Origin of the sequence: Verrucosispora sp. NA02020 (genome assembly GCF_013364215.1) — a bacterium.
GTDB lineage: Bacteria > Actinomycetota > Actinomycetes > Mycobacteriales > Micromonosporaceae > Micromonospora.
Map to the genome: position 1 here is coordinate 3,383,070 of NZ_CP054923.1, position 57,671 is coordinate 3,440,740.

Annotated in this window: 34 protein-coding genes and 1 riboswitch (2 of these 35 cut by a window edge); of the genes, 23 read left to right on the top strand and 11 right to left on the bottom strand. The window is 73.2% G+C overall.

Annotated features, from left to right (window positions below; translation table 11 throughout):
* Positions 1 to 519 carry the 3' portion of a DMT family transporter gene (locus tag HUT12_RS14815; protein WP_176093752.1) on the top strand. The gene continues 465 nt to the left of window position 1, outside the view, so the window shows 519 of its 984 coding nt (coding positions 466-984); its start codon lies beyond the left edge, outside the window; it ends in the stop codon at positions 517 to 519.
* On the opposite strand, the gene HUT12_RS14820 is transcribed toward HUT12_RS14815, so the two are convergent.
* The gene (locus HUT12_RS14820; protein WP_176093753.1) at positions 465 to 12,425 is read right to left on the bottom strand and encodes a non-ribosomal peptide synthetase/type I polyketide synthase; all 11,961 of its coding nucleotides are present in this window, start codon (positions 12,423 to 12,425) and stop codon (positions 465 to 467) included. The two genes, HUT12_RS14815 and HUT12_RS14820, sit on opposite strands and share 55 nt — an antisense overlap.
* A 120-nt stretch (positions 12,426 to 12,545) precedes the next feature.
* Positions 12,546 to 12,754: riboswitch (cobalamin riboswitch) on the top strand.
* 134 nt (positions 12,755 to 12,888) lie between these two features.
* Here HUT12_RS14820 and HUT12_RS14825 point away from each other — a divergent pair.
* From HUT12_RS14825 to HUT12_RS14870, 10 genes are all read left to right on the top strand, one after another.
* Entirely contained in the window at positions 12,889 to 15,264 is a 2,376-nt protein-coding gene (locus HUT12_RS14825) for a ribonucleoside-diphosphate reductase subunit alpha (RefSeq protein ID WP_176093754.1), read from the top strand.
* A complete protein-coding gene (locus HUT12_RS14830) occupies positions 15,255 to 16,313 on the top strand; it encodes a ribonucleotide-diphosphate reductase subunit beta (RefSeq protein WP_176093755.1) in 1,059 nt (352 codons plus the stop codon). The genes HUT12_RS14825 and HUT12_RS14830 overlap by 10 nt, the downstream gene beginning before the upstream one ends.
* Positions 16,314 to 16,867: 554 nt before the next feature.
* Positions 16,868 to 17,551, top strand: a complete 684-nt coding sequence (locus HUT12_RS14835) for a GntR family transcriptional regulator (RefSeq protein WP_176093756.1) — start codon at positions 16,868 to 16,870, stop codon at positions 17,549 to 17,551.
* Positions 17,548 to 18,513 carry a tripartite tricarboxylate transporter substrate binding protein gene (locus HUT12_RS14840; protein ID WP_176093757.1) on the top strand — a complete coding sequence of 322 codons (966 nt, stop codon included), beginning with the start codon at positions 17,548 to 17,550 and terminating at the stop codon, positions 18,511 to 18,513. The genes HUT12_RS14835 and HUT12_RS14840 overlap by 4 nt, the downstream gene beginning before the upstream one ends.
* Positions 18,513 to 19,007: a tripartite tricarboxylate transporter TctB family protein gene (locus HUT12_RS14845; protein ID WP_176093758.1), complete on the top strand. Its 495-nt coding sequence runs from the start codon at positions 18,513 to 18,515 to the stop codon at positions 19,005 to 19,007. Before HUT12_RS14840 ends, HUT12_RS14845 begins: the two co-directional genes overlap by 1 nt.
* A complete protein-coding gene (locus HUT12_RS14850; RefSeq protein ID WP_176093759.1) occupies positions 19,004 to 20,536 on the top strand; it encodes a tripartite tricarboxylate transporter permease in 1,533 nt (510 codons plus the stop codon). The genes HUT12_RS14845 and HUT12_RS14850 overlap by 4 nt, the downstream gene beginning before the upstream one ends.
* Positions 20,533 to 21,555, top strand: coding sequence for an exo-alpha-sialidase (locus tag HUT12_RS14855; protein WP_176093760.1), 1,023 nt, complete (start codon positions 20,533 to 20,535; stop codon positions 21,553 to 21,555). The genes HUT12_RS14850 and HUT12_RS14855 overlap by 4 nt, the downstream gene beginning before the upstream one ends.
* A complete protein-coding gene (locus HUT12_RS14860; protein ID WP_176093761.1) occupies positions 21,552 to 22,433 on the top strand; it encodes a dihydrodipicolinate synthase family protein in 882 nt (293 codons plus the stop codon). Before HUT12_RS14855 ends, HUT12_RS14860 begins: the two co-directional genes overlap by 4 nt.
* Before the next feature lie 49 nt (positions 22,434 to 22,482).
* A complete protein-coding gene (locus HUT12_RS14865; protein WP_176093762.1) occupies positions 22,483 to 24,117 on the top strand; it encodes a fucose isomerase in 1,635 nt (544 codons plus the stop codon).
* Positions 24,118 to 25,614 (top strand): FGGY-family carbohydrate kinase, encoded by a 1,497-nt coding sequence (locus HUT12_RS14870; RefSeq protein WP_176093763.1) that lies wholly within the window; start codon positions 24,118 to 24,120, stop codon positions 25,612 to 25,614. It begins immediately after the preceding gene.
* Between the two features lie 24 nt (positions 25,615 to 25,638).
* Here HUT12_RS14870 and HUT12_RS14875 read toward each other — a convergent pair whose 3' ends face one another.
* From HUT12_RS14875 to HUT12_RS14885, 3 genes are read right to left on the bottom strand one after another with little or no spacing between them, the layout of a single operon-like run.
* Positions 25,639 to 26,688, bottom strand: a complete 1,050-nt coding sequence (locus HUT12_RS14875) for a hypothetical protein (protein WP_176093764.1) — start codon at positions 26,686 to 26,688, stop codon at positions 25,639 to 25,641.
* A complete protein-coding gene (locus tag HUT12_RS14880) occupies positions 26,685 to 27,767 on the bottom strand; it encodes a hypothetical protein (protein ID WP_176093765.1) in 1,083 nt (360 codons plus the stop codon). The genes HUT12_RS14875 and HUT12_RS14880 overlap by 4 nt, the downstream gene beginning before the upstream one ends.
* Positions 27,767 to 29,422 carry a hypothetical protein gene (locus tag HUT12_RS14885; protein WP_176093766.1) on the bottom strand — a complete coding sequence of 552 codons (1,656 nt, stop codon included), beginning with the start codon at positions 29,420 to 29,422 and terminating at the stop codon, positions 27,767 to 27,769. The genes HUT12_RS14880 and HUT12_RS14885 overlap by 1 nt, the downstream gene beginning before the upstream one ends.
* 392 nt (positions 29,423 to 29,814) lie before the next feature.
* Here HUT12_RS14885 and HUT12_RS32595 point away from each other — a divergent pair, with 392 nt between their 5' ends.
* Both HUT12_RS32595 and HUT12_RS14895 read left to right on the top strand, forming a co-directional pair.
* Positions 29,815 to 30,393, top strand: a complete 579-nt coding sequence (locus HUT12_RS32595) for a TetR/AcrR family transcriptional regulator (protein WP_131053353.1) — start codon at positions 29,815 to 29,817, stop codon at positions 30,391 to 30,393.
* 1 nt (position 30,394) lies between these two features.
* A complete protein-coding gene (locus HUT12_RS14895; protein WP_176093767.1) occupies positions 30,395 to 32,047 on the top strand; it encodes an amidohydrolase in 1,653 nt (550 codons plus the stop codon).
* 100 nt (positions 32,048 to 32,147) lie between these two features.
* On the opposite strand, the gene HUT12_RS14900 is transcribed toward HUT12_RS14895, so the two are convergent.
* The 4 genes from HUT12_RS14900 to HUT12_RS14915 all read right to left on the bottom strand — a co-directional run bounded on the left by HUT12_RS14900 (position 32,148) and on the right by HUT12_RS14915 (position 38,917).
* On the bottom strand, positions 32,148 to 33,269 hold the full coding sequence (locus HUT12_RS14900; protein ID WP_176093768.1) for a M14 family zinc carboxypeptidase: 1,122 nt from the start codon (positions 33,267 to 33,269) through the stop codon (positions 32,148 to 32,150).
* A 338-nt stretch (positions 33,270 to 33,607) separates the two neighbouring features.
* A complete protein-coding gene (locus tag HUT12_RS14905; protein WP_176093769.1) occupies positions 33,608 to 36,976 on the bottom strand; it encodes an endo-1,4-beta-xylanase in 3,369 nt (1,122 codons plus the stop codon).
* A gap of 269 nt (positions 36,977 to 37,245) precedes the next feature.
* Positions 37,246 to 37,830, bottom strand: coding sequence for a hypothetical protein (locus HUT12_RS14910; RefSeq protein ID WP_131053357.1), 585 nt, complete (start codon positions 37,828 to 37,830; stop codon positions 37,246 to 37,248).
* A gap of 400 nt (positions 37,831 to 38,230) precedes the next feature.
* Positions 38,231 to 38,917: a hypothetical protein gene (locus tag HUT12_RS14915; protein WP_131053358.1), complete on the bottom strand. Its 687-nt coding sequence runs from the start codon at positions 38,915 to 38,917 to the stop codon at positions 38,231 to 38,233.
* A 423-nt stretch (positions 38,918 to 39,340) separates the two neighbouring features.
* Here HUT12_RS14915 and HUT12_RS14920 point away from each other — a divergent pair, with 423 nt between their 5' ends.
* Positions 39,341 to 42,136, top strand: coding sequence for a BTAD domain-containing putative transcriptional regulator (locus HUT12_RS14920; protein WP_176093770.1), 2,796 nt, complete (start codon positions 39,341 to 39,343; stop codon positions 42,134 to 42,136).
* A 15-nt stretch (positions 42,137 to 42,151) separates the two neighbouring features.
* Here the strand turns inward: HUT12_RS14920 and HUT12_RS14925 are convergent, their stop codons facing one another.
* The gene (locus tag HUT12_RS14925; RefSeq protein ID WP_131056065.1) at positions 42,152 to 43,015 is read right to left on the bottom strand and encodes an alpha/beta fold hydrolase; all 864 of its coding nucleotides are present in this window, start codon (positions 43,013 to 43,015) and stop codon (positions 42,152 to 42,154) included.
* A gap of 275 nt (positions 43,016 to 43,290) precedes the next feature.
* On the opposite strand from HUT12_RS14925, the gene HUT12_RS14930 reads away from it, so the two are divergent.
* The 5 genes from HUT12_RS14930 (at position 43,291) to HUT12_RS14950 (ending at position 50,489) form a co-directional block, all read left to right on the top strand.
* Entirely contained in the window at positions 43,291 to 44,472 is a 1,182-nt protein-coding gene (locus HUT12_RS14930) for an ABC transporter ATP-binding protein (RefSeq protein ID WP_161595038.1), read from the top strand.
* A complete protein-coding gene (locus tag HUT12_RS14935; RefSeq protein WP_176093771.1) occupies positions 44,469 to 46,289 on the top strand; it encodes an ABC transporter permease subunit in 1,821 nt (606 codons plus the stop codon). Before HUT12_RS14930 ends, HUT12_RS14935 begins: the two co-directional genes overlap by 4 nt.
* Positions 46,286 to 47,686, top strand: coding sequence for an aldehyde dehydrogenase family protein (locus tag HUT12_RS14940; RefSeq protein ID WP_176093772.1), 1,401 nt, complete (start codon positions 46,286 to 46,288; stop codon positions 47,684 to 47,686). Before HUT12_RS14935 ends, HUT12_RS14940 begins: the two co-directional genes overlap by 4 nt.
* Before the next feature lie 92 nt (positions 47,687 to 47,778).
* Positions 47,779 to 48,978, top strand: a complete 1,200-nt coding sequence (locus HUT12_RS14945) for an ABC transporter substrate-binding protein (protein WP_176093773.1) — start codon at positions 47,779 to 47,781, stop codon at positions 48,976 to 48,978.
* A gap of 197 nt (positions 48,979 to 49,175) precedes the next feature.
* Positions 49,176 to 50,489, top strand: a complete 1,314-nt coding sequence (locus HUT12_RS14950) for an aspartate aminotransferase family protein (protein WP_131055677.1) — start codon at positions 49,176 to 49,178, stop codon at positions 50,487 to 50,489.
* A gap of 85 nt (positions 50,490 to 50,574) precedes the next feature.
* Here HUT12_RS14950 and HUT12_RS14955 read toward each other — a convergent pair whose 3' ends face one another.
* Entirely contained in the window at positions 50,575 to 51,594 is a 1,020-nt protein-coding gene (locus HUT12_RS14955; RefSeq protein WP_161595029.1) for a LacI family DNA-binding transcriptional regulator, read from the bottom strand.
* A gap of 228 nt (positions 51,595 to 51,822) precedes the next feature.
* On the opposite strand from HUT12_RS14955, the gene HUT12_RS14960 reads away from it, so the two are divergent.
* The 4 genes from HUT12_RS14960 to HUT12_RS14975 are packed head-to-tail and all read left to right on the top strand — an operon-like array spanning position 51,823 to position 56,786.
* The gene (locus tag HUT12_RS14960; RefSeq protein ID WP_176093774.1) at positions 51,823 to 53,418 is read left to right on the top strand and encodes a thiamine pyrophosphate-binding protein; all 1,596 of its coding nucleotides are present in this window, start codon (positions 51,823 to 51,825) and stop codon (positions 53,416 to 53,418) included.
* Entirely contained in the window at positions 53,415 to 54,911 is a 1,497-nt protein-coding gene (locus HUT12_RS14965; protein WP_217706001.1) for an aldehyde dehydrogenase family protein, read from the top strand. The genes HUT12_RS14960 and HUT12_RS14965 overlap by 4 nt, the downstream gene beginning before the upstream one ends.
* Positions 54,904 to 56,049 carry an aminotransferase class V-fold PLP-dependent enzyme gene (locus tag HUT12_RS14970; protein ID WP_176093775.1) on the top strand — a complete coding sequence of 382 codons (1,146 nt, stop codon included), beginning with the start codon at positions 54,904 to 54,906 and terminating at the stop codon, positions 56,047 to 56,049. Before HUT12_RS14965 ends, HUT12_RS14970 begins: the two co-directional genes overlap by 8 nt.
* Complete coding sequence (locus tag HUT12_RS14975) at positions 56,031 to 56,786, top strand: SDR family NAD(P)-dependent oxidoreductase (protein ID WP_176093776.1); 756 nt, start codon at positions 56,031 to 56,033, stop codon at positions 56,784 to 56,786. Before HUT12_RS14970 ends, HUT12_RS14975 begins: the two co-directional genes overlap by 19 nt.
* 30 nt (positions 56,787 to 56,816) lie before the next feature.
* Here HUT12_RS14975 and HUT12_RS14980 read toward each other — a convergent pair whose 3' ends face one another.
* On the bottom strand, positions 56,817 to 57,671 hold the 3' portion of the coding sequence (locus HUT12_RS14980; protein WP_131057089.1) for a phosphotriesterase. Its footprint extends 84 nt past the window's final position; the window shows 855 of its 939 coding nt (coding positions 85-939); the start codon falls outside the window, past its right edge; its stop codon occupies positions 56,817 to 56,819.

Below are 57,671 nucleotides of genomic sequence, written 5' to 3' on the forward strand. Positions count from 1 at the left end.
GGCCTGGCCGCGGCGGCACTCGCCCTCGGCGCGGCGGCGCTCTGGGCGGCCGGGACGGTCCTCGGCCGGATGGTCAGCGCCGAACTGTCCTTCCTGCACGTCACCACGCTGCGGTTCAGCGTCGGCCTGGTCACGCTGACCACCTTCGCGGCGGCCACCGGCACCCCGGTCGGCGTGCCGATCGATCTGGTGCCCCGGCTGGTGCTGCTCGCCGCCATCCCCGGCCTGCTCGCCCTGACGCTGTACTACCACGCCCTGCGTCGGACGCCCGCGTCCAACGCGACCCTCGCCGAACTGGCCTTCCCGCTGACCGCAGCCCTGGTCGGGCTCACCCTGCTCGACGGTCGACTCGGCACCAGCCAGTGGGTCGGCCTGGCGCTGGTGCTGGCCTCGGTGGTCCTGCTCGCGCTGCACGAGAACCGCAGCTCCCGGCCGGCGGTGCGGCAGCCGGAGCAGCGCGTGCCTCAGGTCGTCGGCACCTCCGGCAACGCCGCCGGGAGGTCCGACTCGACGCGGTGACGCAGCAGGTGCAGCGGCCCGGCGGTGATCCCCGCCTCGGTCAGTGCCACCGCGTACGCCGCCGCCGTCGAGTCGTCCACCAGGCCGTGCACCAGCGGCAGGGCGGGTGTAGCGGCCCGCAACAGCGACTCCACCTGGCAGGAGGCGATCGTGCCGGGCAGCCCGAGTGCCGCCGCGTGTCCGGCGACCGCCGCCGACGGCAGGTCCACCGGCACGCTACGACTGGTCCGCCCCACGTGCAGCAGCCCACCGCCGACCACCAGCACGTCACGGTCACGCCGCATCCGGGCCAGCGCCCGCGCGGGATCCAGCGCGTGCGGGAACGAGTCGTCCACCACGATCGTGCCGGGGCGCAGCCGGTCGACGTCGAGCGGTTCGGTGGCCGCGCTGGTGGCACCGATGATCAGGTCGGCGGCGTACGCCGGGTCGGGCACCGCCGGTGTGGTGGGACAGATCTCCACGGCGGCGGTGAGCCCGTCGGCGCGGAGCCGGTCCACCTGGTCGGCCAACCGGGGCGCGGCCGCCGGAAGGTCGCAGAGCAGCAGCCGCGCCGGTGGCCGGGGCGCGCGGGCCAGCAGCAGCCGCAGCGAGGAGAACCCGATCGAGCCGAGACCGACCACGGCGACGGTCCGTCCGGCCAGGCTGCGCCCGGTCGCCGCCAGCGCCGCCTCGACGGTCAGGACCACCGAGACGACCGTTGCCGCGTGACCGGTGGTGACCGCCGTGGCGGTCCGCGTGCGCCGCAGCACCCCCACCCCGTACCCGGTGTGGGCGGGGATCAGACCGGCGAGGGAGACGCAGGTCGCGCCGAGGCCGGCGGCGAGGTCGACGGCGGCGGCGGCCTCGGTGGCGAGCCCGTCCCCGGCGGTGGTCAGCTCGTCGGCGAAACGGGGGAGACAGACGAAGCCGGAGGTGCCCAGCGGAGTGGACAGCTCCTCCAACAGCCGGGGTCGCCCGCCGGGGAAGAGCAGCTCGCGAAGCTGCTCGCGGGGCAGGCTCCCGGCGGGCAGCCCGGCGATCACGGCGAGCTGCGCGGGCGACGGCAGGTACCCGACGATGGCGGCGGTCAGTGTCGGCGTCGGACCCGGTCGGACGGTTGCCGCCGTGCTCGTGTGCGGCGAGGCGGGCCCTTGGCTCGGTGCGGTCGCCACCGGGCTCGTCGGGGACGGGGCGGCGTTCGGGCCGGCTGCCGCCGGCTCCGGCCCGGTCGCCGCCTCGTTCAGGTCGGCGCGGAGCCGGTCGGCGAGGTGGTCCAGGTCGGCGGCGCTCAGCGCCGTGGGGGAGCCGCGCAGGGTGACCCGCAGCCCGTCGGCCACCGGCCGGGCGGTGAGGAACAGGTCGGTGCCCAGCGGCGGCGGGGCGAGTTCGCTGTCCTCGTCCCAGGAGAGGTCGAGCCGGTCCGGCCCGACCGTCCCCGTCGCGGCGGGCCGGAGCGCGTCGAAGTCCAGGAAGCTGAAGAAGAACTGGCCGCCGGTCGGCGCGCCGTCGGGTCGTCCGGCCGGCACGGCCGCCGCGATCGACGGCGGGTCGGCGTACTGCCGGGCGGCGCTGACCTCGGCCGCGACCCGGGCCAGATGGACCGGGAAGGGCTCGGTGCCGGTCAGGCGCAGCGGCAGCATCGCCGCACACGGCCCGAAGATCCGGTGCAGGTCCGGCAGCGGGTGGTCGCGTCCGGTCACGGCCAACCCGAGCACCAGGTCGTCCTGACCGGTGAACCGGGCCACCACCCGGTGGTACGCGGTCAGCACCGGCGCGTACAGGGTGCTCGACGCGTCGGTGGCCAGCCGGCGTAGTCCCGCCACCACCGTGGCGTCGAGCGTGAACGCGCGGACCGGGGTCCCCGGATCCGTGGTGCCGTCGGCGTGCCGCCGATCGGTCTCCGCCCGCAGCACCGGTGGCCGGTACGCGGACCCGAACCGCTGCGACCACCACGCGTACGCGGCCGGGTCCGGTGCGGCGGCGGCCCGTTGTGCCAGCAGCCGTACGTAGTCCCGGAAACCGGCCCGCAGCGGCGGCAGCGGATCGGCCGTCCCGTCGGCGTGGTACGCGGCCAGCAACTCGTGGCCCAGCAGCGCGGCACTGTAGCCGTCACCGATCAGGTGGTGGGCGTGCACCAGCAGGACGTGGTCGTCCGGTGCGACCCGCAGCAGGCGCAACCGCAGCAGGGGCCAGGCCCACGGCTCGAACCGTCGGCGACGTTCCTCCGCCACCCGGTCGGCCACCTCGGCCGGGCCGGTCACGCTCTCGTACGCCACCGGCAGCCGCATCGCGACGGGCAGTTCCTGCTGCACCGGTGGCCGGGCACCGGCCGGGAAGACGGTCCGCAGCATCGGGTGCCGGGCGACCAGCAGGTCCACCGCACGCTGGAAGGCGTCCCGGCGCAACGGCCCGTGCAGCCGCAACCGGGCCAGCCAGGCGGTGCCGGCGCCGGGCAGGACGGCGTCGGCGAGCAGGAACCCACGCTGGGCGGCGGTGACCGGAAACGGCGCGGCGTCGACCGTTGGTCCACTGTCGATGGTCGCCGGGCCCGTCGTGGCATCGGCGGCCGGTGCGTCGGTGCGCGGGCCCGTCCCGTCGTCCGCAGCGCCGGCGTCGAGCGCGGCGGCCAGGGCGGCCGGAGTCCGGTGCGCGTAGAGGAGCGTCGGGCTCGCCGTGACCGCGTGGCGCTCCTGAAGGTGGGCGAAGACCTCCAGGGCCAGGATCGAGTCGCCGCCGAGGGCGAAGAAGTCGTCGTCCGGGCCGACCACCGGCAGGTCCAGCAGACCGGCCCAGATGCGGGCCAGCTCCGCTTCGGTGCCGGCCGGACCGGTGAGGCCGGTTGCCGGTGCGCGGCGGTCCGCCAGCGCCGCCAGCGATTCGCGGTCGACCTTGCCGGTGGCGGTCAACGGCAGGCTGGCCAGCAGGTGCAGACGCGCGGGCACCATGTGCGCCGGCAGGCGAGCGGCCAGATGGGCGCGCAGCGCGGCCGTGGTGGGGGTGGTCTGCGGCGCGGGCAGCACGAAGGCGTGCAGGCGAGGGTGCGGATCGGCCCGGTGCAGGACGGTCGCCGAGGCGACCTCCGGATGGGTCCGCAGCACCGCCTCGATCTCGCCGGGTTCCACCCGGTGACCGTGGATCTTGATCTGGTCGTCGAGGCGGCCGAGGAACTCCAGGGTCCCGTCCGGCGCGAGTCGGCCCCGGTCGCCGCTGCGATAGAACCGCTCGCCGTCGTGGATCACGAACGCCGCCTCGGTCAGCTCCGGCTCGCCGAGATAGCCGCTGGTGAGACCGGCACCGCCGAGATACAGCTCGCCGGCCACCCCGGACGGGCAGTCCCGACCGTCCGGGTCGACGACGCGGACCACCGCCCCGCCGACCGGACGGCCGATCGGCAGTCGGCGTACCGCGTCGTCCGGCCGCGCGTCGATCAGGTGCCAGGTGGCGTTGACGGTGGTCTCGGTCGGGCCGTACAGGTTGGTGATCCGGGCGTCGCCGAACAGGTCGAACCAGCGCCGGACCGCCACCGGCGACAGTTCCTCGCCGCCCACGTGCACCCAGCGCAGCGCGGTCAGGTCGGGCACCTCGCCGTGCCGGCGTCCGTGCTCCTCGGCGGCGCGCAGGATCCGCTCCCACAGCGTGGGGACCGAACTCCACACCGTGATCCGGTCCCGGGCGATCCGGGACAGCAACGCCTGCGGATCGCGGAGCTGGGTGCGGGTGAACGTGACCACGGTGGCCCCGACCAGCAGCGGGGCCAGGATCTGCCGGACCGAGGCGTCGAAGCAGCTCGACGCCGTCTGGGCGAGCCGGTCCCCGGGTCGGTAGCCGAAGGTGGTGACGGCCCAGTCGAGGTACGTGCGCATCGACGCGTGGCTGACCGGTACGCCCTTGGGTCGCCCGGTCGACCCCGACGTGAAGATCACGTAGGCGGTCCGGTCCGGTGCCGCCTCGGGCACCGAGGGCACGTCGTGTTCCGCGACGATCGCGATCCCGTCGAAGGGGACCGGTCGTGCGGCAGCGTCGAGGCGGGCCGCCACGGCGGTCGAGTCGTCGTCGTGCAGCAGTACGTCGGCTCCGGCCCGGACCAGGTGGTCGGCGAGGCGAGCCGGTGGGTGGGCCGCGTCCAGCGGCACCCAGGCGGCACCGGCCCGCAGGATGCCGACCACCCCGACCACGGTCTGCGGTCCGGGGGCGGTGAGCAGACCGACCCGGTCGCCGGGGCGTACCCCGTGCCGGGCGAGCAGCGCGGCCACCCGGTCGGCGTCGCGGTCCAGCGTCCGGTAGGTCACGGTCCGGGCGCCGGTCGTCACCGCCACCGCGTCCGGGGTGCGTCGGCAGACCGCGCGGATCCGGGTGGTGACGTCACCCCCGCCGACCGGCTGCCGCTCGGCGTCGGCGACCGCCAGGACCGTCGCGGGACGCGTGGAGTCACCAGTGGACAGCGGCGGTCGGCCGGTGGCGATCGCGGCGAGGTCGTCCCGGTGTTCGGCGGCGAGCCGGGCCACCGTCGCCGGGGTGAACAGTCGGCGCGGGAAGTTCCAGGACAGGCCGAGACCGTCACCGGACTCCCAGCAGAGCAGACTCAACCGGGTGGCGGCGGAGCCGGAACCGGCCGCCGTGGGCGTCACGGCGACCGGACAGTCCGGGTCGAGGGTGACCGGGAACCGGGCGAAGCTGAACCCGGCCGGGCTTGCGGTACGCGGCCCGGCACCGGGCCGGTCGAGCAGACGGGCCAGGTCGAGGCTGGTGACCGAGCCGTGTCGCTGCGCCGCCGACCAGGCGACCCGGAGTCGGTCGGCGAGCCGTCCAGCCGGCTCGTCGGGGTCCACGTCGAGGACCAGGGGCAGGGTGTCGGCGAACGGTCCGACGATGCGGTCGATCCCGGCCAGCCGGGCGTCGCGACCGGCCCGCGCCACCGTCACCGGCACGCGTCGCTGCCCACCCCACCGGGCCAGGCAGCGCACGTACCCGGCCAGCAGCAGATGGAACAGCGTCACGCCGGCCTCGGCGGCCCGGTCCCGCAACGCCGACACCAGCTCCGGCGCCACCTCACTCGGCAGGGTCAGCAGGGGCGGGCCGGGAGGTCCGTCCGGGTCACCGTCGAAGGGCAGCCGCAGCGTCGTGCCGTCGGCCAGCAGATCCCGCCAGTACGCCAGGTCGGCCGTCGTGGGCACGGCCACCTCGCGCGCGTACGTGTCGAACCCGGGCGCGGGCGGGCGGTGCACCGGCGTACGGCCGTGGGCCAGGGTGGTGTAGTCGGCCCACAGTTCCTCGCTGAGCAGGTTCAGGCTGAACCCGTCCCCGGCGGCATGGTGCAGCACCAGCATCAGGTGGGCCCGATCGGGTGCCTCCCGGACGAGGACCGCTCGCAACGGCGGCTGCCGGGACAGGTCGACCGGGGTGTTGCACAGCCGCTCCCGCACCTCGGTCAACGGCTCGGTGAGCGTCCGCACCGTGTACCAGTCCGGCGTCGGAGCCGGTCGGGCCGGTACGGGCATGACCACCTGGCGAGGCGTACCCGGACCGGGCGCGAACCGGACCCGCAGCATCGGGTGACGCGTCTCCAGACGCGCCAGCACCTGCCCGAGGAGCGAGGCGTCCAGGGGACCGGTGACGGTCTGCTGGACGAAGGCGAAGCTGGCCACGGCGGGGTGCAGCCGGTCGTTGACGTGGAACGCCCGCTGCACGGCGGTCAGCGGGAACGGCTCGCCCTCGACCGACGTCCGCGACCCGACCGACGGCGTACGCGTCACGGGTTCGGCGTCGCGCATCCCGGTGAGGTGGGCGGCCAGGTCGGCGACGGTGGTGTACTCGAAGAACAGGGTGACCGGCAGCTCCCGGCCGAGTTCCTCCTCCAGCCGCTTGACCAGGTCCACGGCGGCCAGCGAGTCCAGGCCGAGGGCGAGGAACGAGGTGTCGTCGGCGATCTCGTCGGGCCGCCGGTGCAGTGGTTCGGCGAGCAACCGCCGCAGCACCCCGGCCACCTCGTCCCGGCCCGGTCCGCCGTCCCCACCGGCGATTCCACGCGGCACGTCGACAGCGCCGGTGTCGGCAGTGGCGGTCGCGACGGCGGCAGTCGCGACGGCGGCCCCGACCGGGACGCCGACCGTCGGCGCGGTGGCCGGACTCTCCGGCCCGGCCGCGACGACGACGTGTGCGGCGTCGACACGTCGGGCGAGCGCCAGGGCGCGCAGCGCGTCGTCGACCGGCATGGCACCGGGGCCGCCACCGCCGGTCCGGGCGGCCATGCCGGTGTCGCTGATCGCGGCGAAGCCGACCGCCTGGACGGGGCGGCCCGTGGCCCGGTGTGCGGTCGCGAACGCGTCGAGGAACCGGTTGGCGGCGGCGTAGTCACCGATCGCGCCGGCCAGGCCGGGCAGCACCGCGCTGACCGACGAGAACCCGACCAGGGCCGTCCGGTCGTGGCCGTGTCGCCGCAGCGCCTCGGCGAGCAGGTAGCTGCCGCGTACCTTCGGACCCAGCACGCCGAGGACGTCCGCGACGGACTTGGCGCGCAGGGTGCCGACCCGGACGGTGCCGGCGGCGTGGAACACGGTGTCCACCCGGGGCACGGCGGCGAGCAGGGCGTCCACGTCGGCGGCCACGGTCACGTCACACCGGTGGTACGTCGCCGTCGCCCCCAGCGCGGTCAGTTCGGCCAGCAACGCTGCCGGTGCGTGGTCCGACCGACCGGCCAGCAGCAGGGTCGGCTGCTCCCGGCGAGCCAGGGACCGGGCGAGCGCCGCGCCCACACCACCGGCACCGCCGACGATCAGGTGCACGGCACCCGCCCCGGCAGACCCGCCACCGGCAGCGCCGACGGCCCGGTCGACGGACGTCACCACCGGGTCGGGGACTCCTCCTGCGCCCGGCGACACCGGGTCGAGGAAACGTGCCATCCGGCGTCCGTCCCGCCAGGCCACCCCGGTCGCCGCACGCGGGCCGGGCGAGACAGCTGCCGGGCCCGCCGCGAGGGCGGACAACTCGCGGCGGACGGCGTCGACCCGCGTCGCCGTACCGTCCGAGGAGCAGAGGTCCACGGTCTGCACGTGCAGGCCCGGACGCTCGTCGGCGAGCGCGGCGGTCAACCCGGCCAGCACCGCCTGCACCGGGCGGGCACGCTCCGCCGCCGCGCCGGTGACGTGCACGTCCTCGGTGACCACCAGCAACCGGCCCGGCCGGTCGGCGTCCTCGTCGATCAGGGCGCGGACGGCGTGTACCTGCGCGGTGACGGCGGCGTCGAGCGCGGCCGCGTCCGGCGTGTCCACCGCCGCCCCGGCGAGCAGCACGGTGACGCCGGGGGTGTCGTCAGCGACGACCGTGGGGGTGTCGGCCGTGCGGACCTCGATCCCGTCGGCGGTGAGTGCGGTGACCAGGGCGTCGGCGAACGGACCGCCCACCCCCGGGCCGCGCGGCCGCACCCACCCGGCGGGTACGCCCGCGACCACCGGCACCTCCCGCCAGGCGACGACGTGCAGCGGTGCGGCCTGCGGCGATCCCGGTGGCGGGAAGGCGCGACGCGCGAACGGGTAGGTCGGCACCGGCACCCGCTGCCGCCCGGCGTACAGGGCGGGACGGTCGAGCGGGCCACCCCGGACCCAGAGCAGTCCGGCCGTGGCCAGCAACGACGCCGTAGCGGTGGGCCCGCCGGGCACGGCGACCATCCGGACCATGGGATGGGCCGCTCCGTCGACCTGCCCGCCACGATGCCCCGTCGCGCCGACGCCACCGGTGCCGGAGTCCGGCGCCAGGGCGGCAGTGTCCCGGGTGGAGTCGGCGACGCCCAGCTCGACCACGGTGTCGTACCCGTCGTCGTGGAGCCGTCGCCACACCGCACGCCACTGCGCTCCGCTCGCCGCCCCGGTGGCCCACCGCAGCGGGTCCGGCGGATCCCACCGCCCGGCCGCCGGGCTGAACACCGGCACGCCCCGCAGCGCCGCGAGGGCGTACCCGTCGTCGTCCCGGTCGGCGGGGCCGTCCCCGGCGGCGGCCGGATCGGCGAGCGCGACCGACCGCCGGACCGCCTCGGCGATGCCCAGCGCGCCCCCGGCGGCGGCTGCCGCCAGCTCACCCACACCGTGTCCGAGCAGCGCATCGGGCCGCACCCCCCAGGCGTCGAGTTGCCCGGCCAGGGCCAGGGCCACCACCACGCCCGCCGGGGCGCTGACCCGCTGGTCCGTCCGTTCCGCCCCGTCGTGCAGGCACCAGGCGAGCAGCGGTCGTCCCGCCACCGGGCCGGCGGCGGCGCAGGCCCCGGTCAGCAGGGCCCGGAAGACCGGGAGCCGGTCGTGCAGGTCACGGACCGCCGGTGCGGCCGGCGGCGATCCGTCGCCCCGGAAGGCGAAGACGATGCGTGGCCGCCGGCCGACCGGTTCGTCCCGGTACGCGGTCGCGGCCGCCGCCAACCGGTCCGCCAGCCCGGAGTCGTCGGCGACGAGCGCCAACCGGTACGGCGCGTCGTCACGGGCGGTGCCGGCGCTGGCGACCACGTCGGCCACGTCGAGGTCACCCCGGGCGCGCAGGTGCCCGGCGAGGTCGAGGGCACTGCGCCGCAACGCGGCCGCCGATCGCGCGGTGAGCGTCACGAGGTGCGCGCCGGTGCCGTCCGGCGGCGGTACGGGCTTCCGGGGCGGCGCCTCGCGCAGGACGGCGTGCGCGTTGGTGCCGCCGAAACCGAACGCGTTCACGCCGGCGACCAGCGGTCCGGGTGCGGTCCACGGGCGTGCCTCGGTGAGCACCGTGAAACCGGCGGCGTCGAGGTCGTACCGCGTGGACGGCCGGACGTGGTGCAGCGACGGCGGCAACTGCCGGTGCCGCAGGGCCAGCACCACCTTCAGCAGCGACGGCATGCCGGCGGTGTTGAGCAGGTGCCCCAGGTTGGTCTTGACCGACCCGAGCCAGCGGGGCGTGCCGTCGGGGCGGGGCGGGAACGCGGCGGCCAGTGACCGCGCCTCCACCGGGTCACCGAGGCCGGTGCCGGTGCCGTGCGCCTCGACGTACGAGACGGCGGCCGGGTCGAGCCCGGCGTCCGCGTACGCGCGGGCGATGACCTCCCACTGCCGCTGCGGATTCGGGGCGAGCAGGCTCAACGACCGGCCGTCGTTGCCGACGGCGGTGCCGGCGACCAGCGCGAGCACCCGGTCCCCGGCGACGTACGCGTCGTCGGGGCGGCACAGGACGAGCGCCGCACCGCCCTCGCCGGGCACGAAACCGTCGGCGTCGGCGTCGAAGGCGCGACACCGCCCGGTCGGCGACAACGCCTCGGCGGCGTCCAGCAGCCGGTAGGCGGTCTCGGTGAGGTTGAGGTTCACGCCGCCGACCACCGCGATGTCGCACTCGCCGGTGGCCAGGCTGCGCGCGGCCAGGTGCAGCGCGACCAGCGCCGACGAGCAGGCGGTGTCCACCGCGATCGCCGGGCCGACGAGGTCCAGCGTCTGCGACAGCCGGGCCGCGACGAGATTGCGCAGGTTGCCGACCAGCGCCGATGGTCCGGTCACCGCACCGGTGGCGGCCAGCAGCTCGGGGTAGGCGCTCTCGCCGACGGCGGCGAAGACGCCGACACGTCGACCCTGCCGGCGCGGGCCGGCGTACCCGGCCCGTTCCAGCGCCTCGTACCCGATCTCCAGGAACAGTCGGGCGTGCGGGTCGGTGAGCCGGGCCTCCTCGTCGGAGAGCCCGAAGAAGTCCGCGTCGAGCTGCATCGGGTCGTCCAGGAAGGACCCCCAGCGAGGTCGGCCGTCCTGCGGCGTCCACCGGTGCTCCGGCACCGGCCGCACCGCGTCGACGCCGTCGACGAGCCCGCGCCAGAACTCGTCCGGGTCGTCCGCGCCGGGGAACCGGCAGGCCATCCCGATGACCGCGAGCGGCGTCGCGCCGGAGCGGTCGTCCGGTGCCGGTGGGACGGGACTCCCGAGCGGTGCCGTCCGGGTCGCCGACGGCCCGGCCAGGATGCGGTCGGTGAGCGCGGCGACGGTGGGACAGTCCCGCAGGTCCGCCGGATCGAACGTGGTGCCGAGGGCGTCCTCCAGCCCGGCCAGCACCTCCATCGCCGTGAGCGACGACCCGCCGATGGCCAGGAAGCGGTCGTCCGCCGCGATGGTGTCGGCGGGCCGGTCCAGCACCCGGGCCCAGACCGCCCGGACGACCTGCTCGACCCGTCGCCGGGACAGCGGCCCCGAGGACGGCGGCGCGGATACCGGGTGTGGGTCCGTCGAGGTCGCCGGTGGCGCGGGGTCGGACGTCGACGGGCGTGGGCGGCTGGTCGCCGCCAGGTGCCAGCGGCGTTCCCGTTCGGCGAAGTCACCGGCCAGGTAGCGTTCGCGCATCCGTCGCCGCCGCAGCTTGCCGCTGGTGGTGCGGGCGAACGCGCCGGGCGGAAGCGGCAGCACCCGCACGTCGTGGTGCCCGGCCGCCTCGGCGACCCGGGCCCGCGTGGCGTCGAGCACCACGGCTGCCCCGGCGGGCGGACGGGCCCAGGCCACGAAGACCACGATCCGCTCGCCGCCGCTGTCCGGGTCGGTGCAGCCGACCACCGCGGTCATCGTGGCCGGCAGCCCGGCGGTGGCGGCGGCCACCGCCTCCAGGTCGGACGCGTGGAACGTCCGGCCGTTGACGAAGATCACGTCCTTCGCGCGGCCGGTCACACAGAGCCGGCCGGCGCGTTGGAAGCCCAGGTCACCGGTGCGCAGCCAGCCGTCCACGAAGGTCTCCCGGCTGGCCTGCGGATCCCGGTGGTAGCCGCGCGCCACGTTCGGGCCGCGTACCTCGACCAGGCCCACCCGCTCCTCGGGCAGCGGACGGTGCCGCTCGTCGACGACGCGTACCTCGCAGCCGGGCACGGGGTGTCCCAGGTCCATCAGCTCCACCGCGTGCCTACCCGGCGCGGTGCTCACCGCCCGGCCCCGGCTCAGCGCGGCACGGTCCAGCACCAGCGGCGCGGCGACCTCCCCGGGCGGCGGGAAGGTCACCGCGAGGGTCGCCTCCGCCAGGCCGTACACCGGTCGCAGGGCGGCCGGGGCGAGCCCGGTCGGGCGGACGTGCGTCAGGAAGGCCCGCCACACCGTGGGGGAGATGGGCTCCGCGCCCACCACCACGCACCGGACGCGGCTCAGGTCGAGCGTGGCGAGAAGATCCGCCGGGACCCGGCGGACCGCCAGCGCCAGCGCGAAGTTCGCCGCCGAGAGCAGGGTCGCGCGATGCCGGTGGGCGGCGGTGAACCACAGTGCCGGGCGCTTGGCGAACGCCATCGGAGGTACGCGGACCTGCGTGCACCCGATGGCCAGCGGGGTCAGGTGAGTGCCGATCAACCCCATGTCGTGGAAGTACGGCATCCAGGTGACCAGCACGTCGTCCGGTCCGGCGCCGCTGGCCAGCCGGGACTGCTCCACATTGGCCAGCACGTTGGCGTGGGTCAGCTCCACCCCGCGCGGCGTGCCGGTGCTGCCGGAGGAGAACTGGAGGAACGCCACGTCGTCGGGGTCGGCGGCGAACGACTCCTCCAGCGGGGGGCTGGTACGCAGGTCGACCAGCCGCAGCACCAGGCCCGCCAGCCCGTCGGCGACCGCCCCGGTGGCGTCGTCCACCACGGTCACCGCGTCGGCGAGCAGCTCGCGCACCGCCCGTACCCGGGCCGGTTCGGGCGGCAGCGGCACCGGGACCAGCCCGGCGGCGAGCGCCCCCCAGAACAGCGGCTGGAAGTCGTCGCCGGCGTCGGCGACCAGGATCACCGGGGTGCCGGGGATCACGCCGGCCGCCCGGTAGCCGCCCGCCACCCGCAGCGACTCGTCCCGCAACTGCCGCACGGTGACGGTGCGCTCGGTGCCGTCCTCGCGAACGTGCACGACCACCTGGTCGGGTGCGCGATCTGCGGCCTGGACGAGGACGTCGAGCAGTGTCCGTCGGTCGCCGGGTCCGGCCGCAGTCTGCACGCGACGATGCTAGTGGGCATGATCGAGTACCCGGCCGACGGTCGCCGGGATGCCCGTCATCTGACACGCGACACGCCCGGCACAGCATCTGGTGTTGCCATCTCCGCACCGCACCCATATATGGTGTGCCCCGTAGCTGGTTCGACCGCCGCTCCACGGCGGTCGAGGCAAGAGGGAACCCGGTGTGAATCCGGGACTGCCCCGCAGCGGTGAGTGGGAACGACCGCCGTCATCACGCACTGGACCCGCCAGGTCTGGGAAGCGACGGCCAGTAGGCGCGAGCATCAGGCCCACGAGTCCGAAGACCTGCCAGCGCGCCGCACGCGACGTGTGCGGCGGTCGAAGGCCGCGTGGGACGGCCGACGCCAGGAGCTGGTCGTCACGGCAGCAGTGCCGTCGGCAGACCGGCGGCGTCCTCCCGCGCGGACCCGACGATCTCGGGGACAGGCGTGAGGAGGGGAACATGACGGTGACCCAGGAGCAGGCGGGGCCGGAGCAACGCCGGCACGTCATGCAGGTCCGCAAGCGGAACGGCGACACCGAGCCGGTGGACGTCAACAAGATCGTCAAGGCGGTCGAGCGGTGGGTCGCCGACCTGGACGAGATCGACCCGCTGCGGGTGGCGACGAAGACCATCAGCGGGCTGTACGACGGCGCGACCACGGCCGAGATGGACAAGCTCTCCATCCAGACCGCGGCCGAACTGATCGGTGAGGAGCCGCAGTACTCGAAGTTGGCGGCCCGACTGCTGGCCGCGTACGTGGACAAGGAGGTCCGCGGACAGCAGGTGGCCAGCTTCAGCCAGTCCATCCGGTACGCACACGGCCTGGGCCTGATCGGCGACGACACCGCCGCGTTCGTGGCCCGCAACGCCCGCAAGCTGGACGACGCCGTCGACCCGGCGGGGGACCTGCGCTTCGAGTACTTCGGCCTGCGCACCGTCGCCGACCGGTACCTGCTGCGGCACCCGCAGACCCGGCTCGTGGTGGAGACGCCGCAGTACTGGCTGCTGCGGGTCGCCTGCGGCCTGTCCCAGACGCCCGGCGAGGCGATCGGCTTCTACCGGCTGATGTCCAGCCTGGCCTACCTGCCCAGCTCGCCGACGCTGTTCAACTCCGGCACCCGGCACACGCAGATGTCCTCGTGCTTCCTGGTCGACTCGCCGCGCGACGAGCTCGACTCCATCTACGAGCGCTACCACCAGGTCGCGAAGCTGTCCAAGTTCTCCGGTGGCATCGGCATCTCCTGGTCCCGGGTGCGCGGTCGGGGCGCCCTGATCCGGGGCACCAACGGCAGGTCGAACGGCATCGTGCCGTTCCTCAAGACACTGGACGCCGGGGTGGCCGCGGTCAACCAGGGCGGCCGTCGCAAGGGCGCGGCCTGCGTCTACCTCGAACCGTGGCACCCGGACGTGGAGGAGTTCCTCGAACTGCGGGACAACACCGGCGAGGAGTCCCGGCGTACGCACAACCTGAACCTCGCCAACTGGATTCCGGACGAGTTCATGCGCCGGGTCGAGGCGGACGGCGACTGGTCGCTGGTCGACCCGTCGGACGCCCCCGAGCTGCCCGACCTGTTCGGTGAGGCGTTCGACGAGGCGTACCGCGCGGCGGAGAAGAAGGCGGTCAAGACCGTCAAGGCCCGCGACCTGTACGGCCGGATGATGCGGACGCTCGCGCAGACCGGCAACGGGTGGATGACCTTCAAGGACGCCTCGAACCGGCTCTCCAACCAGACCGGTGCCCCGGGCAACACCATCCACCTGTCGAACCTCTGCACCGAGATTCTGGAGGTCAACGACGACGCCGAGACGGCGGTCTGCAACCTCGGGTCGGTCAACCTGGGCGCGCACGTCACCGCGGACGGGGTCGACTGGGAGCGGCTGCGCGCGACGGTGCGTACCGCCGTGGTGTTCTTGGACCGGGTGATCGACATCAACTACTACCCGGCCGAGCAGGCGGCGGCGTCGAACCCGCGCTGGCGCCCCGTCGGGCTCGGGCTGATGGGCCTCCAGGACGCGCTCTTCACGCTGCGCCTGCCGTTCGACTCCCCGGCCGCCCGGGAGCTGTCGACCCGCGTGCAGGAGGAGATCTTCCTGACCGCGTTGGAGACCTCGTCCGGGCTCGCCGAGCGGTTCGGCCCGCATCCCGCGTACGCCGAGACCCGCGCCGCCCGGGGTGAGCTGCACCCGGACCTGTGGGGCGCCGAGGTCGGCCAGACCGGGCGGTGGGCCGCGCTGCGCGAGACGATCGGTCGGCACGGCCTGCGGAACTCGCTGCTGGTGGCGATCGCCCCGACCGCCACCATCGCCTCGATCGCCGGCTGCTACGAGTGCATCGAGCCGCAGGTGTCCAACCTGTTCAAGCGCGAGACGATGTCCGGCGAGTTCCTCCAGATCAACACCTATCTGGTCCGCGAACTGAAGGCGCGCGGGCTGTGGACGGCCCCGATCCGGGAGCAGATCAAGCGCGCCGAAGGTTCCGTGCAGGGCGTGGTCGAGCTGCCCGCCGACGTACGCGAGCTGTTCCGGACTGCGTGGGAGCTGCCGCAGCGGGCGCTGATCGACCTGGCGGCGGCCCGCGCCCCCTTCATCGACCAGTCGCAGTCGCTGAACCTGTTCCTGAGCGCGCCGACCATCGGCAAGCTCTCCTCGATGTACCTGTACGCCTGGAAGTCCGGGCTGAAGACCACGTACTACCTGCGGTCGCGTCCGGCGACCCGGATCCAGCAGGCCACTGTCGCCGTCACCCCGAGCGTCACGCCGGTCGTGGCGGTCAGCGACGACGAGGCGTTGGCCTGCTCCCTGGAGAACCCCGAGAGCTGCGAGGCATGCCAGTGACCACCGTCTCCGAGACCAGCACCAGCACGAGCACCGGCGTGGGGGAGCGGCACCTGCTGCTCGATCCCGGCATGGACCTGACCCTGCGGCCGATGCGCTACCCGCAGTTCTTCGACCGCTTCAAGGACGCCATCAAGAACACCTGGACGGTGGAGGAGGTCGATCTGCACTCCGACCTCGCCGACCTGGCCAAGCTCTCCCCGGCCGAGCAGCACCTGGTGTCCCGGCTCGTGGCGTTCTTCGCCACCGGCGACACCATCGTCGCCAACAACCTCGTGCTCAACCTCTATCAGCACGTCAACTCGCCGGAAGGCCGGCTGTACCTCTCCCGGCAGCTGTTCGAGGAAGCGGTGCACGTCCAGTTCTACCTGAACCTGCTGGACACCTACGTCCCGGACGAGAAGCAACGGTTCGAGGCGTTCGCGGCGGTGGAGAACATCCCGTCGATCGCCCGCAAGGCCGAGTTCTGCTTCACGTGGATCGACTCCATCTTCGACCTGCGCGAGCTGCGGACCCGCGAGGACCGGCGGGCCTTCCTGCTGAACCTGATCTGCTTCGCCGCCTGCATCGAGGGCCTGTTCTTCTACGGCGCCTTCGCCTACGTCTACTTCCTGCGCTCCCGGGGGCTGCTGCACGGCCTCGCCTCGGGCACCAACTGGGTGTTCCGCGACGAGTCCATGCACATGGCCTTCGCCTTCGACGTGGTCGACACCGTCCGCGCCGAGGAGCCGGACCTGTTCGACGCGGAGTTGGAGCAGCAGGTCAAGGACATGCTGGCCGAAGCGGTCGAGTGCGAGGTGCAGTTCGCCGTCGACCTGCTGGAGCAGGGCGTCTCCGGCATGTCGCCGGCCGACATGCGGGAGTACCTCCAGCACGTGGCCGACCGGCGGCTGGCCGTGCTCGGCATCGCCCCGATGTACGGCAGCGGCAACCCGTTCGCGTTCATGGAGTTGCAGGACGTCCAGGAGCTGTCGAACTTCTTCGAGCGGCGGGTCTCCGCCTACCAGGTCGGGGTGACCGGCTCGGTCAGCTTCGACGACGACTTCTGATCGACCTGGCTGTGCCGAGGTCCCGGGTGGCGTGACGCCACCCGGGACCTCGGCGTTCCGGCTCGGCTCCGGCCGTGCCCGGTCCTGTGGCGGGTGCCCGGCCCTGTGGCCGGAGCGGAGGTGGTGTCCGGCGTGGTCGTGTCGTCGGCCGCTGTCGAGCTGAACCGGTTGCGCTATCGGCCTCGCGATCCGTCGCCGCTGTCAGCTCGACAGCGCTCGTACCGGACACCGACCGAGCCTGAGTGTGCCGACCTCGTCCACGTCCCGCTTCCGTGCGCGTCGACGAGACGGCCGCGCCCGTACCCTGTCGCCATGACCACGGCATGGGGACCGGCGGCCGGGCCTGACCCCGCTGCCCGCTGAGCGGCCCGTGGCGGCCCTCGTGCTCCCGCCCCGCGCGCCGGTGACCGACGCGCAGGGTCCGATCTTCGGCCCGTCTGGGGCATCCACCAGGCGAAATGCCGGCAGGAAACATCGAGAAACTCGTTCGTCATCTTCCGTTGACCGTGGGATGAGTCGAGTGTTAACTGTTAACAGTTATCAGGAGGGCAAACGTGTTGGACGTGAGGCCGATCAGGGCGGAGTCCCTCGGCGAGAAGCTGGCCGGCGAGCTGCGCCGTCGCATCATCGTGGGCGACGTGCCGTCGGGCACCCGGCTCGTCGAGGAGGAGCTGGCCGACTCCTTCCAGGTCAGCCGGGGTCCGGTCCGTGACGCCATCCGCATCCTGCGGTCGGAGGGACTGGTCACCGGCTCCGGCCGCAACGCCGTCACCCGGTCGCTGAACGACGCCGACATCGAGGAGCTGATGGCTCTGCGGGAGTCGTTCGAGCTGCTGGCGGTGGAGCGGGCCATCACCGTCCGGCGCGACGTCCTCGCCCGTCAGTTGCGTACCGCCCTGATCGACATGGACGCGGCGGTGAACGACCGGGACCCGGTCGCCTTCACGACCGCGGACATCCGGTTCCACAGCGCGTTCTTCGCCACCGCCGGGATGACCCGGCTCAGCGTCCTGTGGGACCAGTTCCGCCCCACCATCGAAGGTCTGCTGCACGCCTCCGGCAAGCGGCTGGCCGACCTCGCGCCCTCGGCGCGGGAGCACCACGACCTGGCCGGGCTGATCACCGCCGGCAAGGTCGCCGAGGTCAAGGCCGAGCTGCACCGACACCTGCAGACGACCTGCTCCCGGCTGCGTTCCGCGAACCCCCCGACCCCCGTCCAGAGAGAGAACGACCTATGAGATCACGCATGCTGCGCCTCGCCGCGTTGGCCGTCGCCGGCACCCTCGTGGTGACCGGCTGCGCCGACCGCGGCGGGAGCGAAACCGCCTCCGGCGAGAACTTCCCGGAGAAGGACCTCACCCTCGTCGTGCACGCCGCCGCCGGTGGTGGCTCCGACCTCACCGCCCGCACCCTGGCCAAGGAGCTGGAGGCGGACCTCGGCCGGTCGATCGTGGTGGAGAACCGGACCGGTGGCGGCGGCCGGGTGGGCCTGACCTACCTCAAGGGCCGGCCCGCCGACGGGTACTCGATCGGGTTCATCCCGGTCGAGGTGGCGATGCTCGGGCACCAGGGCGCCGACATCGCCCCGGAGCAGTTCACCGTGCTCGGGCAGGTGATGAACGCGCCGGCCACGCTGTCGGTGCCGACGAACAGTCCGTACCAGAGCCTCGACGACCTGCTGGCCGCGGCGAAGCGTGAGCCGGGCACGATCACCGTGTCGAACTCAGGTGCCGGCGCCATCTGGGAGGCCGCCACCCTCGCCCTGGGCGAGGCGGCCGGTGCGACCTTCAAGCCGGTGCCGTACGACGGCGGCGCGCCGGCCGTGGCCGCCGGGGTCTCCGGCGAGGTCCAGGCCGTGATGGCCGGGGTGAGCGAGTCCGCCGCCGCGGCCGGAAACAACCAGCTACGCATCCTCGCCGTGCTGGCCCCGGAGCGGGTCTCCTCGCTGCCGGACGTGCCCACCGCCACCGAGCAGGGCGTCGACGTGGTCATCGGTGGCTGGGGCCTGATGGGTGCCCCCGCCGGACTGCCCGACGAGGTCCGGCAGCGGCTCGCCGACGCCGTCCGCAAGGCCGCCTCCTCGGAGGCGTTCAAGGACGTGATGACCAAGGCCGGCAACACGCCGCTGGCGACCTCGCCGGACGAGGCCAGTCAGTTCGCCCAGACCGAGTACGACCGCTTCGGCCAGATCTACGGCTGATGGCTATCCACCACCCGCCGATCCAGGGTGATCACGGTGCCGCCGCGCGTTGGCGCGCGGCGGCACCGGGGATGGTCTTCCTGGTACTGGGCGCCGTGTTCCTGTGGCTGGCCCGCTCGATCGAGCTGCCCGCCCGGGCCCTGGCGGTGAGTCCCCGGATCTGGCCGGAGACGCTCGCCATCGGGATCATCGGTCTGTCGGCCCTGCAGATCGTCCTCGCCTTCGTCACCACGCCCGCCGTGGCCGACGACGAGGACGAGGAGGGACCGGCCACCCGCTCGGGGATCGCCCGGGTGGTCGGCTTCGTCGCGGCCACGCTCGCCTTCGGGGTGCTCTGGTACTACCTGCACTTCCTGGTCTCCGGACTGGTCTTCGTCGCCGCACTCACCTGGATCGCCGGGGGTCGCGGGATCAAGGACCTGCTGTTCTTCCCCGCCGGGGTGACCGTGCTGATCTACGGCCTGTTCGGCCTGCTGCTGAGGGTCCCGCTATGAGCGCACTGGTCGAGGGCTTCGGTGCCCTCCTCTCCGTACAGATGCTGGTCTGCGTCCTCGCAGGTGCCGCGATCGGCATGCTCGTCGGCGCGTTCCCGGGCGTCACCGCCACCATGGCGGTCGCCCTGGCCAGCGCCTTCACCCTGACCATGGACCCGCTGCCCGGCCTGGCCGTGCTGCTGACCATCCTGATCGGCGCACAGTTCGGCGACCGGGTCCCGGCCATCCTGATCAACACCCCGGGCACTCCGGCGTCGATCGCCACCACCTTCGACGGCTACGCCATGGCCAAGCAGGGCAAGGCCGGCCTGGCGCTGACCTCGTCGGCCTTCGCCTCGGCGGTCGGCGGTTTCGTCGGCATCGCGGTGCTGATGGTCGCCGCGATCCCGCTGAGCACGGTGGCCATGCGCTTCGGCTCGCCGGAGATGTTCGCGCTGGTGGTCTTCGGTCTCACCATGATGATCGAGGTCTCCGGCCGGCAACTCGTCAAGGGCCTCATCGCCGGCCTGTTCGGTCTGGCGCTGGGCACCGTCGGCCGGGACCCGATGGACGGCTCGGACCGGCTGACCTTCGGCATCCCGCAACTGGTCGAGGGGATTCCGTTCATCGCGGTGATCATCGGCCTGTTCGGCATCGCCGAGGTGTTCAGCCAGATGATCTCGCGTCGTCACAGCACCCAGAAGGCGATCACCAGCTTCGGCCGCTGGTGGCCGAACAAGCAGGAGACCCGGCAGATGGTCAAGCCGATCGCCGTCGGATCCTCGGTCGGCACCGTGGTCGGCGTGCTGCCGGCCGTCGGCGGGGACATCGGCGGAATCGTCGCCTGGAACCAGGCCAAGCGGGTCTCCAAGGAGCCGGAGAAGTTCGGCAAGGGCTCCCTGGAGGGGCTCACCGCCGCCGACGGCTCCTCCAACGCCGGTGTCGGCGGGTCCGTGCTGACCACGCTGGCCCTCGGCGTACCGGGCGACTCGGTGATGGCCGTGATGCTCGGCTCGATGATCATCTGGGGCATCCAGCCCGGTCCGGGCCTGTTCACCTCGCAACCGGACCTGGTCTACTCGATCGCCGGCATCATGTTCTTCGCCACCGTGCTGACGCTGGGGTTGAGCCTGCTGCGCATGCGCGGCGTAGCCAAGCTGCTGGAGCTGCCCAGCCGGTTCCTGTGGACGGTGATCCTGGCCTTCTGCATCGTCGGCACGTACGCGGTGAACAACAGCGTCTTCGATGTCGGCGTCATGGTCCTGTTCGGCGTACTCGGCCTGCTGCTGCGCCGGTACGGCTTCCCGGCCGGCCCGATCGTGCTCGGCCTGATCCTCGGCCCGCTGGCCGAGCGTAACTTCCGCCGGTCGATGGAGCTGGGCGGACTGGAGACCATCTACACCAGCCCGATCGCGGTGGGCCTGCTCGTGCTGGCCGTGCTGGCCGTGGCGGTGCCCCGCATCCGCAGCCGGATGAAGGCGCGTCGGCAGGGCACCACCGACCGCGACACCCCGACCGATCCGCCGGTCCCCGCCGGAGCGAGCCGGTGACGACACGACACTTCGTGGTCCGGGACGTGCCCGGCCAGTGCCACGGCAGCACCGTCTGCGTCACCGAGGACACCTTCGTGGTCGCCTGGTTCCAGGGCGACCACGAAGGGGCGGCCGACTCGCGGATCTGGCTCAGCCGGGGGACCGACGACCGGTGGAGCGCCCCGACGGTGGTCAGCGGCGACCTGGCACCCTGCTGGAACCCGGTGCTGCACCGGCGTACCGGTGGGGACCTGGTCTGCTGGTTCAAGGTCGGCGCGACCATCTCGACCTGGGTGACCCACCGGGTCGTCTCCACCGACGGCGGCCGGACCTGGTCGACGCCCCGACCGCTCGGCGACGCCGAGCCCGGCGGCCGGGGACCGGTCCGCACCCCGCCGCTGCGCCTACGCTCCGGCCGACTGCTCGCCGGGGCCTCCACCGAGAGGTGGGGCGAGCGCCCCCGATGGGACTGCTTCGTGGAGCGCAGCGACGACGACGGCGACACCTGGCAGCGGTCCCCGGACATCCGGCTCGACCACGCCACCTTCCCCGGCGCGGGCGCCATCCAGCCCGCGCTCTGGCAGACCCCGACCGGCGAGGTACGCCTGCTGGCCCGCAGCACCGCCGGCCGGCTCGTCACCGCCACCAGCGTCGACGACGGCCGCACCTGGTCGCCCGGCTCGCTGTCCACCGTGCCGAACAACAACTCCGGCATCGCGGTGACCCGTCTCGGCGACCGCGTCCACCTGGCCCACAACCCGACCACCGGGGACTGGGCCAGCCGGGCGCCCCTGACCGTCTCCGTCTCCACCGACGAGGGGCAGACCTTCCGGCCCTGGCTGACCCTTGAGGAATCGCTCGGCGAGACGGCGGACGAGGGCTACCGGCCCGCCGACTCGGGGGTCCTGACCACCGGCGACAACGAGTTCTCGTACCCCTGCCTGATCCCCGTCGGGGACCGGCTCGCTGTGACGTACACCTGGCAGCGGCGCGGCATCGTGCTCGCCCTGCTCGATCCCTCGGAGCACATCTCATGACCACGGCCCACCCCGGAGCCAACCTGATCAGCGCCCTGCCGACCCTGTTCGACCCCGACGGCGCGGTCGACCTCAAGGCCACCCGGGCGGCCTACGACCAACTCGCCGCGCACCCCGTCGACGGGGTGTTCGTGGCCGGCACCACCGGCGAGTTCACCACCCTCACCGACGACGAGCGGCTGGACGTCGCCGCCGCCGCCGGTGACGCCTTCGGGCCCGAGCGCACCTACTGGCACGTCGGGCACGCCAGCACCCACCAGGCGGTTCGTCTCACCCGGGCGGCCGTCGACCGGGGAGCGGCCCGACTCGCGGCGCTCACCCCGCACTACTTCCCGGCCACCGAGCGGGCCCTGCTCGACTACTACCAGGCGGTGGTGACCGCCGCCGCCGGACGGCCGGTGTACGCGTACCTCTTCACCGCCCGGACCACCACGACGGTCTCGCCACGGTCGCTGGCCCGGCTGGCCGGGACGGGTCTGGCGGGCGTGAAGATCAGCGGCGAGCCGACCTCGGTGCTGGCCGAGTACCTCGCCGCGCTCGGCGACCGGGACCTGCCGGCGTACTCCGGTGCCGACGCGGAGTTCACCGAGGTCGTCGCGGCCGGCGGCGCCGGAGTGGTCTCCGGGGTCAGCTCGGCGCTGCCGGCACCCTTCCTCGCGGTCCGGGACGCCCTGCGCAGCGGGGACACCGACGCGCTCGCGGTGGCCCGGGAACGGTCGCTGCGGGCGGTGGCCGCCACCCGGCAGGGCAACCTGGCCCACCTCAAGGCCGTCCTGGAACTGCGCGGGCTGTCGGCCGGCGGCATGCGTGCCCCGCTCGACCCGATCTCGGCCGACGACCGTCGCGCGCTCGAAGCCGACGTCGCCGACCTGCTCTGATCCCCGACACCGCCGTCACCCGACACCGCCGCCCTCGAAGGAGCCCCGCGTGAGCAGCTACGCCTTTCCCGAGTTGACCGACCAGCCCGTGGCCGAGCCCGGCGTGGTCTGGACCGTCGCCAGCGGCGACCTGCGGCCCAGCGCCAACGTCACCTGCTGGCCGGTGCAGCGGCAGTTCGAGGCCGACCTGGAGCGGGCGGTCACCGCCCTGGGCCACCGGGTGCAGCGGGCACACCCGGTCGACGACACCGCCGGGCACGGCTTCATCGCCAGCCAGCGCCAGGGCATCGAGGTGTTCAAGTCGATCCCGCCCGACGCGCCGCTGATCGTCGCCGAGGCGGTCTGGCAGTACAGCCACCACGTGCTGGCCGGGCTGCGCACCCACCGGGGCCCGATCCTGGTGGTGGCGAACTGGAGCGGTGAGTTCCCCGGCCTGGTCGGCCTGCTCGGCCTGACCGCCAGCCTCACCAAGGCTGGCGTGGCGCACTCCATCCTGTGGAGCGAGAAGTTCACCGACGACTGGGCGGTGACGCGGCTGCGTACCTGGCTGGAGACCGGGAAGCTGGAGCACGACCAGAGCCACGTCCGGGATCTGCCGGAGCTGCCGGCCTCCGAGGAGGTACGGCTCGGTCGGGCGCTCGCGGCGCAGCTCGTCCGGGACAAGGCCATCATCGGCGTCTTCGACGAGGGCTGCATGGGCATGTACAACGCCATCATCGACGACGAGCTGCTCAACCCGCTCGGCGTCTACAAGGAACGGCTGTCGCAGAGCGCCCTGGTCGCCGAGATGGCGACGGTCACCGACGCCGAGGCGCAGGCCGTTCGGGACTGGCTGGACGCGGCCGGGTTCACCTTCCACACCGGCACCGACGAGGCCACCGAGCTGACCGACGCCCAACTGCACAGCCAGTTCAAGATGTACGTGGCCGCGCTGCGCATCGCCGACGACTTCGGCCTGGACGCGGTCGGCATCCAGTACCAGCAGGGGCTCAAGGACGTCGTACCCGCCAGCGACCTGGTCGAGGGGCTGCTGAACAACGTCTCCCGTCCGCCGGTGACCAGCCGCGACGGTGCCCGGGAACTCTACGCCGACGCGCCGCTGCCGCACTTCAACGAGGTCGACGAGGGCGTCGCGGTGGACTCCCTGGTGACCAACCGGATCTGGACCGCGATGGGGCTGGACCCGGCGACCACCCTGCACGACATCCGCTGGGGCGAGGAGTACGACGGCCGGTTCGTCTGGGTCATGGAGATCTCCGGCTCGGTCCCGGCCTCGCACAACGGCGGCTACGACAAGAGCTGGAGCATGCGGCAGCCGCCGATGTACTTCCCGCTCGGCGGCGGCACCCTCAGCGGCGTGTCCAAGCCGGGGGAGATCGTCTGGTCCCGGGTCTTCATCGCCGACGGCGTCCTCCACGTCGACCTGGGTCGGGGCAGCGCGGTGGAGTTGCCGGCCGAGGAGACCCAGCGCCGCCTCGACGCCACCACCCCGCAGTGGCCGATCATGCACGCCGTCCTGCACGGCGTCGACCGCGACCAGTTGATGGCCCGCCACAAGGCCAACCACCTGAACGTGGTGTACGCCCCGGACGCCGCCACCGCCGACCGGGCGCTCGCCGCCAAGGCCGCCATGTTCGCCGAACTGGGCCTGGCGGTGCACCTCTGCGGTCAGGTGAACCTGTAGATGGCACCGCTGCTGATCGGCATCGACCTGGGCACCGGGAGCAGCAAGGGTGTGCTCACCGACGCCACCGGGCGGGTGCTGGCCACCGCCGTCCGCCCCCGACCCCGGTCGATGTCGCTGCCCCGGCCGGGCTGGGCGGAGGTCGACGCCGAGACGGTCTGGTGGGCCGACGTGGTGTCCATCGCCGCCGAGCTGACCGCCACCGCCCAGGGCGCGCGGATCGCGGCGGTCTGCGTCAGCGGTGTCGGCCCCTGTCTGGTGCTCTGCGACGAGCGGGACGAACCGGTCCGCCCGGCGATCCTCTACGGCATCGACATGCGGGCCACCGCCGAGATCACCGAGTTGACCGAGCGGTTCGGCGCCGACGCGGTGCTGGAGCGGGCGGCCACCCCGATCACCACCCAGGCGGTCGGTCCCAAGGCGCTCTGGGTACGCCGCCACGAACCGCAGGTCTGGGAGCGGGCCACCCGGTGGTACAACTCCAGCTCGTACGTGGTGCGGAAGCTGACCGGCGAGTACGTCCTGGACCACCACACCGCCAGCCAGTCCGTGCCGCTGTACGACATCGAGGCCCGGCAGTGGCACCGGCCCTGGTACGACGAGATCATGGGTGACCTGCCCGCGCCCCGACTGGCCTGGTCGGCCCAGATCGTCGGCGAGGTGACCCCGGCGGCGGCCGAGGCGACCGGGCTGCCGGTGGGCACGCCGGTCTGCGCCGGCACTGTGGACGCCTGGGCCGAGTCGGTCAGCGTCGGCGTCCGCCGACCCGGCGACCTGATGCTGATGTACGGCTCCACCATGTTCTTCGTCCAGCAACTCCGGGGCGTGGCCCGGCATCCGCAGCTCTGGAACACCGTCGGGGTGTCTCCGGACTCGTACTGCCTCGCGGCCGGCATGGCCACCTCCGGCAGCCTCACCACCTGGCTGCGCGACCTGGTGGGCGAGGTGCCGTTCGAGACGCTGGTCGAGGAGGCGGCGGCGGTGCCGCCGGGCGCGGACGGCCTGCTGTTGCTGCCGTACTTCGCCGGGGAACGGACCCCGATCTTCGACCCGGACGCCCGGGGCGTGATCGCCGGACTGACCCTGCGGCACGGCCGGGGTCACCTGTTCCGCGCCGGGTACGAGGGGATCGCCTTCGGCATCCGGCAGATCCTGGAACTGCTCGACACCCCGGAGAACCCGGTCGCGCGGCTGGTCGCGGTGGGCGGCGGCACCCAGGGTGGACTCTGGACCCGGATCGTCAGCGACGTCACCGGCCGTGAGCAGGAGGTGCCGGAGGTGACCATCGGGGCCAGTTACGGCGACGCCCTGCTGGCCGCGATCGGTGCCGGTCTGACCGCCCCGGACACCGACTGGACCCGGCCCGGGCAGATCGTGCGCCCCGATCCCTCGGTGGCCGCCACCTACGACGGCCTCTACGCCGGCTACACCTCGCTGTACCGCAACACGCGGGCCGAGGTGCACGCCCTCGCGCGGTTGCAGAGCGGCACCGGGTAGCGGGCCGGACCGCCGGGGGACCGATCAGGCGCCGGCCGGGCAGCACCTGCCCCCAGGTGACGGCGTCCGCAGGTCGACGCGGATCGCCTCCAGGAGAACTCCGGACGCCTGCTCGACCACGACGGGCGCGCGAGCCCGCAGTGGATCGGCCGGGCCGGACGGGGCCGGCGGTAGCGGGACGAGGGTGCAGTCGGTGACCACCACGTCTCGGTATTCCAGCACCCGCACCGAGTGGTCGACCTCGCTGCGTCCCCAGCCCGCGATCCGCACCGCGTACAACGGGCCGTTCCAGGCGACGTGGATCCGCGACACCCGGATGCGTTCGCCGATCGAGGTGCCGTGCGCCCGGTGGAAACGGTCGGTGTTGTCGCCGGGCAGCAGCCGGAAGCCGATCTCCACCTCCGACAGGCAGGCCCGGTCCACCTCGACGTCGTGCACCGAGCTGAGGTAGAAGCCCTCGAAGGCGTCGGAGACCCGCAGGTCGGAGATGGTGACGTGATGCGGGTGGTAGGAGGGGCCACGGATCGCGTCGACCCCGTCGCCGACCGCTCCCCAGTGCACGGCGACCCCGGTGCAGCCGCCGACGATCGTCACGTCGGAGATTACGACGTCCCGGACCGCACCGACCAGGGTGACGCAGTTGGCCGTCCGGGTGCCGGGACGCTCCACCCGGACACCGTGGATCCGTACGTCGGAGATCCACTCCGTCTCGGTCGGATAGAGGTACCTGCCGACGGTGACCGCGGTGCCCCGGTCTCCGCCGTGCGTGCCCGGGGCACACGGCGGCGGTCGCAGACCGATGTCCCGCACGGTGACCCGCGAGCCGAGCACGTGGATCAGCGGCTCGCCGTCCGACGCGGACGAGGTCAGCCAGGTCCGGACCGTACCGTCCGCCGGTGGGGCGCCGGTCAGGGTCCAGCCGGCGCCGACGACCAGCCCCCGGTCGAGCGGGTAGGTGCCGGCCGGCAGCCGCAGCGTGCCGCCGGACCCGGACGCCAGGATCCGCTCGACAGCGACCCGGTTGGCCGTCGCGTCGTCGGTGAGCACCAGGTCGTGGCCGGGGGACCCGGTCATGTCCACTCCAGTTCGACGACCCGGCAGACGACCTCGCAGACCCGTCGACGCATCGCGGTGGCGTCGGGTTCGTCCACTCCGATCAGCACCGGACCCGGCGTCGTCCGGGTGACCACCACGTCGAGCGTCTCCGCGTCGTCGGTGGTCACCACCACCCGGCAGTCACCGCCGTCGACCAGGTTCGCGGCGCGTACGCGGAGCTGCTCCGGGCGCGGTGGCCCGGTGAACGGCGACGCCTCGAACAACGCGTACCCGGCCCCGCGCTGCGCCACCCGGACCGCCTTCAACACGGTCTGTGCCTTGCCGCGACGCATCCACGCCCGACGGGGGTCGCGGATGGCGGAGGGAGCCACCGAGGCGGTGGTCACCCGGAGGCGGCACCGCACCGACGTGGCGTCGGCGTTGACCACGACGAATCCGGTGCGGGCGGGACCCTCACCGCGCCCGCGTGCCCCCACCAGACCACCGGCGCTGGCCAGGCCGGTGTGCTGGGCGGCCTGCCCGGTCACCCGGCCCGAGGTGCCCGGCGGATCGACGTCGTCGAGCGCGGTGACCTCCACCTGGTTGATCCGTACACCGACCGCGGCCAGCGCGCTCAACGACGGGGACGCCCACGCCGGCAGCGTCGCCTCCGCCACCTCGACGATCAGCAGCTCGTCCGCGCCGATCTCCTCCGCGCCCAGGTCGAACTCGACCCAGGCGTGCGCCTCGACCATCCGTAGCCGGCCGTGCTGACGGCGGATCAGGGCGGCGACCCGGTCGGTGCCCTGTGCCCGGACCATCACCAGCCGGGGCAGCTCGCGGACGCCCCGGGTCGGTGCGGCCACCCGGGACCAGGCGGTCTGCGAGGCGCCGTCGACGTGCAGGTCGACGCGGACGCGGACCGCCCGCCCGCCGGTGCGGACCTTGAGGACGACCGCGCCGGAGACGCCCTGGACCCGTCCCAGGATCGCGACGCCCCGGGCCATCCGGTCGGCCACCAGCACCTCGGAGTCCGCGCCCGAGGCGAAGAGCGCGGGCAGACCGCGTGGCGCGGCCGGCTCGTCGAACTCGGTGGCGAACCACGTGCCGACGGCCACTACCGGACTCCTTCCGGCGCCCGCAGGTCCGTCCGGGTCAGCACCGGTTCGCGTCGGGTCCACATCCGCGCGACGGCGTCGAACAGCGGATCGGCGTCGCTCTCGATGTGCCGGAACGCGGTCTGCACCGCCTTGAGCAGATACCCGGCGGGCCACACCTCCCAGTGCGGCACCTGCGGGGTGACCAGGTCGCTGGCGCTGCGATAGAACCAGAGCCAGAGTCGCGCCCGCTCGACCTGCTCGACCGAGATCAGCTCCTGCCCACCGCAGAGACCGCTGACCGCCGCGTCGAGCGCCTTCCGGTACGCCTCCGGATCCTCCACCACGGTGGACAGACCACACTCGCTCCACTCGGACCACCCCGCCTGGATCACCGGGATGCCGTACGCGGGCAGCTCGTTGCTCACGCTGCCCCGGACGGTGACGCCCAGGTCGACCAGGCTCCACAGGCCGTTCTTGCTCAGCTCGCTGCTGGGCTGGAACACCATGTGCCGGTGCCGCCCGTGGCGGGCGGCGACCGAGTCGAAGAAGCCGGTGCTGTCGTAGCGGAACTGGCTCGGGTGGTCCTGGAACAGCCACTGCACCTCCGTGCAGGTGCCGGCATACCGCGCGGTCTCCTCGAACCAGTCGGCCAGGGTGGGGAAGGACTGGTGGTTGGTGCCGGGGGCGTCGGAGACCGCGTGGTTGAAGACCGCCACCACCGGCCGGGTCGGGTCGAAGCCCAGCCGCGCCGCGAAGTGGGTCCGCAGCCGGGCCCGTTCCGCGCTGTTGCTGATGTCCACGGAGGCGCTCGCACCGCCGCGCCACCAGCTCGGCCGACCCAGGTTGACCTTCGACCGCCAGGCCACCAACTCCGCGTTGCGCCGCACCTCGTCGCGCCGCGACCAGACGCGTTCGGCGAAGAAGGCGCCGATCTGGTGGGTGAGTTCACCCCGGAACGTGTGCCGGCCGGTGTCCGCCTCGGGGAACAGCGCGTACGCCTTCAGGCACCCGGTCTGCTGGGTGTGCACCACCGGTACGCCGGCCCGCCGCGCCGAGTCCACCGCGAGCCCCCAGTGGTCGTAGTCGACGTGACTGGTCACCAGCGCCACCACGGATCCGCCACCGAGCAGGGCGTCGTAGCCGGACGAGATGGCCCGGGCCAACGCCTCCCGCCGCCGGTAGCGGGGGTCGGCGCCGGGCTCCTCGGGCGGGCGGGGCCGCCTGGTCACCCGGCAGTAGGTGGCGCTGACGAACTCGGCCAGCGTCGCCGCGTCGATCGACGGGCCGGGGGTCAACCGCCTGCCGAACAGCTCCACCGGCACCTGCTCGGGCGTACCCGACCGGGCCGGGCCCTCGACAAGCTGATAGAGGTCCACCACCTCGGTCGCGCCGTACGCCCGGGCGAGACGCTCGACGAGCTTCACGTCGAACTCGGTCCACAGCGCCTCGTGCCACATCTGCTCGACGCCGGTGACGACGACGAGCTGGGCGGGCACGATCCGGCGGATCGCGTTGGCGACCGCCAGGTTGCGCATCGCCACTCGGATGTCCTGGTGGAACACCTCGACGACGAGGTACCGCTCCGACGACGCGGCGCCCACGTTCTTGCGCCAGTAGACAGCGGCGGAGTCGAGGAACGCCTCGAACTCCTTCTTGTCAGCCCCGAGCCACACCCGAAACCCGTCCTTCTCCCGATACGTGAGTCGGCGTCGGACGCTACGGCCACGGTACGCACGGGAGCCGAACGGACGGTGACCGGCCGGTGAAGAACCCCGATCCGGCGCGGCGGGCGCACCCAGCAGTGCGACGGTGATCTGTTCACCGGGGCATCGGTGGCCGGTGCGGGGGTCGCCGCCGCCCCCTTGCCGAACAGCGTGCCGCGGATCGGTTCCGGGATCGCCCCGTGCCGCCGGACGTGGCGCTCGTCGTAGAAGAAGCGGGCGGATCAAACCGGCCCCGCCGGACACGAACGGGGCGGGGCACGCGCGCCGAGCCCACCGTCGGCGGTGGTAGCGGGGTGGCGCAGCGGTTGCGGGAACCCGGTAAGTAAGTGTTTACTTATGTGATGGGTCGTCGGGACGAGATCATCGACGTGGCGCTGCGTCTCTTCGCCGAGCAGGGCTACCGGGCCACCACGATCACGCAGATCGAGGCCGCCGCCGGGCTGTCTCCCGGCGCGGGCGGGCTCTACCGCCACGTCGGGTCGAAACGCGAACTGCTCGTGGCCGCCTTCGACCGGGTCCTACACAGTCGCCGTGCCGCACAGGCCCAACCCGGGATCGCCGACCTCACCGCCCCGCGTACCGCGATCGCGGTCGCCGGCCGGGCGGTGCTCGCCACCGTCGAGGCGGACCGGGACCTCTACCGACTCGTCCTACGCGGCGGCGGCGACCTGCCGGTCGACCTCACCGACGTCTACCAGCGGCTGTTCCAACCGGGCTTCGACGAGGTCGCCGCCTGGCTGGCGCAGCTCGCCGGCGACCGTCCCCGGTTCGACGCGGAGGCCGTCGCCGCCGTGAGTCTGTCGTCGCTGTTCTATTTCGCGATCAGCGAGTTCACCTACGGCTGCCCGCCGGGACACGTCGCGCGGGACCGCTTCCTCGCGGCGTGGGCCGAGGGGCTGCTCGCCCAACTCGGAGCGTGACATGAGGACCGTCTTCAGCGGCGGCACGATCCGCACCATGGACCCCGCCCACCCGGTCGTCGAGGCGGTGGCGATCGACGGCGAGGTGATTCTCTCGGCCGGGGACGCGGTGACCGTACGCGCCGCCGCCGGCCCCGGCGCGCCCGTGCACGACCTCGCCGGCCGGACCCTGCTACCCGGCTTCGTCGACCCGCACCACCACCTCTATCTGGTGGCCGCTGACGAGCACACCCGGGCCTTCGACGCGCATCCCGCGACACTGCGCGAGCTGCTCGACCGGATCGCCGCCGTCGTCCGTGCCGACCACGGCACCGGCTGGCTGCGCCTGCACGGGGTACGCCCGCTGCACCTGGCCGAGGGCCGCCTGCCGACCGCCTCCGAACTGGACACCGCCTGCCCGGACCGGCCGTTGCACCTGTTCTCGGTCACCTATCACGAGTCCACGGTCAACTCCGCCGGCCTGGCCGCCCTCGGGTACGGCAGCGCCACACCCGACCCGGGCGGCGGCCACCTGGAACGGGACCGCCGTGGACGCCCCACCGGCGTCCTCGTCGAACAGGCCAGCTTCGTCGCCGAGTCGCTGACCCGCCGCGCCACCGGCGACGACGACGCCTGGGTGGATCGCGCCGTCGCGCACAGCCGGATCCTGGCCCGGCACGGCATCACCCGCATCGGCGACCTCGCGGTGCCGCCGGAGGGCGCCGCCCGGTACGCCCGCGCCGCGCCCGAGTTGGCGGTGACCGTGCACCGCTGGCATGTCGGCGCGGCCGAGATCGGTGACCCCACCCTGCCCGACCTCGACCCGGATCGGGATCACGGACATCCCCGTACCCCGCTCGGTGGCTTCAAGCTCCTCGTCGACGGCGGCGAGCGGTGCGACCTGTGCCTCACGGGTGGACAGATGCTCCGTTCGGTCGCCGGCATGCCCCGGGCGCTGCTGCGGCACGGGCGCCGGGCCCTGGCCCTGTCCCGGCGTGGTGGCACCCCGACCCGCCGCCCGGACGGCCGCTGGCACAACGGCCTTCGCGTGCTGGATCGTGACCGGCTGACCACCGCCGTCCGGGCGGCGGTCGACCGTGGCCTGCCGCCGGCCCTGCACGCGGTCGGAAACGGTGCCCTCGCCGACGCCCTCGCCGCCGTCGACGGGCTCGACACCCCGATCCGGATCGAGCACGCGATGGTCTGCGATCCGGCCACCGCGCGTCGGCTCGCCGACGCGGGCGTGCACGTGGTCACGCAGCCGTCCTTCCTGCACGACCTCGGCGCGGAGCTGACGGTGCTCCCGTTGCCCGCACCGTTGCGGCTCGTCCCGCTGCGCACGTTGCGCGACGCCGGAGCGTCCGTGGCGGCCAGCACCGACTATCCCGCCGGCACGCTCTCGCCTCTGGTCGGCATCCAGGCCGCGGTCACCCGACGCGTGGCGGGCGGCGACATCGTCCACCCGGACGAGGGTCTCACCGTCACCGAAGCCCTGGCGGCCTACACCCGGGACGCCGCCGTGGCGCTGGGGCTGGCCGGCCGGGCCGGTGTGCTGCGCCCCGGGGCCGCCGCCGACCTGGTCGAACTGGACCAGGACCCGGTGCACGCCGACCCCGACCATCTCGGCGACATCGCCGTCACCGGCACCTGGTGCGCCGGCCGCCGGACCGCCTGAGCCGCCCTCGTCCCGAGACGGTCAGGTCGACGCGACGACGGTGGTCCACGCTCCGGGACCGGAACGTGGACCACCGTCGGGTCAGCGATCGCGTCGAAGATCAGAACTCACATTGCTGCGGGAACTTGGCGCAGGTGGAGATCGAGGCACCCCGCGCCGGGATGTCGCTCCACCGGTCGGCGTCGACGTCGGCCAGCGAGCCGTCACTGATCGAGTCGACGATGGCCCAGAGCCCGTCGACGTTCTGCTTGATCAGGTAGCCGCTGCTCTTGTGGCCGATGCCGCCGCGCGACTCGAAGAACATCGCGTTGCTGCGCCAGTTGGCGTACTCGCCGCGCGGCCCGGGGCCGTTGAGCATGGCGGCCGAGGTGACGCCCTCCGGGATGTTGATGTACGGGTAGCGGGTCACGTTGACCACTCCGCTGCGACCCGCCGCGTCCGCGGCCACCACGCCCATCCGGCGTACGGTGTCCCACTGCTGCGGGGTGAGCATGCCAGGGTCGAGGGAGATGCCGACCGAGAACGTGGTCATCTCGTCGGTGTCGCCGACGACGTACGTGCCCTGGTGGTGCAGGTCGATGATGTGGTGTGGTTTGAAGTCGGCCCAGACGTACCAGAACGCCTGCGACTCGACGGCACGGTGCCGGGTGTAGTTGGCGAAGGCCTGCTCGGACAGCGGCGCCTGACCGAGACCGGCCCGGACCGCGTTGAGCCGGTCGAAGATCGGCCGGTCCACTCCCCAGTCGCGGTTGAGGTCGACGTTGTGGACGCTGTCCTGCCGCCGGTACGCGTCGGAACCGTCCGGGTTGTAGATCGGGACGACCGCGAAGCTGACCTGCTGCAACACCTCCCGCGCGTGCTTACCGCCGGAGACGAGCGTCTTCAGGAAGCCCAACGAGGCCTCGGCGCCGTACGGCTCGTTGCCGTGGATGCGGCCCTGGATCCAGATCCGGGTGCTGCCGGTGCCGATGAAGGCCACCTCCAGCGGGCGGCCCTGGCCACTGCGGCCGACCTCCTGCACCCGCAGGGCGCCCTTGCTGCGGGCCTGCAACGCACGCAGCTCGGCCGAGACCTCGGTGGCGCTGAGCATCGAGGAGCGGTTGACGGTCTCCTGGTTCGGCGGCACGAACGGCCCGTTCGCCTGGGCGGTTCCGGGTACGACGGCGGGGGCGAGCAGGAGCGCGGCGAGGAGGATGAGATGCCGGCGACGTGGTCTGGACACTGGTGACGTCCCTTCTCGGGTGACCGCGGGTAGCGCCCAGCAAGACGATCGTGTGCGACTCCGCGCGCCGGTGAGCGCCGCTGTGCTGGCTGGCTGCGACCTTCCCGGTCGGAAGGCTCCGCGGTGCGCTCATTCAACAAGGGGGCGTTTTCGCAGGTCAAGGGCGGTGGAGAAGTTCCGTCGTCTGTTCAGGATCGGGTGCTCGCGGCTCCGTCGAATGTCCTACGCGGCCCGCTCCGCCACCCGTCGCCGGGTACGCCGATGGCGGCCATCGCTCTGCGCGATGGCCGCCATCCGCCGACTCCGGCCCCGGCGTCGACCGGGGCCGGAGTCGACTCCTACAGGTTGGCGCAGTATCCGACGCTGTGGGTGCTGGCGCCGGGTTTCAGGGTGCGGTTCCAGTCCACACCGCTGATCCGGTAGCTGCCGTCGTCCTGGCGTTCCCGGGTGAAGTTCCACGCGGTGTAGATGTCGCCCTCCAGGTCGACGATCGCGGTCCAGGCCACCGGCTTGTCGCCGGTGTTGGTGGCGGTGACGGTGGCGCAGTAGCCCCCGCCGCTGTCGGAGTTCCACCGGGCCACCCGGGTGAGCGTGACCTCCACGGTGGAGCCCTCGACCAGCCGGCCGACGCCCCAACGGGCGGTGCTCTGGTAGCCGACACCCTCCTGCTCGGCCCAGTTGCGGATCGACGTGCGCGTACCACCGGAGGCGTCGTTGACCTGGAAGTCCAGGCCGTGGAACGTGTCGATGCCGCCGTACTCGAGCAGGCTGATCGCGGCCTCGACGGTGTAGCCCGTCGCGGTCCGCACGGCCGCGCTGGTCAACCGTCCCGCCTGGAACCCCTCGTCACCGGTGCCGAACGACACCACGTTGTCGGCGTTGATCCGGATCTGGGTGTCGTCGTAGCGGAAGGAGCCGTTCTTGGCGTTGCCCGCGTCGACGTAGATCTCGACCGAGTCCTGGGTCCACGGGTCCGACCCGGAGACGTCCACCTCCGGATCGGTCACCTCGGCCAGCACGTAGAGCGTCTGGTCCCGCCACAGCGTACGGACCTGCGCCACCGCCCCGTCGGTGCCGGAGACCTGCTTCGCCGTGGTCACCGTGCTCGCCTGCGCCCAGACGGTGTCCACCGTGCCGTCGACCACCGGCGCGCTCGGTGCCCGGCGCACCTCCAGGTACGACAACTCCTCCACCAGGGTCAGGGTGCCCACCGCACCCGGCGTGTTCCAGCCGGAGGTGGTGCCGTCGTCGGTGACCCGGACGTCGAGGGAGAGCGTGTCGCCCCGGGTCGCCTCGGTCAGCGGCAGGTGGGCGACCAGGTGGTAGCCGCCGTCCCGGGCCGCCGCCACCGCCGGTACGTCACCCGTGCCGTCCCGCCGGACCCGGTAGGTCTCCCCGTTCAGGACGAACTCGACCCGGTCGTCGGCGGAGACCGTGGCATCGGTGACCGTGACGTAGGCGGTGAGGTGGTCCGGTGCCCAGCGCAACTGGAACCGGGCCGCCTCCTCCACCGGGTGCAGCGGCAGCTTGCGCCAGGTCAGATCCGTCGGTGCGGCGGCCGTCAGGGGTACGTCCCCGGCGAAGACGGTGGCGGTGCGCAGCCGGGCGGGCAGCTCCCCGTCGACCGCGCCGTAGTAGGCGGGCTTGGCGCGCAGGCTGTCGTCGAAGAGCAGCGGCGCGCCGTTGCCGGACCGCCACGAGCGACCGTCGGTCAACCCCCACACGGTGACGGCCAGCAGATCGTCGGTGTGCTCCCGGAAGATCCGGAACGCGTCCCGGTAGTAGTAGCCCTGCTCGATCAGGTTCGCCTGGGTGACCGGCGTGCCGGTGGTGACGTCGAGTTCCGTGACGGCCTGCGTCACCGGCAGGTCGGTGAACGCGTCCAGCGCCGCCTCCAGGCTGCTCACCGGCGTGGCCAGCGAGACGTGGAACTGGTGGCCCACGCCGTCGACCGGCACACCCCGGGCGATCAGCCGCTCCACCAGTGCCCGGTAGCGGGCCTGCTTGCCGCTCTGCTCGGTGTTGTAGTCGTTGATGAACAGGGTCACCGGGTCGGTGCCGTCGACCGCGTACACGTCGTTGAACGCCTCGTCGGCGTACTCGAACGTCAGGTCGATGAAGGACTCGCCGAGGATCCGGTACCACTCGCTGCGGCGCAGGCCGTCGGTGTACTCGCCGCTGTCGCTGACCACCTCGTTGACCGCGTCGAAGGCGTTCAGCGGGTTGGTGGCGGAGCCGAAGGCGCCGTACCGCTCACTCAGTGACCGGGCGACGGCGAAGATGTGCGTGCGCAGCCGCTCGCGCAGCACCTGCTGGTCGGCGGCGGACGTGCCCAGCGGCTGCCCGGCCGCGTCCTGGAAGAACCAGGCCGGCGTCTGGCTGTGCCAGACCAGCACGTGACCGTAGACCTTCAGGTCGTTGTCGCGGGCGAAGTCCATCAGGGTCAGCGCCTGGTCGTGCGGGCGGAAGGCGCCCTCGTCGTCGTACCAGGCCTCCGGCTTCATGTGGTTCTCCGCCGTGATCTGGTTGAAGTGCCGGGTCAGCAGTTGCGCGGCGGCACCCTCGGTCTCCCGGCCGTCGATCGCCACCCCGACCGGGAAGTCGGTGGTCTCGTGTATGCCGGTGAGGTCCTCCACCACCGGCGGCTCGGGCACCCGGACGACGATGTCGTCGGCGAGGAAGTCACTGGTGTTGCCGGGCACGTCCGCGCCCTGCCAGCGGGTCTCGACGTAGAGGTACGCGCTCTCCGCCGCCGGCACCGTGAAGCGGGCCGTCACCTGCGTCCACCCGGTGTTGGTGACGGTGGTGAACTGGGCCAGGGTGGCGAACGACTGGCTGCCGCCGCTGGTGCTGGCCAGGCTGAGCCAGACCTCGTCGGTCGGCTGGCCCTCGGCGAAGCGCAGCCAGGCGCTGAACTCGTACGTCACACCCGGCTCGACGAGCCCGGTCACGTCCCGGCCGAGCCCGGCGCCCTGGTTGACCCGGTCGCTGACCAGCGCCGCGGCCTCCCCGCCGTGTGCGACGTCGGTCAGCGTGACGCTCGGCGCCCCCGGCCCGCCGTCGCGTGGGCCCCAACCGTCCAACCCGTCCTCGAAGTCGGTGTCGACGACCACCGTGCCCGGCGCCGGTCCGGTGCCGCCGTCCGGCGCGGTGACCAGTACGTCGTCGAGCAGGAACGGGGTGGTCCCCTCCGCCTCGACGTAGAGGGTGGCCGCGCTGAGCCCGGTGGGCAGCGTGTAGTCGCCGCCGATCCGCACCCACTCGTCCGCACCCGCGGACACGCTGTCGCCGATCCAGGTGTACGTGTTGTCGCCGCCGTCGGCCGGCGTCGACTCGACGGTGAAGTGCACACCGGCGGTGCCCTCGGTGCCGGCCGGGAGCTTCACCCAGGCGCTGACCGAGTAGCGGGTACCGGGGGTGAACAGGGCCGTCGCGCTGGTCGCCGGGCCCTGCCAGTTCGCCGTCCGGCCGGTGATCGAGAGGCTGTTGTCGCTGTCGTGGCCCTCCGGCGCGATAGCGAGGGTCACATCGCCCCGAGCCCCCCACGGCGCGTACGAGCCGGACTCGAAGTCGGAGGAGAGGACGGTCTGCGCGGCGGCGGCCGGACCGGGTGCGACGGCGACCGCCGCGACGAGTGTGGTGGTGCAGAGGACGGCGAGAAGTCGCGATCGCTGTCGCGATCGGCGAGCGGATTTCCAGAAGCGCATCGGTGTTCCCTTTACGCGATCGGGGCTGGTGGCGGGGTGATTCACCGGAGGCGTACCGGACGCATCCAAGCGCGTGCATGTTATGTCGGACCGAATGTCGTGACCAGAACTTCCGGAAAGTTTCGGAAAATGGATCGGTAACGATCGGCCTGACGGAGGTTGACAGCGATGTGTAAGGAAGGGTCCCCTGCTATGCACCAGGCGATAGCAGGGGACCCTTCCTTACCTCCGGAACTGACGGGAACGGTCGCCGCGTCAGGCGGTACGGGTCACAGCCCGGCCGCCGCGTCGTACCGGCGCCGCAGGTCGGCCATCTCCCCGGGCTCCAGCGACTCCTTCTGCGCCAGGTCGGCGTACTTCGCCGGGAACATCTGCCGCAGCCGGTCGATGAAGAAGACGTCCTCGGTCGCCTCGACCACCTGGATGCCCGGCGGGTTGGTGGAGCGGTCCATGATGACCGGACCGGCCAGCTTGACCGCCCAGTCCCAGGTGCGCTTCTGCTCGGCCACCCCGCAGAGGTGGAAGCCGTAGACCGTCCGGACGTCGGCGATCGAGGTCACCTCGGCCGGCTCGAAGCCGTAGACGTGGACCCCGCAGACCACCTCCGGCGGCGTCTCCTGCCCGTCGGCCGCCTGCTGGGGCGTATGGCCGGCGTGGTTGTGCTGCCCCGGGTCCGCCTGTTCGAGCGTGGCGCGCATCCAGGTCATGAGCTGCCCGCGCAGGTCCGTCGGCTTCGTGTCCGTCTCGGCCGCGCTGACCAGCGCCACTGCGGTCACCGAGACCGTCAGCACGATCACCGCCACCCACACGAAGCGGTTCCGGTACCACCCCGCCACACTCTGTCGGGAAATCATGACTGCTTCTCACCTCGTCGCCGGTTCTGCTGCGTCGGCAGATCACGTCGGACACCCCCGGCACGTCCGCGCCGCAGCCGCGTCGCTGACGAGAACCGAAGGACACACGTACGGCGGGGACACCTGCCCGGAAATGTGCCCGTCGTCGTGGTGATGGCCTGGCGATGCGGCGCGCGACCGTCTGCCGATGCGGCGCGCTGCCGGCATAGCACTGCTCCCGTGCTGGCCGTTCCCAGCGCGTTTGCCCCCGCGCTGCGGCGATATGAGCCATTCCAGCATGCGCGGACCAGGTCCGGCAACATCGACCGTCGCCGAGGTGGCTATTCCGTCCCGTGGGCCATCGCGAGGTCGTGAAGAGCGTCGACCACCGGCTGACCGGGCGGTGGATCTCCCGATCGACTCATCCGGCGTGCTCCCGCGGGTCCGGCCGGCCGACGGCCAGCGCCAGGAACGGCCGGGCGGTCAGGTCGTACCCACCGGCGACGCCGGACGGCGCGGCCGGATGCGGATTCCGGAACAGGCATCCGCCGAAACCCCGCCGCACCGCCAGCAGGTGGGCAGCGTGCAGGCTGGCGCCGGAACGCAGCAACAGGGTGAGGTGGACGTCGACGCCCTGCCCGGTCGGCGCGGTGCCCAGATCCCACACCGGCGCCAGCACGCACGGCGCCGTGGCGAACGGGCCCGAGGCCAGCCCGGCCATCGCCTCGGCCGCCGGTAGCCCGGCCGCGTCGATCAGCTCGCCGTCGCGGTACTCGTGGACGCCCGGGGTGGTGCCGGTGACCGCGCGGACGAACACCAACCAGCGGGCCGCGTCGGTGTCCTCCGGTGCGACCGGCTGCGCGGCGTCGACGGCGGCCTGACAGACCCGCAGCACGTCGGCGCGGGGCAGCGGGTCGGCGAGGTACCGCCGCACCGGCCGCCGAGTCCGCAGGAGAGGGTCCACGTTCTCACCGGAGAGCCGGGACACCGGGATCGGCAGCCGTGGCAGGGGGCGACCGGCCAGCGGCGTTCGTCGCCGGGCCGGGTGAACCAGGCCCGTGGCCCGGTCGCCCGACGAGTTGTGCCGGGGCGGCGGGTTCTCACTCATCGACACCTCCGGAGGAGATCAGAACGCCGGTGGCCGTTTCGTCCCGACCGGCCCGGCCGCCGGTGGGCGGGCCCGCCCAGACCGTGGTGGGCGTGGCGGTCCGGACCGTCGGCGGTCCCGATGCCGACGGTCCGGACCGCCACGCCCACCGGAGTGGCCCCGGGTGGGGTCGGTCGCCGCCGGTCGTCAAGCCGCCCGCTCGGCCGGCTGCTGCATCCGTTCCCGCATGTACACCTCGACAGCCACCGTTTGGGAAGATCATCGATTGGCGGCCGATGGTACGGTCTCCGGCGTATCCGTCGCGCACAATTGGCGTACAAATGAATTGTCCTCGACTCTTGGCGGTCGGCCGGTCCGGCCGCGCGACGACGCGGTTCGGATGGTGTCCGGTCCCATGACTCAGGCCGTCGGCTGAGGTGACTGATGCTTCTCCGCTTCCACCTTCTCGGCCCGTTGTCGGTGTCCCGGGACGGGCACCCGGTCGACCTCGGCTCGGTCAAACAACGACTGCTGCTGGCCCTGATGTTGACCCGACCCGGTGAGGCCGTACCCGCCGACGAACTGGTGAACGTGCTCTGGGGTGACCAGCCGCCGGCCTCCGCCGCAGCCAACATCCGCACCTACGTGCGCGGGCTGCGGCAGGCGATCGACTGCGACGGCCGGATCGTCACCACCGCCGGTGGCTACCTGCTGCGGGTGGAGGCGGAGGAACGCGACCTGGACCGCTTCGACGCCGCCGTGGCGCGCGGGCGCACCGCCGTGACCTGCGGCGATCCGGTTCGTGCCGAGGCCGAGTTGGCGCAGGCGCTGGCGCTGTGGCGAGGCCCCGTCCTGGCCGGGCTGCCGTTGCCCCGGGCGCTGTCGCGCTGGGTGGGGCAGGTGACCGAGCGGCGTCTGCTGGCCGAGGAGGACCACGCCGGCACCCAGCTCGCGCTCGGTGCGGCGGCGCAGGTGATCCCCCGACTGCGGGCCCTGCTCGAACGGCATCCGCTACGGCAGCGTGCCTGGGCGCACCTGATGACCGGCCTGTACCACAGCGGGGACGTGGCCGGAGCGACGGCGGCCTTCCGGCAGGCCCGGCAGGTGCTGGCCGAGGAGACCGGAATGGACCCGGGGCCCGAGCTGACCCGCCTGCACGACGACATCCTGCACCACCGCTGCCCGCCGCCCGGCCCGCCACCGCGTGCCGAACCCGCGCCCGCCACCGCCCGGACCCGACCGGCGCAGCTGCCGCTCACCACGCCCGACTTCGTCGGCCGTCGGGAGCAGCTCGCCCGCCTCGACGCGGTCGTCGGACATCCGGCCGGCGGACCGACCTCCGTGGTCGTCACCGTGGTGTGCGGGATGGCCGGGGTCGGCAAGACCACCCTGGCGCTGCACTGGGCGCACCGGGCCGCCGACCGCTTCCCCGACGGGCAGCTCTACGTCAACCTGCGTGGCTACGACGAGGGCGAGACGGTCTCCCCGGCCGACGCCCTGCTCGGCTTCCTGGAGGCGCTGGACGTACCACTGGCCCGCATACCCAGCAGCCAGCACGCCCGCACCGGCCTGTACCGCAGTCTGCTGGCCGACCGCGAGATGCTCATCGTGCTGGACAACGCCCGCGACGCCGACCAGGTGCGCCCGCTCCTGCCGGGCGCGGGTCGCTGCGTCGTCGTGGTGACCAGCCGGGACCAGCTCAGCACGCTGGTCGCCGTCGAGGGCGCCCGACTGCTGACCCTCGACGTGCTGACCGACACCGAGTCGACGCACCTGCTGCGCAGCCGGGTCGACGGCAGCCGTCTGGACGCCGAACCGGCCGCCGTCGCCGAGATGATCGAGGCTGCCGGCCGGCTGCCGCTCGCGCTCTCCATCGTCGCGGCCCGGGTGGCCACCCGGCCCACGTTCCCGCTGGAGGCGGTCGTCGCCGAGCTGCGGGCCCCGGAGACCCGGCTCGCGGTGCTCGCCGACGGCGACGTACGGCGGGTGTTCTCCTGGTCGTACGAGGCGCTGAGCCCGGACGCGGCACGCCTGTTCCGCCTGCTGGGCCTGCACCCGGGACCGGAGCTGAGCGGCTTCGCCGCCGCCGCGCTGCTCGGCTGGCCGCGTGTCGCGGTCGCCCCGGTGCTCACCGAACTGACCCGGCTGCACCTGCTGACCGAGCACCGTCCGGACCGGTACGCCTTCCACGACCTGCTGCGGTCGTACGCGGCCGAGTTGTCCCACGCCGACGAGCCGGCCGACCAGCGGTGGGCGGCCCATCGCCGGTTGTACGACCACTACCTGCACAGCGCCGAACCGGCCGGTCGCCTGGTGCAGCCGCAGTGGCCGCCGGTCACCGCGCTGCCGGCGTTACCCGGCAACGTCCGCGTGCCGATGGTCGACCAGGACGCCGCGCTGGCCTGGTTCACCGCCGAACGGCACGTGCTGCTCCGGGTGGTCCGGCAGGCCACCGCCACCGGTTTCGACGCGTACGCCTGGCGGCTGGCCTGGGCGCTGACCACGTTCCTCGCGCCGGGCGGGCTCTGGCAGGACCAGTTGACCGCCCAGCAGGCCGCGTTGGAGTCGGCGGAACGTCTCGGTGACCTGGAGGCGCAGGCCACCGCCAACCGCCTGCTCGGCCGGGCCGCCTACCGGTTGGGCGAGTACGACACCGCCGGTGACCGCCTCCAGCGCGCGATCACGTTGTACGAGAAGCTCGGCGACCAGGACGGACTGGCGCAGACGCTGCACAACTACACCGAGCACTGCTTCGTGCTCGGCCGACGGGACGAGGCGTTGACGCACGCCCACGAGGCGTTGCGCCTCTACCGGCTCGTCGGCAACCGGGCGGGCGAGGGGCGGGCGCTGAACGCGATCGGTTACCTCCACGCCGTGCTGGGCAACCACCGGCAGGCGATCGCGGACTGCACCGAGGCGCTCGCCCAGCAACGGCTGATCGACGACCGCAACGGGCAGGCGGCGACGCTGGACAGCCTGGGCTTCGCCTATCACGGCATGGGGGAGTACCAGTCGGCGGTGGACTGCTACGAGCAGTCCATCGAGTTGTTCCGGAACTCGGCCGACCGCTACCACCAGGCGGAGACCCTGACCCGTCTCGGCGACACCCGCGCCGCCATGGACGACCTCGACGGGGCGACGGCGGCCTGGCGGCTGGCCGCCTCCATCTTCGACGACCTGGGCGACCCGGCCGCCGAGGGCGCCCGGCGTCGGCTTGCCGAGGTGCCGCGCTCCGGCTAGGCGGCGCGGCGCCGGTCAGCCGAGGAAGCGGTGCAGGGCCTCGGTCAGCCCGGCCGGGTTCTCCTCGGCCACGTGGTGACCGGACTCGATCGGGTGCCCGCGCAGGTCGTCGGCCCACGGGCGCCACACGGCGAGCGGGTCGCCGTACAGGTCGGCCAGGTCGTCGCGGGTCGTCCAGAGCAGCAGCGTGGGACAGCGGACGGTACGCCCGACCCGCCGGTCGGCCTCCTCGTGCTCGCGGTCGACGCCGAGGCCGGCCCGGTAGTCCTCCAGCATCGCGCGGACCGTGGCCGGGTCGTGGACGGCCTGGCGGAACTCCCGGTGGTTCTCGACGCCCATGGTCTCCGGCCGGGCCTTGTCGCCGTACCAGGCGTCCGGGTCGGCACCGATGACGCGTTCCGGCGTGTCCGGCTGGGCGAAGAAGAACCAGTGGTACCACCGCCGGGCGAAGGTCGCGTCGCAGCGGGCGAGGGCCTCACTGATCGGTACGCCGTCGACGACCACCAGCCGGTCGACCGCGTCGGGATGGTCCAGGGCCAGCCGGAGTGCCACGTAGCAGCCCCGGTCGTGGCCCACGGCGGTGAACGTCGGATGACCCAGCGCCCGCATCAGCCGGACCATGTCCCCGGCGACCGCACGCTTGGACTGCTGCGAGTGGTCGGGCCGGATCGGCACCGTGCCGGACTGCCCGTAGCCGCGCATGTCCGGGCAGACGACGGTGTACCCGAGGTCCACCAGGCGTGGGGCGACCCGGTGCCACGTCGCCCCGGTCCGGGGGTGTCCGTGCACCAGCAGCACCGGGGGGCCGTGCCCGCCGTGCCGGACCCGTAGCTCCACCTCGCCGACGTCGATCCGTTCATCGGTGAATCCGTCGAACATGCACGAGACGTACCCCGATCGCTGCCCGGCCAACAGTGACGCGGCCGGGTCCGGCAGAGGTCCCGCCGTACTAGCTATGCACGCCGGTGCCGGGCCGGATCTGCCCCGTCGATGCCTTCGCGGATCGTCACGGAGGGACCGCGAGCGGCGCGGCAGCACGGCGAACGCAAGGTATCGAATCGGATTCCACCTGCGGATCGGATCTTCCCCTGTTGGTGGGTCGCATGCTACGAATACGTATGCACAACCGTCCCAGACAGCAAGGAGCGGTAGCAGTGTCGAGCCGGGCCCAGCACGGTGGGGTGTCCACCGCACACGAGACGGACGGTTCACCGGCCGTGCCGCGCACGGCGTCGGAGGCCGCCGACGCGGACGACCGGCAACTGCGCTTCACCGCGGTCGCCAAGCGCTACCACGACTTCCAGGCCGTCCGGGAGTTCGACCTCGAGGTGCGCGGCGGTGAGTTCCTCACCCTGCTCGGCCCCTCCGGCAGCGGGAAGACGACGGTCCTGTCGATGGTCGCCGGCTTCCAGACGCCGACGGCGGGAACGATCCACCTGGGCGGGCAACGCCTCGACCGGCTGCCCCCGGAGCGCCGCGACATCGGCATGGTCTTCCAGAGCTACGCGCTGTTCCCGCACATGACCGTGGAGCGCAACGTGGCCTTCCCGCTGCGCATGCGCGGCATCCGTGGGGCGGAGCTGAAGCGCCGGGTCTCGCACGCCGTCGACCTGGTGCAGCTCGGCGCGCACGCGCACAAGTACCCGAGTCAGCTCAGCGGCGGGCAGCAGCAGCGGGCGGCGCTGGCCCGGGCGATCGTGTTCGAGCCGCCGGTGCTGCTGATGGACGAGCCGCTCGGCGCGCTGGACCGCAGGTTGCGCGAGGCGGTGCAGTTCGAGTTGGTCAACCTGCACCGCCAGATCGCGTCCACGATCATCTACGTCACGCACGACCAGGACGAGGCGCTCACCATGAGCGACCGCATCGTGATCATGAACGAGGGCCGCATCGAGCAGGTCGGCACCCCGCGCGAGATCTACGCGAGCCCGGCGAACGCCTTCGTCGCCACCTTCATGGGCGAGTCCGTCGAGTTCCGGGGCCGCGTCGAGCGGATCACCGACGGCACCTGCGCCCTGCGGACCGCCGACGGCGCCCTGGCGTACGGCCGGACCAGCCCCGGCCTGGCCACCGGGGACGAGGCCGTGGTGGTGGTGCGACCCGAGCGGATCGCCCTGTCGGCCGGGTCCGGACCGGCCGCCGACGGCCCGGACGCCGGGATGTCCGGGCGGATCACCGAGGTGCTGTACATGGGTCAGCGCAGCCGCTACACGGTCCTCGTCGGCGGCGACACCGTGCTGCACCTGATCCGGGAGAACACCGTCGGCATGGCCGGCTACACCGCCGGTGACGAACTTCTCCTGCGCTGGGCCGCCGACGAAGCGGTGGTGTTGCGGTGACCGGAGTCCCCGTCCGCGTCCCGGACCCCCGGCCCACCGCCGACTCGCCGCAGCAGGACCCCCCGACCGGCGCCGGGGCACCGGCACCCACCCGACGGTCGCGGTTCGACCGGACCGCCCTGCTGCTCCTCCCGGTGCTGGCCTTCTACGCCCTGACACTGGCCTATCCGGTCGTCCGGCTGGCCACCCAGAGCCTTCCCGCCGGCGACCCGTTCCGGCACTACCGCACCCTGCTCACCGAGTCGCTCTACCTGGAGGCGCTCGGGCGTACCTTCGTCTACGCCGCCGTGGCGATGCTCGGCGCGCTCGTCATCGGCTACCCGCTGGCCTACCTGATGTCGCACGGACCCCGGCTGGTCCGCGCCACCGTCACCACGCTCGTGGTCATCCCGTTCTTCGTGGCGCTGCTGGTGCGCACGTTCGGCTGGATGACCATCTTCGCCCGCAACGGACCCGTCAACACGGTCCTGCTGAAGCTCGGCGTGGTCGACGAACCGCTCCAGCTGATGTACACCCAGCAGGCGGTGCTGATCGGCATGATCGCCGTGCTGTTGCCGTACATGGTGCTGCCGCTCTACACCGTGATGCGCCGGATCGACCCCCGCCTGACGCAGGCGGCGAACGGGCTCGGCGCCGGTGGCCCGGCCGCCTTCGCCTTCGTGTTCCTGCCGCTGAGCATGCCCGGCGTGCTCGCCGGCTGTGTGCTGGTCTTCATGCTCGGCCTCGGCTTCTTCATCACGCCCGACCTGCTCGGCGGCTCCGGCGAACAGGTCTACCCGGTGCTGCTCAACCGCACCCTCACCACCGCCGTCGGCGAACCCGCGTTCGCCTCCGCCATGTCGATGGTGCTGCTGGTGGCCGCGTTCGTGGTGCTGCTGGCGGTGTCCCGGGTGGTGCCGATCGGCTCCATCTGGCGTCCGGAGAACGCCGCCGTGTCCCGGCGGGGCGGTGGCGCCCTGGACGCCGGCTGGCGCAGCGCGACGGTGCTGGCCCGGGTCGGGCGGCTGCCGTCGGCCGTCTACCGCCTGCCCGGTCACCTGCTGGCCGGGCTCGGGCTGGCGCTGTGCCTGGTGCCGATGCTGGCGGCGGTGCTGATGTCCTTCCAGCGGTCGACCTTCGCCGCGTTCCCCTCCACCGACCTGACCACGAACTGGTACCAGGAGTTCCTGGCCGACTCGCGGTGGGTGGACGCGTTCCTGACCAGCATCCGGCTCGGCGTGGTGGTGGCGGTCCTGGTCACCGTCCTGAGCACGCTCGCGGCGCTGGCGCTGGTCCGGGGCACCTTCCCCGGCAAGGACCTGATCATGGGGCTGATCGCGACCCCGTTGATCATCCCCAGCGTGGCGCTCGCCTTCGGGCTCTACCTCGTGCTGTTCAACCTGCGACTGGACGGGTCCTTCACCGGGCTGGTCATCGGACACGCCATTCCGGCCGTACCGCTGGTCACCCTGATCCTGGTGGCCAACCTGCGCGCGTTCGACTACCGGCTGGAGCAGGCCGCGCGCGGTCTGGGCGCGTCACCGGTGCGCGCCTTCCTCACGGTCACCTTCCCGGTGCTGCGGCCCGGCTTCCTCGTCGCCGCCTTCTTCGGGTTCCTGACCAGCTTCGACGAGCTCGTCTTCACCATCAGCCTCGCCGGCACCGGGTTGCGCACCCTCCCGCTGCGGCTCTGGGAGGACCTGCACGTGCGCTTCTCGCCGATCCTCGCGGTCGTCTCGGTCGCCGAGATGCTCGTGGTGATCACCGTGCTCGGGGTGGTCGCCCTGATGCTCCGTCTCCGCCAGCGCCGTACCGGCATGAAGGGATCGATCCTGTGAGCCGTGACTACCTCAGCGTCGACCCCCGCACCGGCGAACGGATCGGCCGCTCCGCCACGCTGACCCCCGACGCGACCCGGCAACTCGTGGGCGAGTCGGCCGGTGCCCAACGGCGCTGGCGGGAGCGCCCGCCGGCGGAGCGCGCCGACGCGTTGCGGGCCCTCTCCGCCGCCCTCGGCGCGGCCCGGGACGACCTGGCCCACCTGCTGGTCCGCGAGATCGGCAAACCGGTGGCGCAGTCGGTGGCCGAGGTCGACAAGTGCCGGGCGCTGTGCGACGGGTTCGCCGACCACGCCGACACCCTGCTCGCCGACCGGCGGCCCCTGGCCGGGGACCTGCCGGCCCGGATCCGGTTGCGTCCCACCGGAGTGATCCTCGGCGTGATGCCCTGGAACTTCCCGTACTGGCAGGCCCTACGGCTGGCCGTACCGAACCTGCTACTCGGCAACACCTGCCTGGTCAAGCCCGCGCCGAACGCCGCGCTCTCCACCCTCGCCCTGGCCGACGTCGTCGCGCGGGCCGGTCTGCCGCCCGGCGTGTTCACCCCACTGCTGGTGTCGGAGTCGGCCGTGGCCGACGTGATCGCCCACCCGGCGGTCACCGGGGTCTCGGTCACCGGCAGCGTCACCGCCGGCGCGGCGATCGCCGCCGCCGCCGGAGCCGCTGTCAAGAAGGTCGTGCTGGAACTCGGCGGCTCCGACCCGTTCATCGTGCTGGCCGACGCCGACGTCGAGGCCGCCGCGTCCGCCGCCGCCCGGTCCCGGCTGGGCAACGCCGGGCAGAGCTGCGTGGCCGCCAAACGGTTCCTCGTCGAACGGCCGGTGGCCGAGGAGTTCCTCGCCGCGCTGACCGACCGGTTCGCCGCCCACCGGGTCGGCGATCCGGCCGACCCACGGACCGACGTCGGCCCGCTGGCCCGCGCCGACCTGCGCGACCTGCTGCACACGCAGGTCCGCGAGTCGGTCGCCGCCGGGGCGAGGGTGGTCCTCGGCGGCGAACCGGTCGCCGGCGCCGGTTTCTACTACCCACCGACCATCCTCACCGACGTGCCGGTGGACGCACCCGTGTGGCGGGACGAGACCTTCGGGCCGGTGGCACCGGTCCTCGTCGCCGACAGCACGCAGGACCTGCTGCGGCTCGCCGACAGCGACGAGTACGGCCTGGGCGCGAGCGTCTGGACCACCTCGCCGGAACGCGCCGACCACCTCGCCGACGCCCTGCCGGCCGGCATGGTCTTCGTCAACGAGATCGTGCAGAGCGACTGGCGGCTGCCCTTCGGCGGTATCCGGCGCTCCGGCATCGGCCGCGAACTCGCCGCCGACGGCTTCGGCGAGTTCGCCAACGTCCAGACCCACTGGTACGGCCCGCCACCGGCCGGGCCGTCCACCTCCGAGTAGCGCGCGACGACCACCGCCCCCACCGTGCCGAACGACCGAGTGCGCCAGTCAACGGGGCCGGAGCGCCCAGCGATGAAATGGAGCCGATCGACATGACCCCACCTACCGGACGATATGCCCACGCCCGCCGTACCGGCCGGGCCCTGCGCCACGCCGCCGCCGCACTGGCCGCGGTCACCCTCCTCGCCGCCTGCGGCAGCGACACCGGATCGGACGCGCCGGCCGCCGGCGACTTCGAGGGACGCCCGTGGAACACGGGTGACCTGAGCGGCAAGATCACCAACGTCGGTTTCGGCGGTACCTTCTCCGACACCGAGTTCGAGCACGTGTGGCGACCCTTCACCGCGATCACCGGCGTCGAGGTCGTCGAGGTGCCGTGGTCGACCGACATCTACAACCGGATCGAGAGCCAGGTCGGTGCCGGACGCGTCGACATCGACCAGTTCAGCGTCACCGCCGGCAACTACGAGCAGTTCGCCGACTGCTGCCTGGAGGACATCGACTACTCGCTGTTCCCGAAGAACGTGCTGGACACCATGGACGACCAGTACAAACTGCCCAAGGCGATCGGGTACGCCGAGGCGTCCATCGTGCTCGCCTACAACCTCGACTCGTACCCGAACGCGGACTCGCGCCCGACGTCCTGGGCCGACTTCTGGGACGTCGAGCGCTTCCCCGGCAAGCGGTCCCTGCAGAACTTCGAGCCGGTGAAGGTGATCGAGGCCGCGTTGCTGGCCGACGGCGTCACGCCGGAGCAGATGTACCCGCTCGACTTCGACCGCGCCTTCCGCAAGCTGGAGCAGATCAAGCCGCACGTGGTGAAGTGGTGGGGTTCCGGCACCGAGGCCCAGCAGTTGCTCGCCACCGGCGAGGCGACCATGGTCGCGATGTCCAACGCGCGCATCGAGGACCTGATCGACCAGGGCGCCCCCGTCGCGTACACGCTCAACCAGGCTCTCGCGCACGTGGACTTCCTCGCCGTGCCGAAGGGCGCGCCGAACGTGAAGGCCTCGATGGCCAGCATCGCCTTCCGGTTCGAGCCGAGCATCGGCGCCCGCATCGGTGAGGCGTGGCGGCAGCCGATCCCCTCGACGGCGATCTACGAGGCCGCCGACAAGTCCCTCGCCGACCACTGGACGACGTCCACCAACAACGTGCCCGAACTCGGCGGCGTCCCCAACGACATCACCTTCCGGATCGACTCCTTCTACTGGTACAAGCCGTACAACGGCACCGACCGCAGCAACTACGACGTGGTCAACGAACGGTTCCAGAGCTTCATCGCCGGCTGACCGTCGCCGGGGCGACCGGTACCGCCGGCCGCCCCGGCCGACCACCCCCACCGTCCCCACGCCGCCTCGCGCCACTCGTGCCCCGCACGCCGCCCGAGGACCCGGCGCGCCGCCGCGCGTCCACGGTCCGCCCCGGCACCCGGGCGGTCGCCCGGCACGAGACCGGTGTGACGCCGGGCCCAGTAAGGAGCCTGCCCGTGACCACCACGCCGTCCCGTCGTCGCCCACCCTCGGCGGCCGACCGGCCGCCGACCACCTCCCGGCTGTGGCACCCGTTCTCCCACCTCCGCGACACGCTCGCCAGCGAACTGACCATCGTCGAGGGACACGGCGCGCGGGTACGCGACAGCGACGGGAACTGGTACCTCGACGCCACCGCCGGACTCTGGTACGCCAACGTCGGCCACGGCCAGTCCCGGATCGCTACCGCCGTCGGTGAGCAGGCCGGTCGTCTCGCCGCCTACTCCACCTTCGGCGACATGGCCAACCCGGCCGCGCTGGCGTTGGCCGACCGGATCGCCGAGCTCGCCCCGATGCCGGACCCGATGGTCTTCCTCACCTCCGGCGGCTCCGACGCGGTCGACACGGCCGTGAAGATGGTCCGCCGCTTCTGGACACTGCGCGGCCAGCCCGAACGCGGCGTCGTCATCTCCCGGGACCTGTCCTACCACGGCATGCACGGGCACGGCACCGCCCTGGCCGGGATCGCGGCCAACAGTGCCGGCTACGGCCGGGTGGCGGCACCGGGCTTCCACCGGGTGCCGCACGACGACGCCGAGGCGCTGCGCCGCACCATCGACGAGATCGGCGCCGCGCAGGTGGCGGCCTTCTTCGTGGAACCCGTCATCGGGGCCGGGGGAGTACACCCGCCGCCACCCGGCTACCTGGCCGAGGTGGCCGAGATCTGCCGGCGCAGCGGTGTGCTGCTCGTCGCCGACGAGGTCGTCACCGGCTTCGGGCGCACCGGCGACTGGTTCGCCTCGGCCAGCTACGGCATCGAGCCGGACCTGCTGCTGTTCGCCAAGGGCGTCACCTCCGGGTACGTGCCGTTGGGCGGGGTGATCGCGGCCCGCCGGGTCTGGGAGGCGTTCACCGACGACACGGCGGGCGTGTTCCGCCACGGCTACACCTACTCCGGGCACGCGGTGGCCTGCGCCGCCGCGATCGCCAACCTGCGCCTGCTCACCGAGGACGACCTCCTGCCCCGGGTGACCGTGCTGGCCGGGCGCCTCGCCGATCGGCTGCCGGCGCTGGCCGGGTTGCCCGGTGTCCGCGAGGTCCGGCACGCCGGACTGCTCGGCGCGGTCGCGTTGGACGTCGACCGGGACCCCGGGCTGCCCGACCGGGTGGTGCGGCAGGCCCGGGCCTCGGGCGTGCTGACCCGGGTCATCAACGGCGACAGCCTCCAGCTCTCACCGGCCTTCGTGCTCACCGACGACCAACTCGACCAGATCGTCGAGCGGCTCGGTGCGGCGATCACCACAGCGGCGCAACCGGCCCGGACCGGTTGAGCGCACCGGGTCGTACCGCTCGGCCCCGTCGGGCCGCCGCCGAGCCGTGGTGGCCCGACGGGGCGGCGGCGGCCCGGGGGTGGGGTCAGGCGCGTCCGCCGGCCCGGGCCCCGCAGGTGTCCCGGATCACCAGCTCGGCCGGCAGCACCTCCTCGACCGGCGGGCGCTGGCGGTCTGCGCCGCCGATGCGGTGCATCAGCAGGTCGAAGGCGCGTCGCCCCATCTCGGGGGCCGGTTGGCGGACCGTGGTCAGGCCGATCCCCTTCAACGCCGCCACCGGCACGTCGTCGAAACCGACCACCGCGACGTCCTGCGGTACCCGGATCCGGCGGTCGTGCAGGGCGTCGATGCAGCCGAGCGCGATGACGTCGTCGGCGCAGACGATCGCCGTGGGCGGCTGCCCGGCGGTCAGCAGCCGGTGTGCGGTGATGCCACCGCTGAGGTGGGTGAAGTCGCCGTGCACGACCAGCTCCGGGTCGACGTGCAGACCGACCTCGGCCATCGCCCGCTGGTATCCCTCCAACCGGAGCTGGTTGGTCGAGGTGTCGGCCCGCCCGCCGGCGAACGCGATCCGGCGGTGGCCGAGCCGGATCAGATGCTCCGTGGCGATCGCCCCGCCGCGCCGGTTGTCGATGTGCACGCTGTCCACCGCGCTGCCCGACAGCGTGCGGTTGACCAGCACGACCGGGGTGCCCGCGCGGATGACGCGTTGCAGGTCGTCGCCGCCGCTCTGCAACGCCGAGGTGAGGATCGCGCCGTCGACCTGGTGCTCCACCAGCAGCTTCAGGTAGTCCATCTGCCGGCGCGGGCTCTCCTGGGTGTTGCCGAGGACGACGTTGTAGTCGTGCTCGGCGGCGGTGGCCACGATCGCCTCGATGAGCTGCGGATAGAACGGGTTGGTGATGTTCGAGACCACCAGGCCGATCAACTGGCTGCGGCCGGTGATGAGCGTCCGGGCCGCCGCGTTCGGGGTGTAGCGCAGTTGTTCCATGGCCGCGATCACCCGGTTGCGGGTGACCGCGGTGATCCGGGGGTTGTTGTTGAGCACCCGGGAGACCGTCGACTGAGACACGCCCGCCAGCTTGGCGATGTCGTGACTGCTCACCTTCCGACGTTGCCCGGGAGGCTGTGCCTCGACACCGGGTCCACCAGTCATCTCGCCATCCATCGCATCAGTGGGCCGCGCGTCCGTATCGGCCGGTCGGGCCCGCGACCTCGGCGGTGCGGTGGCCTTGACGGCGGCCAACGCATCATAGCACCATGCATACGTATTCCAAGCCGCCTGGGCCGGCCGACTCAACCATGACCGTCTAACCCTTCGGCAGGAGTGACGATGATTCCCGGAACGACCCTCGGCACCGCCGTGGTGCGGGCTCTGGCCGCCGGTGGGGTGACTCGCGTCTTCGGCATCCCCGGCACACACACCCTCGGTCTCTACCGGGCCCTCGACGCCGCCCGGGTCGACCACGTCACCGCCCGGCACGAGCAGGGCGCCGGGTTCATGGCCGACGGCGCCACCCGCTCGACCGGGCAGGTGGCCGCCTGCTCGGTCATCTGCGGCCCCGGCATCGCCAACGTGGCCACCGCCGTCGGCCAGGCGTACTCCGACGCGGTGCCGATCCTGGTGCTCGCCGGTGACCTGTCCCGCGCCGAGCGCGGCGGCCGGGGCGGCCACGCCCACGAACTGCGCGACCAGGACGCGTTGCTGCGCGCCGTCACCGACCGGGTCACCCGCGCCTGCGAACCCGAGGACGTCCTGCACGCGGTCCGTGACGCCCTGGCACCCCGCCGCTGGGGACGCCCCGCACCGGCGGTGGTCCAGGTGCCGCAGGACCTCTGGGACGCCCCGGTGGATCCCGACCGCACCGGGCCGACCGCATCGGAACGCCGACCGGCACCGGCGGACGCCGGCATCGTGGACGAGACCGTGGCACTGCTCACCGACGCCCGTCGACCGGTGGTCGTCGCCGGTGGGGGAGCGGCCGGTGCCGCCGACGACCTGCGTCGCCTCGCCGAACGGCTGGACGCCCCGGTGCTGACCACGCTCAACGGCAAGGGCACCATAGACGCCCGGCACCGACTGCACGCCGGGATCGTCACCCAGCAGTACGGCGTACCGCAGGGTGCCGCCGAGGACCTGCTCACCGGCGCGGACGTGGTGCTGGCCGTCGGCACCGAACTCGGCCCGACCGACTTCTGGGCCACCCGGCCGAGGCTGACCGGCCGACTCGTGCACATCGACGTCGACCCGGTCGCCATCGGCCGCCACCTGCCCGCCGACATCGCCCTCACCGCCGACGTCGCGACCGTCCTCGCCGAACTGGCCGACCGGCTGCCGGTGGCGGACCGCTCCGGCGCCGCGTCGGCGGACACCTGCCGTCGACGGCTCGACGCCGAGGCCGCCGCCCTCGGTGCGCCGTACGCGTCGTGGATCGCCGCGCTGCGCCACGCCATGCCCGACGACGCCTGTCTCGCCGTCGACTCGACGGGTGCCAACTACTACGGTGCCACCCCGTTGTTCCCGGTGCACGGCCCGCGTGGCTGGCTCAACCCCTCCGGCCTGGGCACCCTCGGGTACGCGGTACCGGCCGCCATCGGCGCGGCGGTGGCCACCCCGGGACGGCCCACCGTGGCGCTCGTCGGCGACGGCGGCCTCATGTTCACCATGCCCGAACTGCTGGTCGCCGCCGAACGGGAGATCCCGCTCGTGACCGTCGTGTGGCGCAACGGCGGATTCGGCGAGATCGCCCGGTTGCTCGACGAGCAGGGCGCCGGGCCGGTCGGCTGCCAGCAGCGCGCCCCCGACTACCCGGCGCTGGCCGCCGCGCTCGGGTGCCGGTACGCCGAACCGCACGACCCGGCCGACCTCGCCGCCGCGGTGGCCCGTGGCCTCGACGCCGACGGCCCGACCCTGGTGGTGGTCCCGTGACCGGCCTGCTCGCCGATGCCACCGGCGCCTGGATCGACGGCGCCTGGCACGGCGGCGACACCGAACAACCGGTCACCGACCCGGCGCGCGGCCGACTGGTACGCCGACTGGCCGGGCCGGGAACGGCCGGTGTGGACCTGGCCGTCGACGTCGCCCGGCAGCGCTACGTCGGCGGGGTCTGGCGGCGGACCTCGCCGGCCGCCCGCGCCGCCGTGCTCCTGCGCCTCGCCGACCTGGTCGAGGAACACGGCGCGGAACTGGCCCGGACCGAGACCGCCGAGACCGGGTCGCCGCTGCGGCTGCGGCACGCGGTCGACGTCGAGGGCACCGCCGCCGCGCTGCGCTGGTTCGCCACCGCCGCCCGCCATCTCGACGGTGTCGCCGCCGCCGAGTACGTCCCCGGGCACACCAGCATGCTGCGCCGCGAACCGCTCGGCGTGGTGGCCGGACTCGCGCCCTGGAACCATCCGCTGCTGATGGCGGCGTGGAAGGTCGGGCCCGCCCTGGCCGCCGGCAACTCCATCGTGCTCAAGCCCGCCGCGCAGACCCCGCTGACCGCGCTGGCGCTGGGGCCGCTCGCCGCCCGCGCCGGCCTGCCCGACGGGGTGCTCAACGTGGTGACCGGTGGGGCCGAGGAAGGCCACCGGCTCGCCGCCCACCCGGACGTGGACCTGGTCTCGGTCACCGGCGGTACGGCCACCGGCCGACGGGTGCAGGCGGCGGCGGCCCGGCACGTCGCGCGTACCCATCTGGAACTGGGCGGCAACAGCCCGCTCGTGGTGTTCGCCGACGCCGACCTGGACCGGGCCCTGGACGCCGCGCTCTCGCTCGGGTTCTTCAACGCCGGGCAGGACTGCACCGCCGCCGCCCGGTTCCTGGTGCAGCGCTCGCGCTACGACCAGTTCGCCGAGACGCTGGCCCGGCGGACCGCCCGGTTGACCGTCGGCGACCCGCTGCACGAGGTGGACCAGGGGTCGCTGATCGACCGGGCCAACCGGGACCGGGTCGCGGCGCTGGTCGCGGACGCCGTGGCGGCGGGCCACACCCCGCTGACCGGCGGGCGGATCGTGCACCCGGACGGGCTGCCCGACGGGGCGTTCTACGCGCCGACCGTCTTCGCCGGTGTCCCGGACGACGCGCCGATCGTCGCCGAGGAGGTCTTCGGACCGGTGGTGACCGTGCAGCCCTTCGACGACGAGGACGAGGCGCTGCACCGCGCCAACGACTCGCCGTACGGGCTGGCCGCCGCCGTCTACACGCGTGACGTCGGCCGGGCGATGCGGTTCGCCCGCGACCTGGAGGTGGGTCAGGTCTGCGTCAACTCCTTCGGCGTCGGCGCGGAGGAGATGCCGCACGGCGGGGTGAAACAGTCCGGCCACGGCAGCGACCTGTCCCGGTACGGCTTCGAGGAGTTCACCCGACTCAAACACGTCGTGGTGCACCTCGGCGAAGCCGACGTGGCGACCGCACGGGAGGGTGGGACCGATGACTGACCCCGAGCGGGAGCGGCTCGCCGCCCTGCGCGCCGCCGTCCCGCTGCTGGCGACCAGGGCGTACCTGTTCAGTGGTGGGATCGCGCCGCTGGCCGAGCCGGTACGCGCCGAGATGGCGACCTGGGTCGACCGGTGGGCGGGCGACCCGCTGACGCACCGCGCCGACTACTTCGGTGACTGGGGCCGGTTGCGCACCGAGTTCGCCGGTCTGGTCGGTGCGGCACCGGCGGAGGTCGCGATCACCGAGAACACCTCCCGCGCGACGAACCTGGCACTGCGGCTGCTGGGCCTGCCGGCCGGCTCGACGGTGCTGGTCGACGACACCACGTACCCGACGATGGCCTGGGCCGCGCTCCGCCACGGCCTGCGGGTCCGGCTGGTCCGCCGGGCACCGGACGAGGCGGCGGTGGACGCCTTCGCCGCACTCACCGATCCGGGTACGAGCTGTCTCGCCGTCTCCCACGTGGCCGCGCTCGACGGCTACCGGCACGACCTGGCGGACCTGGCCGGTCTCTGCGCCGACCGGGGGATGCGCTTGTTCGTCGACGCCGCGCAGTCCACCGGCGCGGTGCCGGTCGACATGGCCCGCGACGGGATCGACGCGCTGGTCAGCACCGCGATGAAGTGGCTGCTCGGCCCGCCCGGGATCGGTTTCCTCGCGGTCCGGGAGGCCGCCGCCGCCGGCACGCCGCTGGACGTCGGCTACGTCAGCGCCCGGATCGCGGATTCGTACCAGCTCACCGAACTCCCACCGGTACCGTCCGGCGCGGCCGGCACCGAGGTGGGGTTGGCCGCGCTGCCGCTGCTCGCGGCGGCCACCGCTGGGATCCGGCTGGTCCGCGCCGCCGGCGTCGACACCATCGCCGACCGGGTGACACACCTGGTGGGGCGGGTCGTCGACGGGCTGGCCCGACGGGGCCTGACGGTCCTCACCCCGGCGCAGCCGCGGTGGCGGGCCGGCGTGGTCGCGTTCGCCGTCGACGACGCCCCCGCGCTCGCCGGTCACCTGCGTGAGCACGGCGTGGACGTGTGGGGATACCCGTCCGGCCGGGTGCGGGTCGACCCGCACGGGTTCAACGACGACGACGACATCGACCGACTGGTGGAGGGGATCGACGCATGGCAGACGCGACGCTGACCGGCCGGGTGGCCCTGGTCACCGGCGCCGGCAGCGGACTCGGCCGGGCCGTCGCGGTGCGGCTCGGGCTGGCCGGCGCCCGGGTGGCGGTGCACTACGCCAGCTCGGCGCGGGGCGCGGAGCAGACGGTGGCGGCGGTCCGGGCGGCCGGTGCCGAGGCGGTCGCCGTCGGCGCCGACCTGTCCGACCGGGCCGCCGCGCCCCGCCTGGTCGACGCGGTGACGGCCGCCCTCGGTCCGGTCGAGATCCTGGTCAACAACGCGGCCACCACCCGCTTCATCCCCTTCGACGACCTGGACGCCGCCGACGACGAGGTGTGGGAGTCGCTGCTGCGGGTCAACCTGCTCGCCCCGGTGGCGCTCTGCCGGGCGACGTTCGCGGCGATGGGTCGCACCGGCTGGGGCCGGGTGCTCAACGTGGCGTCGACGTCGGCCTTCGACCCGGCCGGCAGCAGCCTGCCGTACGCCGTGTCGAAGTCGGCGCTGGTCGCCTTCACCCAGGGGCTCGCCGCCGTCGCCCCGCCCGGAGTCGCGGTCAGCGCGATCGCGCCGGGCTGGATGGACACCCCGTGGGCGTCCCGGCACTCCGGCGGGTCGGCCGCCGGTGGCGCGGCGGAGGTGGACGTGGACGAGGTGGCGCGGGCCGCCGTCGAGCTGGTCACCGGCACCGCCGGCAACGGCACCGTGGTGGTGCTCGACGGCGGTGCCCGGTGGCGTCGGGCGCAACAGGGCGGGTGACCCGCCCCGCGCCCGGGACGGGTGCCGCTCTTAGTCGACCGCCGCCACGGTGAGCACCTCGCGGGGGTTCTCCACGGTCAGCCGGTGCAACTGCTCCTCGGCGACACCCCGGGCGCGCAGGCCCGGCAGGACACTGCCCAGCACGTAGCCGTACCCGTTGCCGCCGAACAGCGCGAACATGTCCCGCTTGCACACGTCCTGGGAGAGCACGATCCGGTGGTGTCCCTCGCCGAGCAGGGTCGCGACGGCGTCCAGGATCCGTTCCGTGTACGCCGGAGGGAAGGCGCCCAGGTTGTCGAAGGACAGCCAGGCGCCCCGGTCCAGCGCGGTGCGATAGAAGGCGAGCGACGGATGACTGTCGGCGTGGCCGATCACCACCCGGTCCGGCGCGACGCCCTCCTCCTCGAACAGGTCGAGGGCGTGCAGGCCGACGTCGCTGCCGACGGAGTGGGTGGCGATCGCCAGCCCGGTCCGTCGACTGGCCCGGGCCGCCGCCCGGTGGCAGCGCTCCTCCTGGGCGGAGATCCACGACTTGTCCGCGCCGATCTCGCCGATGATGCCGGGGCGTACGCCGGTCCCGTCGGCACCGTGCCGGATCTCCTCGACCAGCCGGTCGGCGAGCTGGTCGACGCTGCGCCGGTCGACGTCCTCGGCGGCGGGGTAGTAGGGCTGCCGGTACCACCCACAGCCCATCACGATGTGCAGGCCGGTGCGGCGGGCCAGCGCCGCCATCCGTGCCGGTTCCCGCCCGATGCCGGGCACGGTCAGCTCCACCAGGGCGTTGCCGCCCTGTGCGGTGAAGGCGGTCAGCTCCTCGACGAGCAGGTCGTCGTCGTCGGGCAGGCCGGCGACGTCGAAACGGCCGGGGATCTCCCAGAGCCGGAT

Bases quoted from the DNA above. Each gene is read 5' to 3' on its own strand.
- HUT12_RS32595 (WP_131053353.1), top strand. From the start codon at position 29,815: ATGGGTCGTCGGGACGAGATCATCGACGTGGCGCTGCGTCTCTTCGCC.
- HUT12_RS14970 (WP_176093775.1), top strand. From the start codon at position 54,904: ATGACTGACCCCGAGCGGGAGCGGCTCGCCGCCCTGCGCGCCGCCGTC.
- HUT12_RS14895 (WP_176093767.1), top strand. From the start codon at position 30,395: ATGAGGACCGTCTTCAGCGGCGGCACGATCCGCACCATGGACCCCGCC.
- HUT12_RS14905 (WP_176093769.1), bottom strand. From the start codon at position 36,976: ATGCGCTTCTGGAAATCCGCTCGCCGATCGCGACAGCGATCGCGACTT.
- HUT12_RS14945 (WP_176093773.1), top strand. From the start codon at position 47,779: ATGACCCCACCTACCGGACGATATGCCCACGCCCGCCGTACCGGCCGG.
- HUT12_RS14840 (WP_176093757.1), top strand. From the start codon at position 17,548: ATGAGATCACGCATGCTGCGCCTCGCCGCGTTGGCCGTCGCCGGCACC.
- HUT12_RS14910 (WP_131053357.1), bottom strand. From the start codon at position 37,830: ATGATTTCCCGACAGAGTGTGGCGGGGTGGTACCGGAACCGCTTCGTG.
- HUT12_RS14875 (WP_176093764.1), bottom strand. From the start codon at position 26,688: ATGACCGGGTCCCCCGGCCACGACCTGGTGCTCACCGACGACGCGACG.
- HUT12_RS14915 (WP_131053358.1), bottom strand. From the start codon at position 38,917: ATGAGTGAGAACCCGCCGCCCCGGCACAACTCGTCGGGCGACCGGGCC.
- HUT12_RS14960 (WP_176093774.1), top strand. From the start codon at position 51,823: ATGATTCCCGGAACGACCCTCGGCACCGCCGTGGTGCGGGCTCTGGCC.
- HUT12_RS14860 (WP_176093761.1), top strand. From the start codon at position 21,552: ATGACCACGGCCCACCCCGGAGCCAACCTGATCAGCGCCCTGCCGACC.
- HUT12_RS14925 (WP_131056065.1), bottom strand. From the start codon at position 43,015: ATGTTCGACGGATTCACCGATGAACGGATCGACGTCGGCGAGGTGGAG.
- HUT12_RS14920 (WP_176093770.1), top strand. From the start codon at position 39,341: ATGCTTCTCCGCTTCCACCTTCTCGGCCCGTTGTCGGTGTCCCGGGAC.
- HUT12_RS14850 (WP_176093759.1), top strand. From the start codon at position 19,004: ATGAGCGCACTGGTCGAGGGCTTCGGTGCCCTCCTCTCCGTACAGATG.
- HUT12_RS14845 (WP_176093758.1), top strand. From the start codon at position 18,513: ATGGCTATCCACCACCCGCCGATCCAGGGTGATCACGGTGCCGCCGCG.
- HUT12_RS14975 (WP_176093776.1), top strand. From the start codon at position 56,031: ATGGCAGACGCGACGCTGACCGGCCGGGTGGCCCTGGTCACCGGCGCC.
- HUT12_RS14825 (WP_176093754.1), top strand. From the start codon at position 12,889: ATGACGGTGACCCAGGAGCAGGCGGGGCCGGAGCAACGCCGGCACGTC.
- HUT12_RS14870 (WP_176093763.1), top strand. From the start codon at position 24,118: ATGGCACCGCTGCTGATCGGCATCGACCTGGGCACCGGGAGCAGCAAG.
- HUT12_RS14830 (WP_176093755.1), top strand. From the start codon at position 15,255: ATGCCAGTGACCACCGTCTCCGAGACCAGCACCAGCACGAGCACCGGC.